The following is a 54,712-nucleotide window of genomic DNA, read 5'->3' on the forward strand; positions in this document are numbered from 1 at the left end:
AGGTGCGGGATGCCGCAGATGCCTGCAACGGCCGCACGAATGTAGGTCGGATTAGAAGCGCTTCGCGCTTCGTAATCCGACGTTCCGCCGAAGGTTTAAATTGGCGGCGGCCGTGTATAAAACACCTCTCGCAGCAACATCCCAAGGTGTTAAAAACCAGGCCGCAGCCAACGAACATCGCCGGCGGAACCGTCGGATTACGCTCCGCGAAGCGGAGCTAATCCAACCTACGCGAGAGCAAAACTCTGCCGATTCGAACGGCAGCTTATGGCCCAAAGATGGCGGTGGTTGTTCTCTAAAGCTGGGAAAGAAATTCCGGCACGATTTCCGTCGCGGGGCCATAGTAACCCTCATCAAACTGATTGGCATTGGCCGAGGGTTCCAGGTTGAGTTCTACCGTGCGGGCACCGACGGCGCTGGCGAGTTGGAAGAAACCGGCGGCGGGGTAGACATTGCCGGAGGTGCCGATGGAGACAAACAGGTCGCACTGGCTCAGGTCTCGTTCGATTTCGTCCATATACAGGGGCATTTCACCAAACCAGACAACATGGGGGCGCAGTTGACCGGGAACCTGGCAGCAGGGGCAGGGGCGGTCGACTTCGATGGGTTCACGGCAGGGGAAGAGTTTATGGGTGGCGCTGCAGCGAATTTTGAGCAGTTCTCCATGCATGGGCAGTAGGTTGCTTGAGCCAGCCCGTTTGTGCAGGTCGTCAATGTTTTGGGTGACGAGGGTGAAACGGCCGCCGTTGTTGGTGTGTTGAGTCTCAAATTCGGCCAGGGCGACATGGGCGTCGTTGGGTTCGATACCGTTCAGCAGGTGGGCTCGGCGTTCGTTGTAGAAGCGCTGCACCAGCACCGGGTCGCGTTCGAAGGCTTCCGGGGTGGCGACGTCTTCGACGCGGTGGTCTTCCCAGAGACCGTCGGCGGCGCGAAAAGTGCGGATACCGGATTCGGCGGAGATACCGGCACCGGTGAGTATCACGATGTTGTCAATGGGCATGCAGCGGTGTCCTTGTGCGGGGTTAGGCGGTGTAACGCATCAGCAGAGCGTAGCCGCCGTCTTCGGCCAGGGGGATGGCGGCGGGCATGGGGATGCGAACCTGGTGGCCGGATCCCGGGGCGACGTCGATGGCTTCGCCTTTTTTGTTTTCGAGGCTGGCAAGGTCAAAGCGCAGATTGCCCTGGGGAGTGACCAGTTCCATGGTCTGGCCGGTTTCAAATCGGTTTTTGACGTCGATGGTAAGCCAGCCATTGTCGGCATCGTAACCGATGGCTTCGCCAACAAACTGTTGGTTGTTGTCGGGGGTGCCGCTGTCGTAGTTCTGGTATTCGCTCGGCACGTGGCGTCGGTAGAAGCCTTCGGTGTAGCCGCGATTGGCCAGGTGTTCAAGTTCGCCCATGAGGTTCATGTCGAAGGGTTTGCCGGCGATGGCGTTGTCGATGGCGCGTCGGTAGACCTGGGCGGTGCGTCCGGCGTAGTAGTGGGATTTGGTGCGGCCTTCGATCTTGAGGCTGTGGATGCCCATGTTCACCAAACGCTCGACGTGCTGGACGGCACGCAGGTCTTTGGAGTTCATGATGTAGGTGCCGTGTTCGTCTTCGTAGGCGGGCATATATTCGCCGGGGCGACTGCGTTCCTGCAGCAATACGGCAATCTCGTCGCGATCGCCGCCTGTTTCCCCGCTGTAGGCATTTTGACCGGCTTGTTTAGGGTCATAAACGCTGGCCACCTCCGGCTGTTCAACCGCAATCAGGTCTCCGGTTTCGTTCTCGGTAGCGGCATGGGCGTTGTATTGCCAGCGGCAGGAGTTGGTGCAGGCACCCTGGTTGGAGTCGCGGTGGGTCATGTAGCCTGACAACAGGCAGCGGCCGGAGTAGGCGATGCAGAGGGCGCCGTGGACAAAGACCTCCAGTTCCATTTCGGGGCAGCGCTGGCGGATTTCTTCGATTTCGTCCAGTGAAAGTTCCCGCGACAGAATCACACGGCTGATGCCCTGGCGGTGCCAGAACTGGACGGTGGCGTAGTTGACGGCGTTGGCCTGGACAGACAGGTGGATGGGCATGTCAGGCCAGGTTTCGCGTACCATCATTATCAGGCCGGGGTCGGACATGATCAGTGCATCGGGTTTCATCTCGATCACGGGCTCAAGGTGGCGCAGGTAGCTGCGGACCTTGTCGTTGTGGGGTGAGAGGTTGCTGGCCAGATAGAACTGTTTTCCCATGCCGTGGGCTTCGTCGATGGCCGCCGCGAGGTTTTCCAGGCGGTTGAACTCGTTGTTGCGCACCCGCAGGCTATAGCGGGGTTGCCCCGCGTAAACGGCATCGGCACCATAGGCAAAGGCGTAGCGCATGTTTTTGAGGGTGCCGGCGGGTGAAAGTAATTCTGTGGTCATGGTTCAATCTCAAAGTGTGAGAAACAGTCGTGGGAATCTGTTGCAGTGTTATTCAATACTGAGCCTTGGGCAGACCGCTAAAGGGCCCGTATGACGGGGGCTGCGGGTCTTAGCACCAAAAGGCCTAAGGAAACGCCAAATTTTAACCCAAAGCGGCCGATAATTCAGGTGGGCTGCACTGTGATCTACTCCCAGTGCGCTGGACACGGAACCCCGTCAGCACTTCGGGGGTCGGAGATTGGAATGGGAATAGGGATCGAAAGGGATACCTCAACAGGCAATTCAGTGGCAGATTCGACGAATAAATTGCAGCATGAAAACTCCCGTCTGCAGCAGGTGGTGAAAACCCTGCTTAAGCGGATTGAGGAGAATCAGCGCATTGAGAAGCACTTTCAGGAGTTTGAGTTCAAGCTCTTGGGCAGCAATAGCCTGTCCGGGGTACTGCATCTGCTGCTCAACGGGGCCATGGAGCACTTCCAGCTCGATGATGTCGGCCTGATTCTGGTGGACCGGGATTACACCGTCAATGATCTGCTGGAGGCCCTGGATATCGACCGCTTTGATAATCGCCTGCAGCTGCGCAACAGTGATGATTTTGCCATGTCGCTCTATCCCGGCGATTATCAGATCAGCCTGGGCGAGCTGGACCCACTGACCAGTGGTCGTCTGTTTCCCAATTCGTCCCGAACGGGCAGCGCGGCGTTGTTGCCACTGTTACGCCAGGGGCAGATGATCGGCAGCCTGCATTTTGCCAGTCAAAGTGCCCAGCGGTTTTCCGCTGACAAAGCCGTGGACTTTATGCATCACCTGGCGAGTATTTGCGCGGTGTGTCTGGAAAACAGCCTGGCTCATGAACATCTCAATCACCAAAGTCAGGTGGATATGCTGACCCAGGTGAGCAATCGCCTGCATTTTGAAGCGGAGTTTGCCAAGGAGCTGGAGCGGGCCGAACGCAGCGATGATGGGTTGGCCTGTCTGTTTGTGGATGTGGATCACTTCAAGCGCATCAATGATCAGTTTGGGCATCAGGCCGGTGACGCCTGCCTGAAGCGGGTGGCGATGGCCATCAAGCAGCAGTTGCGCAAGACCGATTTGCTGGCCCGCTATGGCGGCGAGGAATTTGTGGTGTTGTTGCCCCGCTGTACCCAGGAGCCAGCCAGTGAGATCGCCGAACGCATTCGCGCCTCGGTGGCTGCTCTGAGGGTGGATGTGGCGGCTGAAGAACCTTTGAAACCAACGGTTTCCTTAGGGTTGGCGTGCTGGCAGCCCGTGGGAGAGCGCAGTTCGGATCTTTCGCGACTGGGGCAACGGCTTATCAGCTGCGCGGACGATGCCATGTACGAAGCAAAATCCAAAGGGCGCAATTGCGTGGTGATCAAGCCCTTTTGTCAGTTGGTCTGACGCCTCTGGCTTACGGGCAGGGGATCGAGCTGCAATAGATAGCGCCGGTTCCAGCCCTTGCCGGTTACCCATAGCGCGTTCTGTTCGGGGTCCCAGGCGAGGCCGTTGAGCACGTGTTCCGGGTTGTTGCTGAGTTGGCGCTGAGCCAGCTCGTCGAGTTCAAGTCTTGCGATTACTCTGCCACTCTCCGGGGCAATGGCGAGGATATAGGTCTGGTGCCAGACGTTGGCCCAGATCACATCGAGGCCGACTGTCAGATCATTGAGTTGATGAACTTCGCGACCGTCTTCGAACACGGTGATTTTTTCTTGCAGCTGAAAGTTCTGGCTACTTCGCAGTTGCAATTGAGAAGAGCCGTCACTCATAACCAGCAGATGCTTCCATTTTGCCAGCCCCCAGCCCTCACCGCGAAATCGATAGCTGCCTTGGGGTCGCAGATCATGGGCGCTGAGTCGGTAGGCCAGTCCCGCCTTCCAGGTCAACAAAAATACCGAATCCCCCAGTCTGACCAGACCTTCGGCAAATTGTCGCCTGGGCAGGCTGAAGCGGTGTAATACATCACCACTGAGTTTGTGGTAGCGGTGCACAAAGGATTTACCGTATAAACCGCTGCTTTCAATCAGGTGTTCGCCGTCACTGTCCAGCCCTTGGGTAAATTTGTAAGGGCGATGGGGAAGATCCAGCAAGACCTTGTAGTTCAGCGTCGGTGTTTGTGCCTCGGCCTTGGGTATTGTGTTGGCTATGAGTAGAATGCTGGCGCACAGCAACATTGCCGAAAACCGGCAAATACGCAAGACAGGCTTCAGGGAGGCCAGGATGGGAAAGCTCAGGTCATTTATCGCCCTTACGTTCTTAGGGGGGATCACGGTGGTATTGCCCATTGCCATCCTGATGATTCTGTTCCAGTGGTTGTTCGCTCTGGTCACCGATTTTATTCAACCCCTGACGGATTTGCTAACCAGCCGTTCCGAGATGCGCGAACTGCTGGCGGATGGGCTGGTGTTGATCCTTTTGCTGGGGTTATGTTTCAGCGTGGGGCTATTGATCAAAACCGGTGTTGGGCGCTGGTTGCACTATTGGCTGGACAAGGGGTTGGCGAGGTTTGCGCCGGGGTACAGCACCATTCGCGATATTGTGGTGCAGTTTATTGGTGGCAGCGAGGCCACCTCACTGCTGGCCGGAGAGGTGGCTTTGGTGAAGCTCTATGGCGAGGATTCTGAGCTGCAGGTTACCGGCATTGTCACTGCTCGCCACGGGGATCGCGTGACGGTGTTTGTCCCCACCGCTCCAGTGCCCACTTCGGGAATGGTTTACCATGTTCCGGAAAACTGCGTCACCTTATTGCCGGATATCAGCGTCGAGCAGGCGATGAAGACGGTGATCGCCTGCGGTGCCGGTTCCCAGACGCTGCTGGGTGGAGCCTAGCAGGCTCCCGCCTGCCCCCGGCACAAGGTTCTGCCGGCAACATCGATAAGCTATCAGAGCTCCTCCGGGTTTTCCTCGCGAGCAGCTTCGCTGTCGAGCACATAGCTGATTGCGTCACTGACTGCCTGCTTTACCTTGTCGGCCATTTCCTGCATCTCCTGGCCCGACATAAAAAAGGTCATGTCCACATCGTGTCGAATATAGCGCGGCGGCAGACGATTGAGGGCGACACAGGCGGTGTCGGCCAGAAAATCCATATCGGTACGGGCGCGTTCGCTGGTCTGGTAAATCTCTTCCAGCACCATATTTTCATAGTAGTTGTGAATGCTGTCGACTCCGGTGGGCATCTCGCCCCGGCGGCGTCCTGCTCCTAAAAGCATAGCGGTCTCCTGTCACTTATTTCGTTCCGTATCAAGCCAAGTGTAGCCTATACCTTTCCGCGTATCAGGTCACGGATCACAAAGCGGCCGGGATGCAGTGCTGTTGCTGTCGCCTGACTGACGGGTAAAGGTTCTCCACTGATTTGTGCGGCCAGCAGTTCCGCGCAGAGTGGTGCATAGGCCAGTCCACGGGAGCCAAAGCCCACATTCACGTAGAGATTCGTTTGGTTGTTAGCCGCCTCGGCAATGGAAGAGCGGGCGTTTTTGCGCAGCAGTGCATATTGGCTGAGGTAATCTTCCTGAATGGGTACCGGGCCGGTCAGGGGGAGGTAATCCGGTGTGGTGCAGCGCAACGCAGCGCGGCCACCCGTGACTGGGGACTGACAGAGTTCGCCCGCCAATGATGGAATCTGCCCGGCCAGGCTGTCGAGATTGTGCTGATGATCTTCCTCTCTCAAGGCGAGTTCAAGCCGGCGGGGATCAAAGGTTGCTCCCAGACAATGCTCGCCTTTAAAGGCCGGTGGCAGGTAACCCTCTCCGCAAATCACCGTATTGAGCAAATTGCTGGTGTCGGTGGCTTGCAAATAGGTGACCTGGCCGCGAATGGGTTTGAGTGGCAGAAATCGAGTCTGCTGCAGCTGGCGGAGTTCGCTCGCGCCGCAGCCAATCACGACATCTGCACTGGCGATTATTTGTCTCTCTCTACCCATTGCCTGCCATTGTTCTGAATCCCGAGTCTCGTCTCTGGTGATCTCTTCAATAGCGGTTTCTGTCAGCAATGTGATGTTGGGATGTTCAAGCAGGTGCTCGCAGAGGCTGGCGGGAGAGAGCCAGCCGGCGGCGGGGAAAAACAGACCGCCAAAATGTTGTTCGACACCACTAACGGCACTTGCCTGGGCAGGGTCGAGATGTTGAAACAGCGTCTGCGCACTGTTCTGCTGTTGATAGTGTTGCCACAACCTGTGTTGGTTGTCAGCGACTTTGTCGCCGTGCGCCAGTTGCAGCACACCGCATTGTTGCCCGGTTATCAGTGCCTGTTGCCACAGCGGCTGGTAGCAGCGCTGCGCAAACAACAGTGCCTGCAGATTAAAGTCTGACAGGGTTTCGCTGCGATGGGACAGTTTTGCGTAGACCACACCCTGGGGGTTGCCGGAGCCTTCCATCGCGGCGCCGGTGTTTCGCTCCACGATAGTGACTCGCCAGTTTCGACGAGCCAGCGCGGCGGCGGTCAGGCAGCCCGCTATGCCGGCGCCGATAACCAGTGCATGCCCGGCAGAATGGATCGAGCTGTCGACAGAACCATTTAACCCTTTGTTTACCGGCCAGGGCACCGGGTGAGGGCTGTTATGTGCATGTTGATCAAAATCGTCAGCTCTGGGGAGTTCTTGAGGCTGGGCCAGTCTTGCCCGCAACATCTCACGCTTGTGGCCAAAGCCCTTTACTTTTTCTAGCGCAAAACCATGATGTTTGAGTCCACGCTTGACCACACCCGCGGCGGTAAAAGTGGCGGCAGTGGTTCCCGGTGAGCTCAGGGCCTGCATGATCTCAAACAACTCATCGCGCCACATGGCCGGGTTCTTTGCCGGGGCGAAGCCGTCCAGAAACCAGGCGTCCACGGATCTTATGGGTGCGCGCCAGGCCGGGTGTTGAGATTGCAGCAACTGCTGAAAGCCAGAGACAGCTTCGTCGATGATCAATGTCAGGCGGACGTTGCCATCGGCAAAGCTGAGATGATGGAAGCCTGGGTGGAGCAGATCGGGGTACTGTTGCAACAATGGCTCTGCCAACGGTGCCAACTCGGGCCAGAGCGCCAGCGCCCGCTGCAAATCCGGTTTTGTCAGCGGATACATTTCCACACTGATAAAGTGAAGACGGGCATCACTGGGCGCGGACTGTGACCAAAGCTGCCAGGCCGCAAGAAAATTCAGACCGGTACCGAAGCCGGTTTCGGCGATAACAAAATCCGCGTTGTTCTGCAGCGGCCGCCAGCGGGAATCCAGATCATTGTGTTGCAGGAAGACGTAGCGGGTTTCTTCCAGACCGTTATGGCGGGAGAAGTAAACATCGTCAAATTCGGTGGCCAGGGGTTGGCCCTGTTCGTCCCACTGCAGTTGTGCGGTCGAAACCGTAGTACCGCTCAAGGCTGGTTTATTACTACCGCTCAAGGCTGTTCCTCAGTGAGCCCGAATTCTCTGAGGATCTGGGCGCACCAGGCGGCGATGCGCGCGTCGGTTTCGTCAAACTGGTTTTCGTCGTCCAGGGCCAGTCCGACAAACTGGCTTTCGTCTTCGGTCAGTGCTTTGCTGCCGTCGTATTCGTAACCCTGGTTGGGCCAGTAGCCCACCAGGGTGGCACCACGATTTTTCAGCTTGTGATGAAGGAAACCCATGGCATCGAGAAACCATTCGGGGTAACCCACCTGGTCGCCGAGACCAAACAGGGCAATGCGCTTGCCGCTCAGATCCAGCTCGTCCAGCTCGTCCCAGATCTCTTCCCAGTCTTCCTGCAATTCGCCGTAATCCCAGGTGGGAATTCCCATGATCAGAAAGTCGTAATACAGGCAATTGGCAATGGGATCGTCAGCCACATTGTGCATATCCACCAGGGCTTCACCCAGCAGCTGGCGAATCTTCTCCGACGCCATTTCGGTGTAGCAGGTGGAGCTGCCGTAGAACAGTCCTATGGGGGCTCGGCTCATGGTGGCGGTGTTACCTCAGTGGAAAATCCGGGGGCGATATCTTAGTCATTTACCCCCGTAATTGCATCTCAAAGCGCGTTGGGAAATCCCATCTGGCGCCAGGCTTCATACACGATAACCGCGGCGGCGTTGGACAGGTTCATGCTGCGGCTGCCTTCCTGCATGGGGATACGCAGCACGTTCTCTGCGGGCTGCTGTGCCAGCAGTTCAGCGGGCAAGCCCCTCGTTTCCGGTCCGAACACCACATAATCACCGGGCTTAAAGCTGGCATCACTGAACCAGCGGCTGCCACGGGTACTGATGGCGTAAAGGTTTTGAGGCTGGCAGGTCTCCAGAAAGGCCTCCCAACTGGCGTGCACTTGCATGTCCTTCCATTCACCATAGTCGAGACCGGCGCGACGCAGGCGCTTGTCGTCCAATTCGAAGGCGATGGGTTCGATTAAATGCATGCGGGCGCCAGTATTGGCCGCCAGGCGGATAATATTGCCGGTGTTAGGGGGGATTTCCGGTTGGTACAACACCAGATTGAGGGTGGCAGGAGTATCATTCATAGGTAATTGGCGCTACGCAGTAGGGTGCTTATCTGATAAGGTCGCCATTATAAATTAGAGTTATGTGAAATTGTGGTCTAGCCTGATAAAGAAATATGCGGGCCGCACAAAAAAATAACAGTTTGACCGAAAGTTGATCGTGGGGTGTTAAGATCAGGCGATGAGTGAGACATTTGCCCGGGGTGATCGGAGTTCAAGGCAGAGCCCGACGACCTCGACAACAAATGTAACGACTAGGGATGGCGCACAATGAGCTGGTTTCCCTGGCGAAAAGCGCCGGCGGGACAGGTTGGCTTGGAGATTGGCGCCGAATTCATTGCTTTTGCCCACATTGATACAAACACTCCTCCACGCGCTCAGCTGACGGCCTGTGAGATGCTGTTGGCCACTGATGGTTCCCTGCCCATGGATTCGTTGCGCCAACGGGTAGAACAGTTAGGCCTCACCGGGTCCCCCTGTAATCTTGTACTTCCTTCCAGCTACTATCAGTTGATGCTCGTTGAAGCGCCCAAAGTCCCTGCAGAGGAACTCAACGACGCGCTGAGGTTTCGGATTAAGGACATGATCGCCTTTCCCATTGACGAGGCTCTGCTGGACACCTTTGATCTGCCTACGGACAGCTCCCGATCTGGCCGCCATATGGTTTATGCGGTGGTGACCGAGGAGGCCAAGATCAAGCCATTGATTGAGGCTGTCGCTGAGGCGGGTCTCAACCTGCAGAGCATCGATATTGCCGAAATGGCATTGCGCAACCTCACGGAAAAGCTGCCAGTGGATGCCCGCGGTGTTGCAGTCATGCGAGTTCTGCCGGGGCAGGGCATGCTGACGTTGATGCGCGAAGGGCAGCTGTACCTCTCACGGCAGTTCGATCTGCGCTATAACGGCGGCCTGTTTGATGATCTGCCCGAGGAGCAACTGGTGCTGGAGCTGCAACGCAGCCTCGATTACTACGAGCGCCAAATGGGGCAGGTTCCGCCCGGCAATGTGTATCTGTGTGGTGAAAACGTGACCGATGACAAAATTGGTGATGATCTCAGCGGTGGCATCGCTGCAGCGGTAACAACCCTCAATATTTCCGGTCTTTTGCAGATAAAAGAAGGTATCGACGAGAGTGTGATGCAATTGTGTGTCACGGCCATTGGTGGCGCTTTGCGTGGCAATGCGGAGGCGTGACAAGATAAGCCTATGAGTGCAGCTACCACCCCAAGCAGGCAGGAAATCAATCTGTATCTGCCCCATCTGCGTCCAAGGCTGGACTATCTGTCGGCGCCGGTGGTGGCGGCAGGATTGATGGCGATGGTGGCGGTGCTGGTATTGCTCTCCGCCTTGAGTGGCTGGCAAGCCGGTAACCTGGCCGAGCAACTGCACCAACAAAAGCAACGGCTGGCGACGCTGGAGCAGCAGACCGAGGATTTCAAAAGCCGGCTTCCGGCCAGTGACGCCGATCGACTGGAAGCCCAGATAACCAGCATCAGCGATGAAATTGAGCGACGCCGAAGCATCAGTGAACTGATCGACGGGCAGAGTATCGGTAATGCAAAAGGTTTCTCGATGGCCATGGACAGCCTCGCCAGCCAGGTGAATGACCAGGTGGCGCTAACCGGATTCGATTTTATTGCCGGGGGCAGACGTATTGCTCTTGCGGGCCAGGCGTTGTCGCCGGAGGCGGTGCCATTGTACGTTGAGCGACTGCAGGTCAGTGAGGGCTTCAAAGACAGCCTCTTCGGACAGCTGCAAATTCAGCGAGTACCGGGCAAATCGCACCTCAGTTTCAGCCTCAATCAGGCCGCTGCCGATCAATTGCGGGAAAACCTGGCACGTGCCAGTGGGCAGGCACTGCAATGAGTCGCTGGCTGCAACAACAACCCTGGGTGCAAAAGTACGATCAACTCAGTCAGCGTGAAAAAATTCTGGTCGTCACCGCTTGCGCAGTGGTGTTGTTTCTGCTGATCAAAAATCTCGGTTTCGGGCGTTTTGAGCAGCAGCGTCAGACGATGCAGGCGCAACTTGAGCAGGCCCGACAGAAGGAAAGTCAACTGCAGGCTCAGCTGCAAGTGTTTCAGCAGGCGGTGGGCAGGGACCCGGACCGCAGCCGCCGCCAGCGCCTGGAGTTGCTGCGCCAGCAGCTGCAACAACAAGACCAGGCACTGTCAAAGCTGGCCGTGGGATTGATTCCCGCACAGCAGCTACCCAGTCTGCTGCAAGAGGTGTTGCGTTCAAGCGACCAACTGAAGCTTGAGCACATCGGCACGCAGCCGGTGGCGGAACTGACACTGGCCGGCAAAGTCGCTGAAGAAGACAATATTTTCGCCGAGGAAAAACAGAGTACGGGAGTCTACAAACATTCTGTGGTGTTGACGTTGCAGGGGGATTTCTTCGCGATCCGTGACTATCTGGCGGCGTTGGAGCAATTGCCCTGGCGATTGTACTGGGAAGCGCTCGATTATGACGTGCTCGACTACCCCAGAGCCCGGGTATCCCTTGAAGTATACACGCTATCAACCAATCAGGGGGTGTTTAATGGTTAGGTGGTGTCTGCCATTGCTTATTCTGTGGTCAGGCTGCTCCCAGTTGTGGGCGCAGACAGAGATGCGCGATCCCACACGGCCACTGAAATATTCGGCGCCCATCAGCAGTCAGCAGCAACAGGCGCTAAAGCTGCATTCGGTGCTGATTTCTTCACAGCGTAAGTTAGCGGTCATCAATGGCAAGACCGTACGGGAAAACCAGTGGGTGGACGGCGCCAGGGTTGTGTCCATATTACCCGGCAAGGTTTTGCTCAGTGTGCGGGGCCGGCAACAAGAACTCAGACTCAAGGCAAAGGTTAGAAACTGAATGGTTATGGGGGATCGCAGCGCGCGAATTTGGACGGGATGGCTGCTGTTGGTGTTATTGGCGGGGTGCCAGAGCCAGCCCGAGCAGCCATTGGCGTCGGAAAGGCAGATGAAGGCAGTTACCGAGAGCGCCGAGAGTTACGGTCGCGATCGTCAGCAGCAGGTCAGCCAACGCAATGCCCAGGCCCTTGACCAGGCGTTGCTGGGCGGTGTAGCTGGCGGGTCCAACGAGCACGGCTCGGAAGAACGTTTCGATCTGGCGGTCAATAATATGCCGGCACGGGATTTTTTCCTGAGTCTGGTGTCTGGAACCGGGGCCAATATCGTTGTGCACCCGGAGCTCGAGGGTTCCATTTCGCTGGAGTTGAACGACGTCAGTATCGACGAAGTACTGGGAGTAACCCGCGATATCTACGGCTACGAGTTTAAACGCTCGGGCTCCATTTACACTATTTATGCTCGCAAACTGCGTACGCAGATCTTTTCCATCAATTATCTGGATGTTCGACGGGTTGGTGTTTCGGATACCTCGGTGCAGATCGGCAGTGTCGGCTCCAGCGATGACAACAACAATAACAATGGCGGCGGTGGCAGTAATACCAATAACGCTGCCCAGGCTAACTTGCTGGGGCTGGGTGACGATGGCGGGGGCAACAACCAGCAGAGCGGAAATTCCGCAGAGGGTATAGTGCCGGGGGCAAGGATTCAGACCCTCAACGCCACCGATTTCTGGAAGACCCTGAAACTCACCGTTGAGGCTATTGTAGGCGCCGAAGGCAATCGCATGGTTATGGTCAATCCCCAGGCGGGACTGGTAGTGGTTAAAGCCATGCCCCATGAACTGAATGCCGTCAGGGATTTTCTCGAACGTTCGGAGCTCAGCGTCAAGCGTCAGGTTATTCTGGAAACGAAAATTCTGGAAGTAAGACTCGACGAACAGTTTGAGGCAGGTATCAACTGGAACGCTATCAGCGGCCAGTTATTGCTCGGCAATAATGTCACCGAGTTCGAACAACCTGCGGAGATCGTCAATGCCACGGACGGCGTCGGGGAGATTTTCGCCTCGTTGTTGCTGGTCAACGACATCACCAAGCTCTTGTCTCTGCTGGAGACCCAGGGCTCAGTGCAGGTGTTATCCAGTCCCCGAGTTTCCACCGTGAACAATCAAAAAGCAGTGATACGAGTAGGGTCCGACGAGTATTTTGTGACGGGGATCTCCAGCAATACCACGTCTAACGCCTCTTCTACCACCAATACCCCACAAATCGAATTGTCCTCGTTCTTTAGCGGCATTGCCCTGGACGTTACACCGCAAATCGCCGATGACGGCAGTGTGATTCTGCATGTCCATCCGGTGGTCAGTAACGTTGAAGATCAACTTAAGGACCTTACGGTGGGAGATCGGCAATTCTCGATTCCATTGGCGCTGCGGGAAGTCAGAGAATCCGACAGTATTGTGAGCGCCCGCAGTGGGCAGGTGGTGGTTTTGGGTGGTCTGATGCAGGAAAACACGCTCAAAGGCAAAGGTAAACGCCCCTGGATCGGCGATGTACCTGTGATCAACAGCCTCTTCAAAACCGCCAGTGAGGGCACAGTAAAAACCGAGTTGGTGATTCTGATGCGGCCCATTATTGTCGACAACAATGATGTCTGGAGCAACGACATTCGCCGTAGTAACGAGCGGGTCAAGTCACTGGGCAGTGATTACCGGCAACTGTTCGAACGCTAGCGGGACGGTAATATGAGTATGTATCTGGAGCATTTCGGTCTGCGGGAAAAACCGTTTTCGCTGACCCCCGACACTCAGTTCTATCTCAACGAACAGAGTCATCGCGATGCGCTCAACACCATGCTCGTATCCCTCAAACACTCTGAGGGGTTTATCAAAATTGTCGGGGAAGTGGGTACCGGCAAAACACTGCTGTGCCGCAAGCTTCTGTCCATGTTGGATGACGTTTATCTGACTTCTTATATTCCCAATCCGTATCTCACGCCGGCAGAACTAAAGGCGCATGTCGCCAGGGAAATTGGCGCCCAGGTGACGGCGGGTATGGATACCCAGGAAATCATGCTGGCAATCTATGACCGCCTGCTGCAGCTGGCTTCCGAGGGAAGGCAGGTGGTGTTGGTCATCGATGAAGCCCAGGCCATGCCTCGTGAGACGATTGAGTCCCTGCGCCTGTTAACCAACCTGGAAACCGAAAAACGCAAGCTGTTCCAAGTGGTGTTGCTCGGGCAGCCGGAACTGGATGAATTGCTCAACCGCGATGACTTGCGCCAACTGAAGCAACGCATTGTGTTTTCCGAAAATCTGCATCCGCTGACCACTGAGGGCACACGACAATATATTCGCCACCGACTTGGCCTCGCGGGTGCCCGGCGCGACTTGTTTACCGGTGCCGCCGCTTGGCTACTGGCCAAAGCCAGTAGAGGCGTGCCGAGGCTGGTAAATGTCATGGCACACAAAGCACTGCTGTCTGCCTATGGTCGCGGCAGCCTCAATGTGGATAGCTGGCATGTGGCCAGGGCCATCAGTGACACAGAGGAGAGTTCGGCGCTGGGCAAGTTGCTGTCATTACGCTGGCATTTGCTCTGGCCACTGGCGGGAGCTATGTCTGCAGGTGTATTGCTGCTGCTCGATGGGGGCATCTAGGTGAGCCTGATTAACGATACTCTGAAGGATCTGGAGGAGCGCTGGCCTCAGGCCGATGCCGCGGCCGGACTCACCGATAACAGCCGCGACGTGTCACTGGAAGGGGCCAGTGCGCTCACCGACAGGGGCAAGCCCCACGCCGGCCGCTGGTATCTTATTGGTAGTGGCGTTGTCGTCTTCGTATTGTTGGTTTGGTTTGGCAAGTTTTATGGTCCCCAGTCTGCCTCCACTGATCCGGCAGTGATTGCTTCACCTGTGGAAGCCCATCTGGTTAAGGCTTTACCACCGTTATCAGAAGCCCAGAGCACACCGCTTCCCAACGAACTCGCACCGCAGACTGCGGATGCTTTGGACACTGAGGACGCTGCACAGGTTAAAGACCCTCCACAATCTCAGCCCTCACATCGCCAGCGCCTGCTGCAATTGGTACTGCTGGGTGACCAGGCACTGGCCCAGGATCGCCTGACCACGCCCAGGCATGACAATGCCTATGACCGCTATCTGGCAGCGTTGGCCCTTGAGCCCGATAATCCTGAGGCCAAAGACGGATTGCGCCGTGTCGGTGAACGCTATCTTGAACTTATGCGCCTCGCTGGAGCAGAAGGCCGACATCAGGACGTTGAGCGCCTGGCAGAGCGCGCTCAAGAAGTGGGCGTTGATAATGAGCGCCTGCAGCGACTACTGGCTGATCTGAAACCCAACCTCCCCGTGGAGGAGATGGTCAGGGAGAGCGAAGCCTCGCGGGACGCACGTATAACCGCACAGGCACGCAGCCTGCTGTCCCAGGGCAAGACGCGACAGGCGCGGGCGCTGCTGACGACTCAGCTGTCCAGCGCACCGCAATCGGAGCAGGCATTGGAGGCACTGTTTGAGCTTTATCTGAACAGCGGTGAACTGCCCCAGGCTGAAACGTTGTTACGTAATGCGGGGCATCTTCCTGTGGCAATGCGCGCGTTGATGCAGGCCAAGTTGCATACCCACTCGGGAGACTATCCAGCGGCCCTCTCCGTGCTCAATCAAATTGCGCCCGCACAGGTGATGCCTGAAAATTACCTGGCATTGCGAGCGGGGTTGCTGCACAAACTGCAGCGTCACCGGGAGGCCGCCAGGGAGTATCGCCGTCTGCTGACATCGCGACCCGCCAGTGCGACCTACTGGCTCGGTCTGGCGGTAGCACTGGATGCCGAGAATGACAGCGGCGCATTGGCGGCGTTCGAGAAGGTGATGCAACTCGCCAGTGGCTCCGAAAACTACCTCGAATATGTGCGTGGCCGGGTGGGTACGCTGGAGCAACGACAAGGGTCTTGAGATGGTTTTGACAGAGCGAGTGACGAGGAACGGGGCGTGAGTGCAGCACCACAACGTATTCGTATTGGCGACCTGCTGATCGCCCAGCAGCTGATAACGCCGGACCAGCTGGATGCAGCTCTTGCGCAGCAAAAAACCTCGGGACGCAAGCTGGGCCGAACCCTGATCGATATGGGGTTTATCGAAGAAAACCAACTGCTGGGGCTGCTGTCGCGCCAGTTAAATTATCCGTTCGTTGAACTCAAGCATTTCCGCTTTGATCAGCAGTTAGTTTCCCAACTGCCCGAGATGGTAGCGCGTCGTTTCCGCGTTATGCTGCTGAAGGATGAAGGCGATGGCTACCTACTGGGCATGGGTGACCCGACGGATATCTTCTGTCTCGATGAAATCGCCCGCCATGTCGACAAGCCGCTGAAACCGGCAGTGGTGCGTGAGTCAGAACTGCTGGATATTCTCGACATTGCCTACAACCGGGAGGACGAGATTGCCTCACTGGCGGAAGAGCTGGACGAGGAACTGGAAGACACTGGTGTTGATCTGGCGGACATAGTTACCGATGCCACCGACACCGACGCGCCGGTTGTCAAAATGCTGCAAAAGGTATTTGAAGAGGCGATCAAAGCCAAGGCGTCGGATATTCATATTGAACCCGACGAGGCCGTATTGCGCATTCGCAAACGGATTGATGGGGTACTCACCGAACAGGTGATGAACGAGAAACGAATTGCAGCGGCGCTGGTGGTGCGCCTGAAGCTGATGTCCGGTCTGGACATCTCGGAAAAGCGTCTGCCCCAGGACGGTCGCTTTAACCTCAAAGTGAAAGGTCGCAATATCGATGTCCGGATCTCCACCATGCCGGTGCAGTGGGGGGAATCGGTGGTGATGCGAATGCTCGATCATACCGATGGCATTCTGCCTCTTGCCAAGGTCGGTATGCCGGAAGAACTGGTTGAGCGGTTTCGCCGGGTAGTGCATCGTCCTCACGGGTTGGTGCTGGTAACCGGCCCTACTGGTTCTGGTAAGACCACCACTCTCTATGGGGCCTTGTCGGAACTGAATAGCCCGGAGAAGAAAATCATTACGGTGGAAGATCCGGTGGAATATCGTTTGCCACGGATAAGCCAGGTGCAGGTGCATGAGAGGATCGGCCTGGATTTTGGCAGCGTGCTGCGTGCGACTTTACGACAGGACCCGGACATTCTGCTGGTGGGGGAGATTCGTGATGCCGAATCTGCAGAGATTGCACTGCGGGCCGCCATGACAGGACATTTGGTGCTGTCGACTCTGCATACCAACGACGCCGTTACCTCGGCACTGCGTTTGATTGATATGGGAGTGGACGGACACCTGGTTGCTACAGCTCTAAAGGCGATTGTTGCTCAGCGCTTGGTGCGCCGCATCTGCACGAGCTGTGTAGAAGATCATGAGCCCGACGCAAACGAACGCCAACTGATTGCTTTGCTCAGCAAGGTTCAATCGGTGCCGGATGTCACCTACAAGCGCGGTGCCGGCTGCCCACACTGTTTTAATACGGGCTATCGGGGGCGAATCGGGGTGTTTGAAATGCTGGAAATCAACCAGTCCATGGCCGAGTCTCTGAGAGAAAGTGATATTAATGGCTTTTCCAGAGCCACTCACGCCAGCCCTCACTTTCGCCCATTAGGCCACAGCGCTTTCGATTATGCGCTGCAGGGAGTCACCTCATTGGAGGAGGTTATGCGTGTCTCGGCCCAAGTGGAAGACGAAGCCGTGGGTGAGGTGTAACTGCTGCTATGGCACTGTTCGACTACCGAGGTCGCAACTCTGAGGGGGAGCTGGTTCAAGGTAAACTGGATGCTCCTTCACGGGATGCCATTATCAACCGTCTGTCTGATCGCGGTGTGATTCCGCTGGAAGTGGTTGAAGCCGGTGACGATTACAGTCTTTTGGAGCGCTTGCAGGAATGGCGCAGCCAGGGACAGATCCGGGCGACCGACCTGATCATGTTTTGCCGCCAGATGTACACCATTACCAAAGCCGGCATTCCTTTGATTCGAGGGGTGCGGGGGTTGGCGGCATCGATTCGTCATATAACCTTCAAAAAAGTGCTGCACGATGTTGCCGATCAGCTGGAGACTGGGGTGGAATTATCCGTGGCCATGCGGCGGCACCCAAGGATTTTCAATAATCTGTTTATCAGCCTGATCAATGTCGGGGAGAACAGTGGTCAGCTGGACGAGGCTTTTAATCAGCTGAGTCAGTATCTGGAGCGGGATCTGGAAACCCGCAAAAGCGTTAAATCCGCGTTGCGTTATCCGGGGTTTGTGCTGATGGCGTTAGTCGCTGCCCTGGTGGTTATCAATATCTGGGTGGTGCCGGCGTTTGCCGACATGTTCAAGGAATTCGGTGCGGAGTTGCCATTGCCGACCCGGATTCTGATTGCCACCTCTGATTTTTTTGTGGCCTACGGGGGCTACCTGATCGTTATTGTTGCAGGGCTGGTGTTCGGTTTAAAGCATTACATCAAAACTGAAGAGGGCTCACGGCGCTGGGGGGAGATGTCGCTGAAGTTGCCGATTGTCGGGGATATTGTTGAGCGGGCGTCTATGGCGCGATATACCCGCTCCTTTGCACTGATGCTACGTTCTGGAGTGCCGTTGGTGCATTCGCTTACTCTGTGTTCCCGGGTTATCGATAACCCGTTTCTGGGGGACAAAATTATCGCCATCCGTGAAGGTATTGAACGGGGTGAGAGCCTGAGCCAGACCCATACCAACAGCAAAATGTTTACGCCACTGGTATTGCAGATGATTGCCGTGGGTGAAGACAGTGGTCAGGTGGACGTATTGCTAAAAGAAGTGGCCGAATTCTACGAAAGGGAAGTGGATTATGATCTGGCCAGCCTCAGTGCGCGTATCGAACCTCTGATGATCGTGATTATGGCGGGCATGGTGTTGGTGTTGGCGCTGGGCATCTTCCTGCCCATGTGGAATATGTACAGTTTGCATTCGGTGTAGTGGATGAGACGCCAGCATGGGTTCAGTTTGTTCGAGGTGGTGGTGGTGACGGTGGTCATCGGTGTGCTGGTGGCGATTGGCCTGGAATACTATACCGAGGCCATGAAGGATTCGCGCCGGGTAGCAGTGGAGACCCAGGCCCGTAATTTTACCGCAGCGCTGTCCAGTGCCCACGCGCAGTGGTATATCCAAAGCACAAAGGGAGAAAAAATTTCCAGTGTGGAGGTGGAAAACCGCCAGGTATTTATCAATAAGTTTGGTTGGCCCTCGGGCGGGACACTGACATCGCGAACGGAAGGTGCCAGTGCTGGCAATTGCGAAAGCCTCTGGCAATTGCTTCTGCAGAACCCCCCGCCGGTCACCACCAGTGAAAAAGGCCAGTTGGGGCAGCGCCGCTACCATATATCGGCTGCCGATGGAAAAACCTGTCGTTATGAGTTATTTACGGATCCAAGGGCGACGCATTTTTTTGATTATTCGCTGGTGAGTGGGCAGGTTCGAGTCGAGGTGCCTCCGCTGAATTAGCAGATAATTGGCGTGAAATACCGCTTGTAACCATTGGATTTTAAAAGAAAAGCTGGTTTGGGGCGAATATCGCGGGTTGGTTTGTTGGAATAAAAAACGATAAAGGCTATAGTGGCCGGTAATAATGCTTTCCATATTGGCAGCCCAAGGAAAGCGGCTGTTATCATTGATAAGGAACCAATTGTCGCAATAGACGCAGTTTGCGAATAATAGAGAAATGCGACCCTAGGAGCTTTGATAAAATGAAGAGACAACAGTCGGGCTTTACCCTGATCGAACTGATCGCGGTTATCGTAATTCTGGGTATTCTGGCGGCCACCGCCGTGCCTCAGTTGGCGAATCTGCAGAGCAGTGCTCGTTCCGGTACCGCCAAAGGGATTGGTGGGGCATTGGCCAGCGCCAGTGCGATGAATCATGCGGTGAATGTGGCTAATGATGCGGGTGTGGGGCCTGCTCCAACCGCAATAGATTCCTGTGATGACCTTATTGCTCTGATCGACTCCAGTGAAGATGTTCAGGCCGTAGGGACTGACGGCGATTATCTGGTAAGCACAGCGGCTCTCGCCGATCTTACCCTGAGCGCGGTCGATGTTTGCTATGTTTGCTTTGGAAATGGCACTGATGCCTGTGTTGGTGAACAGGAAAGCTTCCAGGCATACGGCGCCAGCTAATGATCTGAGACTATGAAATCCCAGTGGCAAAACAGCGGATTTACACTTATCGAGCTGATTGCCACATTGGTGATTCTGGGAATCCTGACACTGGCCGTATTCCAAAGCCAGGGTGGTATTAGCGCCGCCCAAGTCCAAGCAGCCCGTGACGATGTCGTTACGGGTTTGTTTTATGCGCAGCAGGTGGCCATGGCTCGTGGTACTGCAGCCAATACTGTTCGTTTTGTTTCCAGTGCCGCCGCGGACACCATTGATGTGCAGCTCAATGGCGTGTCCCTGGCCAACGATATTTATCCTCTCTCCCTCCCCGATAATGTAAACATCACCAGTGTCACCTTGACTTACGATAAGCTGGGTCGTATTACCAGCGCGCTTTCCAATCCGGTCGTATCCGGCGGGGGCGCCACCGGAACCATCGTAGTTTCGGCATCCGGCTACGTCTACGGTTGCGGAGGAGCGATTGCATGTCCTCCCTGAGTAACATTCGCGGCGTCACGCTTATTGAGTTATTGGTCTTTGTGGTGGTGATCGGCACCGCCACCACGGCGCTGTTTTCGGTCTTTAATGTCACCATGGCCAATAACGTCGATCCCATGATTCGGGTTCGGTTGCAGGAACTTGCCCAATCCCAGCTGGATGAAATTCTGGCTCGAAAATACAACGAAAATACGCCCACGGGCGGCATTCCCGCGTGTGGCAGTGGTGAGGTCGGCGCCCTGGCCTGCACGGGAATCGGTACCGATGGCGGTGAGGCTGGTGTGGGCGACTACGATGACGTTGATGACTTCCACCTGTTTGCCGATACGCCTTTCCCCGGTTATAACCGCTCCGTGTCCGTGACGGAGGGAGGTACTGACATCGGATTGGCAGTGGGGCAGGCGAAGCGCATCACTGTTACGGTGACGGCACCGGCCGGTGAATCGGTCCAATTGTCGGCGTATCGGGCGAACTTCTAATGTACCCTGTATGCAGCAAGAAATACCAATCGGGGTTCACCCTGATTGAACTGATTGCGGTGATTACCGTGCTGGCCATTGTGGCGACTATCGGCAGTCAATTGGTGGCAAGGGCGGTACAAAGCTATAGCGACAGCCAGGAGCGCGTTAAACTGACTCAGCGCAGTCGTCAGGCGGTGGAACGTATGGCCCGGCAAATCCGCGCTGCACTGCCTTATAGTATTCGCGTCACTAATGGAGGCGCGTGTCTCCAATTTCTGCCGGTGGCGGGAGGAGGAAATTATCTCGATCCGGTGCCGGATGTCGCCAACGGTGCGACGGCCACTGCCACAATTGATACGGCGCCCTACAATGTGGATTTTGGCAGCGCCGAATATATGACCATTGGTGCTTTGGCAACCGGTGAGGTTTACGGTGCAAATCCGGTATCCAGGGCGACGGTTTCCGCCACTGGAGCCGGCACAGTCACCTTAACGGCGGCGAAGCAATGGCAGCGCAACTCCGTTAATCAGCGTTTCTTCTTGGTGGATGATCCTCAGGCCTTCTGCCTTAGCGGCGGCGAATTGCGATTTTACGAGGATCAGGATATTACCGCCGCCAGTGTCGATCTGGGCGATGACTTTGACCTGATGAGCCAGGGCGCCGTTGCCAACGGCGTATTGTTTGCGTTGTCCGCTGCTACGGCGGATCGCAATGCCAAGGTGCTGATCAATATCGGTTTTGGTTTCGGCAACGATCAAATCAATTTCAGCCAGGATGTGGGGGTGCGCAATGTCCCGTGAGCGTGGCTTTCTGATGCCTCTGGCCGCTTTTTTGGTGGTGATGATGGCGTTGTTTGCCCTGACCATGTCCCGCAATACCGGCCAAAGTGCGATTTCCAGCACCCAGGAACACATCTCGCTGCAGAGCTTTTACGCGGCAGAGAGCGGGGCGCAAATGGGTATGAGCCAGTTGTTTTTCAGAGCGGGAGCGCTGGATCGGGCCAGTGCGGACGATGTCTGCCTCAATACCCTCGCCGATCCCCCCGCAAATATCCCCGGTTTCGCCAGTTGCACGGTTACCCTGGCCTGTACTCGCAACACCAATGCGGCCGACACCGTCAGCTTTTACCAGATCACCAGTACGGCCAACTGCGGCGCCGGCAATATCACCGCACAACGGCTGGTGCAGGTATCGTCGTTGATTCGGGAGAGTTGAGGTCCGCATGAGCAGGCAGTCCAGGTTCTCAGCACTAGGATTAATGTTTCTCGCAGCAGTGATGTCTGGTTCGGCATTGGCTGTGGATTGCGACGATATTTTCAGTGGAGGTCTTCAAAATCACACGGGTGCGGGAACCATTGATGTTGACAATAACGCTGAAATCAACGGCGGGGGCACGCAGTTAGATACCGGTAATCTGCAAGGCGGCACGGGCGCCTGCGACGGCAGCAACTGCAGCGCCAGCGGCAGTCCGGCCAGCGGCTCCAGTCCCCCGTTTCAGACCGGCGACGGCAGCGATGGGGATATCAGTGTCGGCAACAATCAGTCGGAGACCGTTGGCGACAGCGGCGATTTTCAGTTTCAGGCAGTTTCAACCGGCAACAATAACTCTACGCTCACTTTTTCTTCGGATCAAAGCGTTTACTATTTCCAGAACGGCTGGGATGTTAAGGGTACTATCACTTTGGCACCCGGCGACTATTGGATCGAGGAAGGTGTTGTTTTCAATAATGGCACCAGCGTGGTGGTTAGCCCCGCCGGCACTGTTCGCTTTTATGCCAGACAATCCATATTGTTCAGTCAGGGTGTCAGTATCAATAACCCGGGGGCATCGAGCCAGTTGTTAATATTTTCCGAGCAAAATATCACATTGGATCAGACCGCTACCGTCAATGCTTACCTCTACGCCGAGGGCAATGTCACTGCAAATCAAAATGCCACGGTGAATGGATCCATCTCTGCGGGTGGAGACATTGCGATCGAAGAAAACGCAACGATCAACTATGAGGATCCGGATAGCGGCGATTACGGCGATTTCTGTGAGGTTACCCCGGATTCCTCCCTCGTAGATTACGGCGTTTACCCCGTAACACCCACGGTGACCTGCGAACCGGGGACTGTGGTGATTCAGCCTCACGATTCCAACCATAATGCGATTGCCAATGACGGAGTCACCATTACACTGACTACATCCCCGGCCAATAATGGCTGGACCAAAATCAGTGGTAATGGCATTTTGTCGGGTAATCAATACACTTTTTCCGGCGGTGAAACCAGTGTCACCTTGGGTCTGGTTCGCACTACTCCCGGAACTCTGGATATTGATGTGACAGATGGCAGCGCCAGCGATCCCGACGGCGATGCCATCGAGGATCAGGATATCGTTTTTGCCGATACTGCGTTTCGCTTTTATGGTAATGGCACCGTAGATAATATCGGCACCCAGATCGCGGGCAAGGACTCGGACGTAATGCCCGGCAATCAGACGCTGACCGTTCGCGCCATCGGCACCGATACCAACACGGGTGAATGCACGGCACTCACCTCGGGGGGCAACGTCAATATCGGTTTCGCTTATACCTGCGTTAATCCGGGCAGCTGTGCGACAACCACTGATGGAATGGCCATCAATGGGACTCGCACTATCGATCAGATGGCGTCGGGATATAACGATATCAGTATCAATTTCGATGGCACGGGTACCGGCACATTTGATTTGAATTACTATGACGCGGGTCGAATTCGCTTAAACGCCAGTGCCGTGCTTCAGGTGGACGGTAATAACGTAACGGTGCAGGGCAGCAGCAATGATTTTGTCGTGCGTCCCTCTGGTTTCTGTGTTGTCAGTGGTGACACCAATGCCGATTGCGCCGTGCAAAACCACACCTGTTCTGAGTTCAAGCGGGCCGGCGACAGTTTTAACTTAACGCTTTCAGCTCGCATCTGGGGAGATAGCAGCGACGCCAATACGGACTTCTGCAATAACGCGATTACGCCCAACTTTGTTCAGTCCGGTTTGACACTCGGCCATTCGCTGATTGCTCCTGGCGGCGGTAGTTCAGGTGCCATCAGTAACACCGATGCCGACATAAACACCGGCGGCACCGTTACCGTGGTTCAGAGCGTCGATGAAGTGGGGGTGTTCAATTTCAGCGTCGGGCCGCTCAATAATTATCTTTCCACCAGCGATGCCGATATCAGTGTGTCCTCCAGTGATGCGATCGGTCGTTTTGTACCCGGTCAATTCATTATTGAGAACGGCTCGGTATCCGCTGCCAATATGGTGTTTAGCTACTTTGATCAACCCTTTACCGTCAACTACGATATCCAGGCGCAGAGCACCACGGGTGAAGACACGGAAAACTATCGTGATCAGTTTGTGATGTTAGAAGCCGACGAATTAAGTTACGACGCATTGATCGGTTCAGTGGGACCACAAGTATTTGATGAAACTCGAATTCGCATTGATACCACTGATCTCGATTGGTCGGGAAATGCCGGGCTGGGTCAGATTGAAGTGCAGATGGTTATCGAGCGAGACTCGGTCCTCAATAATCTACCCGAAGCCCCCTTATCGGAAGTTCGCATTGGCGCATTTGCCGAAGATACGGAAGGCAGCCTTACCATCACTACCGCCAATCTGGATATGGACACAGATCTGGACAGCACCGATGACCATGTGGAATTGGGCGACCTGGATCTGCGTTTTGCGCGACTGTTTATCCAGGACGTCTGGGGGCCGGAAGATGCAGCCCTGGCCATCCCCCTGCAAGTGGAATACTGGAGTGGCAGCAGTTGGGTGCTATCCGCCGGAGACGAAACCCAGCTGCAGCGAACCGATATTGTGTTGACGCCTTCAGTGGGCGCCGGCGCCGACATCAGCGCTGATCCCATTACAGCACCGGTGGGCACCAATCCAGCGGTGGGTTTTACCTATGATCCCACCGGCAATGCGACGATAGACTTTGGCGACGGCATGGGCAACGGTACCGGCAGTGCCGGTATGACAGTGGGGGCCCCCACCAGCACCGGTTTCTTTACCATCGATATTGATCTGTCTGACGAACCCTGGCTGCAGTTTGACTGGGACCAGGATGGTGACTATAACGATGCTGACGACCGCAATACGCCCACGGCCACCATCCGATTCGAGACCTATCGAGGGCATGATCGCGTCATCTATTGGCGCGAGGTTATCGACTGACCAAGAGGGTTTGTTGTGCGCTTAAGCCGCCTGCGCTTGAAATCCAGCCATACACCCGAAGCCATTTCCCAGCGCCTGGCATCCGGGCCGACGCAGGTGTACCTCAAAGATATGGTCTATGGCGCCATTGATGGGGCCATCACTACCTTTGCGATTGTATCGGGTGTTGCCGGCGCGGGCCTTAGCAGTGGCGTATTGATTGTGTTGGGCCTCGCCAATCTATTGGCCGATGGGTTCAGCATGGCCGTCAGCAACTACTTGGGTACCCGCTCGGAAAACCAGTATCGCGCCAGTATGCGTGAACGGGAACAGGCAGAGATCGAGGCCTACCCGGAAGGCGAGCGGGAGGAGGTGCGACAGATCTTTGAGATGAAAGGGGTCAGTGGCGAGGCGCTGGATCATCTCGTTGACACCATTACCTCAGATCGACGGCTTTGGGTGGATACCATGCTGCAGGAGGAGCACGGCCTGGCCCTGGAAGACGCCAATCCGGTCTGGGCGGGTGTTGCCACCTTTGTGGCTTTTCTATTGGCCGGCGCCTTGCCGCTGATCAGCTTTGTGGCCAACTGGATTCAGCCGGGGATGTTTGATTCGCCGTTCTGGATCAGCGCCGTGATTACATTATTTACATTTGCGCTGGTGGGTGTGATCAAGGGGCGCTACGTCAATCAGAGTTATTGGTGGTCGGCTCTGGAAACGCTCGTCGTAGGCGCGATCGCGGCGCTGCTGGCCTACGGGGTGGGTTGGCTGTTAAGAGGGTTGGTCGCCTAAAAGCGGGACGGAGGTTAACCTGCTGGTGTTTGAGTAACAGCTCCGCCCCATTGGGCCTATTCGGCCACAGAATCCTCAACTGCTCCCAGCTCAATATCCACGCCGAGATTGTCGGAAATTTCATCAAGCTGATCCTGCAGCTGATCGAGGTCCACGTCGGCGGGGATGTGCAGCAGACCATGGGCGGTAAACATGGGATCCCCGGACCAGGGCATACTGGAGCAGCTGGTTTGCAATTCATCGAGATTGATGTGCTGACTGGCAAAGGCCTGGGACAGTTCCTTGATAATGCCAGGTCTGTCGTTGCCCATAAGGCTGAACTGCAGGGTGATGTCTTGGCCCTCCTGTTGGGCTTCGGCCGCTTCCGATGTCACCACCTCAATGCCTTGGGATGCCCTTAACTGCGACAATGCGTTGCGCAGCCCTTCGAGTTGATCTTCGGCCACATTGACCTGAAGAATGCCGGCGAATTTACCGGCCAAGTGGCTCATACGGCTCTCCAGCCAGTTGCCCTGATGCTCGGCGATGGTATTGGCGAGAGCCTCTACCACGCCGGGTTTGTCGTCACTCAGAATGCTGAGTACCAGTGTGCGGTTCATAATTAGCCACCTTGCCTGCCAATTCGTTAATCGTCATCAGTATAGTGACAGTTGAGACAATCCGGTAGTCTCGGCCATAATGGGCGCCATTATTACTATTCGAACCGTCACAAATACAATTAAAAGAACAAGAATTCGAGCCGATGGCTCAATAGACCAAGGATATTACCTATGTTTGGAAACCGCCTTACTGCCGTTCCTTCTAAAATTCACAGCGCAGCGAGTCTGTTTGCCGGGGTCATGCTGGCGACATCACTGGCGGCTTCCGTCCAGGCCGCGGAGCCGGTTACCGAGGCATTGCAGCAAGCGGTGTCCAGCGATTCGCGCAGTTCCGGTAACGTTGCCAGGGATAAATTCCGGAATCCGGGTGAGACGCTGCAGTTCTTCGGCGTCAAGCCAGATAGCCAGGTGATTGAAATCTGGCCAGGTCGCGGCTGGTACAGTGAGATTCTGGCGCCTTATCTGGCCGTTGAGGGCGAGTTTTATGCGGCACACTTTCCAGTCAATACGGAGGTGGCGTACTTTAAGCGCGCCCGTGACGGCTATGCCCAAATGTTGAAGGACAAGGCGGAGGTTTACGGTAAAACCCATCTCACGGAATTCTATCCGCCGACCAAGGTGCAAGCCGGCCCCGACGAAGGGGGGGTGGACCATGTGTTGACCTTCCGCAATGTTCACAACTGGATGAAGGCGGGATATGCGCCGCAGGCATTTGAGAACTTTTTTCAGATGCTGAAGCCGGGCGGTATTCTCGGTGTGGTTGAGCATCGGGCCAAGCCGGGAACTTCTGAGGAAGATATGATTCGCTCCGGCTATGTTACAGAAGCCAAGGTGGAGTTGCTGGCAGCCCAGGCGGGTTTTGAGTTGGTGGGTAAGTCTGAAGTGAATGCCAACCCGAAGGATTCAGCCGATCACCCCAAAGGGGTTTGGACTTTGCCGCCTTCGTTGCGTCTGGGGGAAGAAGACCGCAAAAAGTATCTGGCTATCGGCGAGAGTGATCGTATGACGTTGAAGTTTCGCAAGCCCAACCGCTGAATTCTGAATACCGAGCAAATTCATTTTGATAGAGAGTGTGTTGTGATTATTCCGGCCGACAAGCTTTCTCCCGAGGCTCTGCAGGGGCTGATTGAGGAGTTTATTACCCGCGAGGGAACCGACTACGGCGTGAACGAAGTGGATCTGGTGTCCAAGGTGTCTCAGGTAAAGGCGCAGTTGCAGCGGGGTGAAGTTGTGATTGTGTTTGATGAGGCGCAGGAGAGCGTGAGTATGATGACGGCTCGACAGGCGCAATTTGTGGAGAGGGAGTTGCAAAACGCTCGCAGTGTTGAGGATGAGTGGCAGGAATATGGTGGCTGTTGAGTCGGAGTTTCTGTTAGATGGCCCGCAGTCGCCGCGCTTGGTGTTGGCCCATGGAGCGGGTGCGCCTATGGATTCAGAGTTTATGGCGCGTATGGCGGAACTGCTGGCCGAGCGTGGTGTTGGGGTGGTGCGTTTTGAGTTCCCTTATATGCGTGAGCGTCGGGAGTCCGGTAAGAAGCGTCCGCCCAATCGGCAGCCGGAGTTGTTGGATTGCTGGCGGTCTGTCGTCGAGTCTTTGGGTGATTGTGATCGGTTGTTTATCGGTGGTAAGTCGATGGGTGGTCGGATGGCGTCGTTGCTGATTGATGAATTGGCCGATGAGTTGGGTGTTAAGGGGCTGGTGTGTTTGGGTTATCCGTTTCATCCGCCCGGCAAGCCTGAGAAGCTTCGTACGGAGCATTTGTTGGATTTGAAAACCCGTGCTTTGATTGTGCAGGGGACTCGGGATTCGATGGGTAAACGTGATGAAGTGGGAGGTTATGGTTTATCCAGTGCGATTGATGTGCAATGGTTGGAAGATGGAGATCATGATCTGAAACCCCGGGTTCGGTCCGGGTTTACTCATGATCAGCATTTGGAATCTGCGGCGGATATTGTTTCTCGGTTTGTTTTGTCGACTTAGGGAGTAGCTGTTTCTTTTTGCGCTAGTTGGATTGTAGCGTCCCGAATCGGAGGGAGCCATCTGGGACACGCACAAGTACATCCATGTAGCTCTGCTTCGCCCTCCATGGCGAAGACGGTCCCATATGGCTCCCTCCGATCCGGGCCTTGGCATCAAGTTCTGCTTCTTAACTTTTTGGTCGTTCGTTGAGTGTCTATTGCTTGGATTGTAATGCCTTCTTCCCTATTAGACTTCGTTTATCGATTAAGCGTTATCAGTTTTCCAACAGCGAAATCTTTTCCTGGTCATTGAGCAGAAGGTTGAGTTCACTCATCATGCCTTTGCGGGCATCTGAGTGAAACCAGGCATACCAGTCGCGGGCGGTGCGCCATTTGGAGAGGACAAATCTCCTGCGGGGGTTTTGGATGTCGGAGAAGGTTTCGCCGTTGACGAATCCTTGAGCTTCGTAGGCCAGGTGCAGTGTGCGCTTGGCGGTGGCTTCGTAGGTGGATTCCATATCTTCGGCAATATTGCGTTCAATCAAGACTGTGATCATCGACATTCCCTGCTTTTGGGTGAAACGTGTGGGTCAGGGCGCATCTTACAAAATCTCAAACTCCTCTGAAAGTTGAGTTGAGAAGATAAGGTGCTCAATTGTCAGTGTAGCGCAGGTGAGGGTGAGTCAACTCTCATGATCAGCCATTCGGCCAATTCCATCCATTCTTTCATTAGTGATCGTATCACCAGCAGGCGACCGGAGTCGGATTCACGGTTAACGAGGGCTTCTTCACCCAGTTGAGTCAGTGCTGCGACGACTTTTCCGATGGATTGAGCACTCAGGGTGACGAAAAAATGATCGGCTTTGGTGGAGCTGCAGAGGTTGGGAAGGACTTTTTCTCCCTGAAGCTGGTTTCTTACGTCTAAAGCCAGTTGGGCATTGTAGTGTCTCAGGAGTTTGAATGTGAGTTCCAGCGCGCCTCGGCTGAGCACGTCCGGGCGGGCATTGATGTCGAGTTGCTGTTTCATTGAATATTTTCGCCCCCAACCAGCAAATACCTAGGGTGAGTGTTCGTTGGCCCGTTGTTCTAGCGCGGTGTCCGTATTGGCTTTGTCTCCGGGTTTACCATAAGTGTAGCAACGGATTTTTGATCTGCCCGGTCAATTCAGAGAGAATAGTGTTATGGATATTGAATTTAATAGAACGCTCGACACCAGCGGCTTGCTGTGCCCCGAGCCGGTTATGATGTTGCACAATGAAGTTCGGGATGCCGGTAGCGGCGAAGTGATTCAGGTGATTGCAACAGATCCCTCCACCCAAAGGGATATCCCCAAATTTTGCCAGTTTCTAGGCCATGATCTGGTTCATCACCAGTCTGAGGACGATGTTTTTTTCTATTACATCCGCAAGAGTTAGTACGCAGTCCGCAAAACCGCGACAAACCGGATCAATGAGCCACACCCTTTGACCGAGAAAGAGAGAGGGCCGCTTTAAGCGGCCCTCTGTTCAGACTTTTTAGACCTCTTCGACCAGGGTCGATATGGCAGCCAGGGCTTCGGGGTCCTCGGCTTTGAGTTTGTTGGCTATCTGGTGCTGGAAGAAGTAGCGAAACTCCTCGCGGCTCTGGGCCGGGTAGAGGCAGTTGTCGCCAGGCAGCACCGGGGTATTTTCTATTTTTTGTGGATCAGCGAGCATGCCGCAGAGGCTGCCGTCGTGGTGAAGGCGCCAGCTGATAACTTCGGTCAAGGTGATGCTGTGGAAGCCGTTGTCCGACAATACGGCGTGGGTGCCGATGGTGTCGGGGATTTCCTGCAGCACATCCCTGGGATTGTCGCACTGGAATTCGTAGTATTCCGCTGCGGTTTCCAGTTCAACCACCTTGTGAATAGGGGCTTCGAAGAAGATTTCGTCGATACCTGGGTCGTAATAACCCTCCCATTTGCCGTTCAGGGGATCCTGTATTTCGGGCGCGGCGACAATGTCGTCCAGCCATGGTACCAGTCCGACGACTTCTCCATTGCCACGCAAGCCCCAGCAGAGAATTTTCAAGCTGAAAAGTTTGTCAGGACTGGCCTCGTTGGAATAGAGCATTTCTAAACCATCGAGTTCTGGAGAAAGGCGAATAAAGCGCTGGTTGTGCAAAGCCGACATCGGCTGCCCAGTGAAGAAATCGACCACATTATCCATATTGTGGCCTGAAGTTGAGGTCTTCATAATACCACCTCCTTGAAAGGCCTCGGTCGGTGGCAGTCACCCCCCACGGAAACTGCGGTGGTGTTGCCCCTAGCGAAGCGGGATGTATTTTTATACACCATCACTACATAAGGTATATGCTGTTTTTCAAAAGCACAATACTTTGAAGTAAATTTATTTTTGGCTTTTATAACTTCCACGTATAAAAGCTGTATCGACTGCCAGGGGGATTGGTTGAGCGAGTATTATTTTGCCTATGGCTCCAATATGAATGCGGCCCGCATGACGGCTCGTGGTTTGCAGTTTAAACGGGCGCTGGCGGGCTCTATCGGGGGATTGCGGCTGGCCTTTAACAAGCGCTCCGCCAGTCGGCCGGATCGGACCTGTGCCAATGTGATACATTGCCCGGATTCGGTGGTGGAAGGGGTGTTGTATCAGCTCTCTTCTGTGGATGAAATATTCAAGATGGACCCCTTTGAGGACGCCCCTCTTTACTACAGTCGGGAGATTTACCTGGTGGAGTCAGACCAGGGACAAATTCCCGCCTGGGTTTATGTGGGTAATCGGGCTGTTTTGGTGGATGGTTTGCTGCCGGAGCATGAGTATGTGGCGCATTTGCTGGAGGGGCGCGGTTACTTGTCGGAGGCCTATTTCCAACAGTTGCTGCAAATTGAACGCCATCCTCCTGCAAAAGCAGAGGGGTCGGTCTGATGGGGGCGTTTGTAGAGTCGGCGCTGCTTGACGGTCGAGTATTGGGCAAAGGGGTGGAATTGGACCATATTGCCCTGACGGAGGTGTTCAATGCTCTGTTTGAAACCAGCCATAACACGATTCTGGTTGGTGGGGCGTCTGAACCGCTGTATCGTCCCTCGCAAGCGGTGGGTGAGCAGCATTGTATTGAGTTTACGCAGGATTACGCGGCCAGTGCACTGCACGAGATTGCACACTGGTGCGTGGCCGGCGAGAAGCGGCGCCAGCAGGTGGATTATGGCTACTGGTACGCGCCGGACGGCCGCAGTTCCCGGCAGCAGGCAGAATTTGAGAGGGTGGAGGTCAAGCCTCAAGCGCTGGAATGGATGTTTTCTGTTGCCGCAGGGCGGTCATTTCGGGTCAGTGCCGACAATCTGGAGGCGGGTCTGGGGGCGTCTGACGGTTTTAAAGACGCTATCCACGCACAGGTGCAGCGCTATTGCCTTGAAGGGCTGCCCAGGCGCCCCAGGGACTATCTGCAGGCGTTGTCCCGGCGCAGCGGTCAGTCAGACCCCTGTAACCCCGAACTTTACCGCCGGGAGTGGTTGTAGCAGTGTCTCGCACCCAACCCGTACATTTGATCGACGCCTCAATTTTTATTTTTCGCTACTACTTTTCACTTCCGGATCAATGGTTTAGCGAGGAGGAGCTGCCCACGGCGGCGGTCTATGGTTATACCCGTTTTCTGCTGCGTCTGCTACAGGAGCAGCGCCCTGCATACGTGGCCGCCTGTTTTGATGAAAGCCTGGGCAGTTGTTTTCGCAACGAACTCTATGAGGACTATAAGAGCAGCCGAGTATTGCCGGATGAGGCTCTGGCCTTTCAACTGGAGGCCTGCAGTGAAGTTACCTCTTTGCTGGGGGTATCTGCCTTCGCCAGTGAGGTCTATGAGGCAGATGATTTGCTCGGCAGTCTTGCTGCCTTATTTAGGGCCGAATTGCCTGAAAGTGAGATTGCTGTCCTGACCCGCGACAAGGATCTCGGCCAGTTGCTGGAGCGAAAGCAGGACTATTTGTGGGAGTTTGGTGCCCGGGAAGCCCGCCCTTTTTATCGTCAGGATTTGCATGCCAAATTCGGAGTCTGGCCGGAGCAATTGGTGGACTACCTGGCCCTGGTGGGGGACAGCAGCGATGATATCCCCGGCGTACCCGGTATTGGCGCCAAGACCGCTGCGGCTTTGCTGGCGTTTGGGGGTGATCTGGAAGGGGTATTCGCCCGTCTTGATGAGTTGCCGGATTTGGCGATCCGCGGCAGTGGCAAACTTCCGGAAAAACTCACCAGCTATAGTGACCAGATTGTGATGGCCCGAAGCCTGGCGCAAATCGTCACAGATATTGAGCTGTTTAATGAGGCAGATCAGCCGCTGTCCATAGAGGATCTCAGGCCCCAGCAGCGCGATCGCGACGCCTTTGCCGAATTTTGCCGGTATATGGGCTTTGGTACGTCGATGATGGGCGCCTTTGATCGCCTTGAACAGGCTTCGGCCTAGAGTCTTGTGACGTCTTTTGGAGAGAAATTTTTGAGTCAACATTCAATAAAGTCACTGCGTATAGTCGCCGATGAGAATATTCCCTTTGTGGAGGAGTTCTTTGGCGATTTAGGGGCGGTGCAGCGCTTTCCGGGCCGCACCCTTAGCACTGAACAGCTGCGTGAGGCGGATGTACTGCTGGTGCGCTCGGTGACGAGTGTCAATCGGGAGTTGCTGGAGCAAACACCGGTGCGCTTTGTCGGTACTTGTACCATTGGTACCGATCACCTGGATCTGGATTACCTGGGCCGCGCCGAAATCGAGGTTGCCAGCGCACCTGGCTGTAACGCCAATGCCGTGGTGGAGTATGTCTTTGGTGTGTTGGCACGGATGCGTCCGGACTGGCAGCAGGCCAGATTCGGCATTATCGGCTGTGGCAATGTAGGCGGCGCCCTGCACCGCCGTTTGAAGGATCTGGGGCTTACCTGCGCTTGTTACGACCCCTTCCTCGATAACGCGAGCTACCCCGACCTTACTGAGCTGGAAGTGGTTCTGGATTGTGATGTCGTGTGCCTGCATACGCCCTTGACCCAGTCGGGTTCTCATCCCACTTTTCACCTCTTGGGTGAACCGGAGCTGGAGGGGCTCAATTCGGGCACTCTGCTGATTAATGCAGGTCGCGGAGCAGCCATTGATAATCAGGCCTTGAAGCGAGTCCTGATGCGGCGGCATGACCTCAAGGTGGTGCTGGACGTATGGGAGCCGGAACCCTTGCTGGACCCGGATCTGTTGGCGCTGGTCAATGGCGGCAGCCCGCATATCGCCGGTTATAGCTATGATGGCAAGGTCCAGGGGACGGCCATGATCTACCAGGCGCTGTGTCGCTTCCTGGACATTGAAGCGGAGCACAGCAGCGCTGAACTGCTGGCGGCGGATCCCAGCAGTTGCCAGCCATTGGTGCTGCGTGGGGATTCAGCAAAGGACATCATCAATAACGCGCTTCTGGATGCCTTTGATGTGCAGGAGGACGACGAGAATCTCAGGGCCACCATGACGTTGAGTGAGGAACAGCGGGCCCAGGCCTTCGATCAGCTGCGCAAGACCTACCGCAAGCGCCGCGAATGCCACTCCCTGGAGATAGAGTACTGGCCGAATGGCTTATCTGCCGATGAGAAAAAATCGCTCTACCAACAACTGACGACTTTGGGATTTACCCTATCCATGGAGAACCCGGCCGGATGACCACCCATACTGCAAACGCCCTCTGCCTGGGTCTGATCATCAATCCCCTGGCGGGAGTTGGCGGTCCGTCCGGATTGAAGGGCAGTGACGATACCGCCCTGGTCAGACAGGCATTGGAACAGGGAGCTGACTTTCGTGCGGACCAGCGCGCCAGTCGCTGTCTGCAGATATTGCAGCAACGTTTTGGTCCGCTGTTGGAAGTGACAACCTGCCAGGGAGTTATGGGGGAGCGTGCCTGCCAGGCGGCCGGCATTACATCAGTTGCATTGCTCGATATCGGGGCGGAAAAAGCCCTGGACTGTCGCCCCGAAGATACCCGAGCTGCCGCCGCCCAACTGCGCGATCAGGTGGATCTGCTGCTGTTTGTCGGCGGCGACGGTACCGCACGGGATATCTGCGCAGAGGTACACGAACAGCTGCCAGTATTGGGTATTCCCTCAGGCGTAAAGATGCACTCCGGTGTGTTTGCCATATCACCGGAAGGTGCCGCTGAAGTGGTGGCTGCCATGATGTCCGGTGAGTTGGTGGATCTGCGTGAACAGGAGGTGCGGGATATTGATGAGGCGGCATTTCGCGAGGGCCAGGTACGCAGTGTTTACTACGGCGATATGTTAGTGCCTCAGTGCGGCCATTTTGTGCAGGCGACCAAACAGGGTGGCCGTGAAGTTGAGGAGCTGGTGCTGGACGACATGGCTGCTTTTTTACGCGAGCAGATGGATCCCGACACTCTCTATCTGGTTGGGGCAGGCACTACCCCCCGTGCTCTAATGAACGAGTTGGGTCTGGACAATTCACTATTGGGCATTGATGCGGTGCTGGACGAACAGCTGCTTGCTTCGGATCTCACCGGGCCTGAGCTGGAAGCGTTGGTGGCGCAGCACCGCGGCGATGTGGTGGCGGTACTGTCGATAACCGGCGGTCAGGGGTCGTTGATAGGCCGGGGTAACCAACAATTAACGCCGACGGTTCTGCGCCGGATAGGCAGGGATCATCTGTGGATTCTTGCCACCAAAAGCAAGATTCGCGAGCTCGACGGCAGACCGCTGTTACTGGATAGCAACGACCTGGAGATTGATCGGGGTTGGAGCGGGTACTTGCCTGTGATTACCGGTTATCAGGACCAGATTCTATACCCGGTGGGTACGCACTTTGAGCATCAGGACGAGCCGGAGCACAAAGTTTGAATAGCGTTATTGATCAGATTGGCAAACGCCTGAAAGATCTTCAAGATCCGCAGTGTGCGGACAGTCAGCGATTGTTTCACGGACGCGGACGCCTGGTACCCGGATTCGAACAGGTCACGGTGGATTTGTTTGCGCCGGTGTTATGGGTGACGTTTTTTAAGGCCCCGGAAGCGGCAGACTTTGAAGCTAATCTGCTGCAGGCACTGGCGCAGCTGGCGGACCGGTTTGGTCTGGCCGCAGTTGCTGTTCAGCGACGATATTTAAAGGTAGCGGCGGACTGTGTCTGGGGAGCGTTGCCGAAGTCCATGGTGGCCCGCCGGGGTGAGGCGCGGTTTCATATTCAATTGGGTGAGAATCAAAACACCGGCTATTTTCTGGATATGGAACCGGGACGTCGGTGGTTGGAGCAGCGCGCCGCGGATAAAAAAATACTCAACCTGTTCGCCTTTACCTGCGCCTTTTCGGTGGTCGGGCAGATGGCTGCAGCACGGGAAGTTGTCAACGTGGATATGAGTCGGGGGGCTTTGAATCGCGGCCGTGACAATCATCGCCTCAATGGGCTGGATACGTCGGGCATCGCCTTTATGCAGGAAAATATTCTGAAGTCCTGGGGACGCATTCGCCGTCGCGGCCCCTTTGATATTGCCGTGCTGGATCCGCCCTCTTTCCAACGAGGAAGTTTCGAAGCGCAAAAGGATTATCGAAAACTGGTGCGGCGACTGCCGGAGTTGTTGGTTGACGGTGGGGATGCGCTGCTGTGTCTGAATTCCCCACAGCTGAGCGTCTCATTTTTGCAGGAGCTGGTCGAGCAGGAATGCCCGGCGTGTCGGTTTATTGAGCGCTTGGCGCCGTCACCGGATTTTCCGGACAGAGATCCTGATCAGCAGCTGAAGTTGCTGCACTTTCAATACCACTCCTAAATCAATACCCTGCAGCTGGGGTCAAAGCGAGGGGATTAGGCGTAGCGGTAATCCAGAGATTGCCGCAGCAGTTGCTGCACCATGCGGTTGATAGTGACGGACTCGCCTGAGCGCAACACCGCTCGCAGCAGGTGGATATTGGTTCTGCGACTGGCCGCGACAGAGGCGGGCAGTTGCGGGTTTTCCGTCGCTTCCTCTCCATCAGGCAATGGGTCGGCGGAGCCACTGAGCAGGGTGAATCCCATATGGGTCAGAATGACCTGATCCAATCCTTCCTGCCGTATAGTTTCGCCGTAGCGGATGTAGCCGGATTCGGCCAGCCAGATGGCGGCGCCGAAACAGCTTTGGTGGCGTTCGCTGTGCAATCCGTATTCATCGGGTGTATCCGGTCCGCTGATTTCCTCAACCAGGAGCAAGGACTTACGTGGGAATTGGCGGTAGAGCTGCACCAGCATGCGCGCCACGTCTTTATAGAAATCATCGATATGAATGTCGCTCACAGCATCCATTCCTGAAAAATCGGGACTTTATTTTGGCGCAAAGTACAGCGAAGTGCGCCCCGTTGCCGACAACGGGGCCTTTTCTCGCGACGTGCGGAACAAACCGCGTTGCCGGGTTACTGTTGGTAGCGCTCCAGGAACTCGCCGAATCGTGTTATGGCGTCGTCGATTTCGTCGGCCCGGGGCAGGAACACGATACGGAAGTGATCGGGTTCATTCCAGTTAAAGGCGGTGCCCTCAACGAGCAGAATGCGCTCCTGAATCAGGAAGTCCAACACCATCTGCTGGTCGTTATGGATCTTGTGGCGGTCAAGGTCGATCTTCGGGAACAGATACAGTGCCCCCTTGGGTTTAACACAACTGACACCGGGAATTTCAGTGATTCTTTGCCAGGCCATATCGCGTTGTTCACGCAGCCGCCCGCCGGGCAGAATCAATTCGTTAATACTCTGGTAGCCGCCCAGGGCCGTCTGAATGGCAAACATGGAGGGCACGTTGGCGCACAGGCGCATGGAGGAGAGCATGTTGATGCCCTCGACAAAGCCCTTGGCTCGTTGTTTGGCGCCACTGATGATCATCCAGCCAGAGCGGAAACCTGCCAGCCGATAGGACTTGGACAGGCCGTTGAAGCTGACACAGACCACGTCCTGGGCGAGGCGGCCCATGGGGACAAACTCGGTGTCGTCGTAAAGAATCTTGCTGTAGATTTCATCGGCAAAAATAATCAGATTGTGCTGGCGCGCCAGCTCAACAATCTGTTCCAGCAGTTCCTGGCTGTAGACGGCACCGGTGGGGTTGTTGGGATTGATGACCACAATACCGCGGGTGCGGTCGGTGATCTTCGATTTGATGTCGTCGATATCCGGAAACCATTCGGCCTGTTCGTCGCAGCGATAGTGGACGGGGTTGCCGCCGCCGAGATTAACGGCCGCGGTCCACAGCGGGTAGTCGGGTGACGGCACCAGTATCTCATCGCCATTGTTCAGCAGTGCCTGCATGGACATGGTGATCAGTTCGCTGACACCGTTACCCAGGTAGATATCGTCGATCTCGACACCGGGAACCTGCAGTTGCTGGCATTCCTGCATGATCGATTTGCGTGCCGCAAACAGGCCGTGGGATTCGCAGTAGCCCTGGGCGTTGCGCAGGTTGTAGATAACATCCAGGATGATTTCGTCCGGGGCATCGAAGCCAAAGGGCGCAGGGTTGCCGATGTTGAGCTTGAGGACGCGGTGGCCTTCTTCTTCGAGCCGGTTGGCGTGTTCGAGCACGGGGCCTCGAATGTCGTAACAGACTCCATGCAGTTTCTCGGATTTATCAATGCTGAGCATTTGTTTTACCATCTGACATCAATTCCTTCGGGTTTGGGACCTTTATACCCTCTGCGGTGGTCAAATTCCGAAGCAAGAAATTTTATTAGTAGTGATTAGGTTTTTTAATCACGTGAGAAGGAAGGGATTATGGCAGATCAAGACTCAAAAAACGACGCCGAAACACCGGAAGGGGCTCCCAGTGGTTGGGGGGATGACTACTGGCGGCAGAAGCTGACGCCGGAGCAGTTTCATGTTTGTCGGGAGAAGGGCACCGAGCGGGCGTTTACGGGTGAATATTGGCAGACGACAACGGCGGGGAGTTATTTGTGTCGTTGCTGTGGCGAGCCGCTGTTTCAGTCTGACACCAAGTTTGATGCCGGCTGTGGTTGGCCCAGTTTTAACAGTCCGCTCAATGGTGAGGTGATTCAGGAGAATCGGGACACCAGCCATGGCATGATTCGCACGGAGGTGGTTTGCCGTAAGTGTGACAGTCACTTGGGGCATGTTTTCCCTGATGGCCCGGCGCCTACAGGGCTGCGATATTGCATCAATTCCGCCTCTATCCTGCTGCAGCCGGAAGATGGGGAGTAGGCTGTACAAGCCGCATAACTTTCTAAATTGATTTAATACTGACAACAAGGAATTCCTTAGCGTGAAGAATTGGTTGACGCGGATGCAGTGGTCCGCCCTGGTTTTGTTGATTTTGGTGATTGCCGGCCACAAGCTCGATTTGCTGTCGTTCAGTATGTTGCGCCAGGGGCTGATGGTATCTATGGCGGCGATGTTGTTGGGGGCTGTGATTGCCCTGGGTGTGATGGCTTGGGCGATACTGAAAAAGCGCCGGGACTGGATGTTACCGGCGTTGATTGGGGTATTGGTTCCGGCCTTGCCGTTGGGGGTTATGATGTTGACGGTGGGTAAGGGGTTTGAGGTACCGCCGATTCATGACATCAGTACGGATTTGAATGTGCCGCCGGAGTTTGTGGCGGCGCGCAAGGCCCGGCAGACCGGCGAGAACAGTCTGGATCACGGGGGCGAGAAGGTGGCCCGGCAGCAGCGGCAGGCGTACCCGGATCTGGAGTCTTTGAGTCTGGATGCCGATGCTGCAAAGGTGTTTGTGTTGGTGCGGCAGTTGGTTGAGCAGCGTGGCTGGGAGCTGCTGCGGGTGGATGAGGAGTCTCTGGTGCTTGAGGCGATGGAGGAGACGGCGATTATGGGTTTTAAGGATGATGTGGTGGTGCGTGTGACTGAGGTGGCTTCCGGGGCTGTGGTGGATATGCGGTCGGTGTCACGCGTCGGGGTCAGCGATCTTGGTGCCAATGCTCAGCGGATTCGGCTGTTTTTGCGGGATTTGGAGGGGGCTTGTGAGGGGTGTGGGCCTTGATTGGCCTGCCATATCAAACAAGGGGTCGGATCTGACAGCCTGCTTGGTGCCAGGAGCGGAAGTTCATATTCCGGTTCAGGGCACCATGGGCATTCGATAATGTCCGCAATGGCCGCACGAGGTAGGGTGGATTAGAAGCGCTTTGCGCTTCGTCGCCTAAAGCGCCTACTGTTGGAATCCACCGATCCGCCGAAGGTTTAAATTGGCGGCGGCCGCCTATAAACCGCCTGTTACAGCAACATCCCAGGGTGTTAAAAACCGGGCCGCAGCCAACGAACAACACCTGCGGAACTGTCGGATTACGCTCCGCGAAGCGGAGCTAATCCGACCTACGCGGGAAGAAAATCCTGCCGTTTCGAACTACCGCTTATGGCACGTAACTGCCAAGTTTAAGCCAATCCTGATGGGGTCGTCTGGCAGGGGAGATACGACTGATACAATTCAGTCGTAGATCTTTTTCTTTTTCCAGGGGTCGTCTGACTCTTGCTCTTCGAATTCGTCCCACTGGGCTTCGGCTTCCTGTTTGGCGGCTTCGGCGCGTTGGTCGATTTCGTATTCGGGCTCTTGTTCTTTGAGTTCGGACTCCAGCTTGTCGATGACGGCGTTGAGTTGCTGGATTTGTTTGATGTAGCTGGTTTCGCCGCTTTCTTTGGCGAGCAGTTTTTTGGCCAGGGTGTAGTAGTGGATGGCCAGTCGACCTTTGTCGCTGCCCTGGGCCTGTTTGGCGTTGACGATGTAGGCGTCGACGCTCATTTGGATGACCAGGTGTTTGATCTGGCTTTCGTATTGTTTGAACTGGGCGGGGCTGAGATTGCCTTTTTTCTGCTGTTGAGCGATGAAGGTGTTGAGACCCTGGAGCAGGGATTTGACTTCTTTAACTTGCTGGGGGTTGTCGAGGGTGGTTCGTTTGGTGTTGGCGGGTTTGCGCTGGGCGTTTTCGAGTTGTTGGCGGTGGAGGGCCAGTTCGTCGATGTAGACTTTTTCTTTGGGTTCCAGCTTGGCCAGTTGTTCGGTGACGTCAGTGAGGCAGCGGTGGACGAGTATGTTGAGTTCTTTGGGCAGGAAGTCGTCAGGGAAGCCGTTGATCATGTATTTGAAGTCTTTGGCCCGCAGTTTGAGTGCGGAGAGCAGGCGTATCTTCTGCTGGCGTTTGCGCTCGATGTTCTGCGATATCAACGCATAGGTCACCAGCGCCACCATCAATAGGGCAATAATTGTAATTATCATTGTGGTCGACATGGGACAATGCTACTCATTTGGGTCGGTTGGCGCAAATATCAACGGATCATTGCGGTTACTCAGGAGTGTTTCTTATATCGTAATTCAGCGACGCCTGCCACCTCAGAGGGTATTTATGGTCAGCTTTGGGTCCGGTGGGCCGGTGTTGTCGGGGGCCGCCTTGGCAGATGCCGATGGTGCCGCTAAGTCATTGTTAGAAAAATGAAAAAAATATTATTGGAGAGTTGACAGGGGCGCCGTTGGTACATAGAATGCGCCCCACTTCTGACGGCGACAGCCGATCACGGAGGTCCAGGGTCCCCTTCGTCTAGAGGCCTAGGACACCGCCCTTTCACGGCGGTAACAGGGGTTCGACTCCCCTAGGGGACGCCACTGCGGGAATAGCTCAGTTGGTAGAGCACAACCTTGCCAAGGTTGGGGTCGCGAGTTCGAGTCTCGTTTCCCGCTCCAATTTTATGAAGCTTGATGTTATCAGGTTTCCAGGCGGCAGCCGGTCATCTTTGATGCGGGATGTCGTTTTTCCTAGGAAGGAAAGTGAACCACTTTTCGTCCCCTTCGTCTAGAGGCCTAGGACACCGCCCTTTCACGGCGGTAACAGGGGTTCGACTCCCCTAGGGGACGCCATTTTCCACAGTTGAGCATTTGTGACGCTGTGTTTGCGGGAATAGCTCAGTTGGTAGAGCACAACCTTGCCAAGGTTGGGGTCGCGAGTTCGAGTCTCGTTTCCCGCTCCAAATACGAAAAACCGGCTTTTTAGCCGGTTTTTTTATGCCTGAATTTTACTCTTAACTAAAGGGTCAAACTCCTTGATGCCGCGGGTTTCGTGCCTCAAGCGGCGGCTGGGAGCTGCGTTTTCCGAGCTGTCGGGCGGCCCTCCGGCCTTCCCTCAGTCCCAAAAAAGCCCGGCAAAAAGACGCCGGTCTTTTTTACTCCTTCGGCGCCCTCTTTTACGCTCGGAAAACGCAGCCCCCAGCCACCGCTAACACCGTGGTGTATCTGGATTTGTGCCTCAATGACTGGTGCCGGTGCCCGGGCTGATGCGTGGCTGTTGCAAGAGGGGGAGATTAATGAAGGCCGAGGATTCTCGCCCGCTCCTTTTCGTAGTCGAATTCGGTGTTATTATCCTCGGCTTCGAATCTCAGCTCGTCGAGCTGCTGGAAAAGGGAGATTTCCTCATCCGGCATATAGTGCAGGCAATCACCACCAAACAACCACAGTAGGTCTCTGGGTACCGCCGGGGTCAGATGCGGGAAGGCGGCGATGATTCGACAGATCATTCTCTGGCCGGTCTCGATAAAGGCTTCATCGGGGTGTTGGCTGCTGCAGGTGACCTCCAGCATGTCCAGTAGTTGTTGCTCGTCTTCGCTGACATCAGCGTCGGGGCTGTTCAGGCCGGCCATGGTGCTGTGGATGTGTTGGCGCAGGCCGGTGAGCAGTTGTTGGTGAAATTGGAAGTGGGGGTTTTCTGGGTGACTCATTGGGGGCCTCATCTTTAATTTGGCGATTATACCCCCATATTGGTTTGCAGTATCGACGGCGATTTTCTATACAGGACAGCTATGACGACGGCACTCAGTATACGTGGGCTGCAGAAGACCTACGATAATGGTTTTGAGGCTCTTAAAGGTATTGATTTGACGGTGGAGCAGGGGGATTTCTTTGCTCTGCTTGGGCCCAATGGGGCGGGCAAGTCCACCACGATTGGGGTGATTTGTTCTTTGGTGACCAAAAGTGCCGGTGAGGTGTCGATTTTTGGTCACGATATCGACAGGGATTTTGCTGCAGCCAAGAAAGAGCTGGGTATTGTGCCCCAGGAGTTTAATTTTTCTCAGTTTGAGACGGTCGAGCATATCGTTGTTAATCAGTCGGGTTATTACGGTCTGAAGAAGTCTGTGGCCCTTGAGCGTACCGAAAAGTATCTCAAGCAGCTGGGGTTGTGGGATAAGCGTCATACTCAGGCGCGGATGTTGTCCGGGGGGATGAAACGGCGTTTGATGATCGCGCGGGCGTTGATTCATGAGCCTCGTCTGTTGATTCTTGATGAGCCTACCGCGGGAGTGGATATTGAGTTGCGCCGTTCGATGTGGGAGTTCCTGCAGGAGATCAACGCCAAGGGTACGACGATTATTCTGACAACTCATTATCTGGAGGAGGCCGAAAGTCTCTGTCGCAATGTGGCGATTATTGATCAGGGGCAAATTGTGGAGAATACCAGCGTCAAGGCTCTGCTGAAGACGCTGAATCGGGAGACGTTTGTGTTGGATACCCGGGAAGCTCTGGCCGCCGTGCCCAAGGTCGCCGACTATGAGCTGAAGTTGGTGGAGGAGCATTGTCTGGAGGTGGATGTGGAGAAGGGGCAGTCGCTCAATGAGTTGTTTGCCGGTCTGTCGGAGCAGGATATTCATGTGGTGAGTATGCGTAACAAGGCGAACCGCCTGGAGGAGTTGTTTGTGTCGCTGGTCAATGCCAATGCCGCAATGCAACCCGATCAGGAGGTAAGCGCATGAATGCCCAGGAACAGTGGATCGCCCTGAGCACGATTGTGCGAAAGGAGGTGCACCGGTTTATGCGTATCTGGGTGCAGACCCTGGTGCCACCGGTAATCACCATGACGCTCTATTTTGTGATTTTCGGCAGTCTGATCGGTTCTCGTATTGGCTCTATGGACGGCTTTTCCTATATGGAGTTTGTGGTGCCCGGCCTGATCATGATGTCGGTGTTGACCAACTCCTATTCCAATGTGGTGTCCTCTTTTTATAGCGCCAAATTTCAGCGCAGTGTGGAGGAGTTACTGGTTTCACCCACGCCGAATTACATTATTTTGTTGGGTTATACCATCGGGGGTGTGGCCAGGGGCCTGGCAGTAGGATTTATTGTCACCCTGGTGTCTCTGTTGTTTACTGAGCTCCAGGTGCACAGTTTGCCGGTGATGGTGGCTATTGTGGTAATGACCTCGGTGCTGTTTTCGCTGATGGGGTTTGTCAATGCGGTGTATGCCAATTCATTCGATGATATTTCCATTGTTCCCACCTTTGTGCTGACGCCGCTCACCTATCTGGGAGGTGTGTTTTATTCGATTAGCCTGCTGCCGGAGTTTTGGCAGGGGGTTTCTCAGTTAAATCCGGTGTTGTATATGGTGAATGCCTTCCGCTATGGCATTTTGGGTATTTCCGATATCAATGTGGGTTTTGCGTTTATGGGGGTTGGGGCTTTTATCCTCGGGCTCTATCTATACTGTTTAAGTCTGCTCAACAGCGGCAAACGTTTACGGGCCTGATACGGCACAATCTGATTACGGTTAATTGAAGGGTAAAGAGGCGTATGGCCACACAGTCCGATCATCATGGTACAGCTCTGGGCAAGCAGACTGAGTATATAACGGCGTATAGCCCGTCACTGCTTTGTCCTATACCGCGCCAGCAATCGCGCCGGGAGCTGGGGATCAATCCTGAAGCATTGCCGTTTCGCGGGGTGGATATCTGGACGGCCTTTGAACTCAGTTGGCTGGATAATGACGGCAAGCCCGAGGTGGCTGTTGCGGAGTTTGAGGTGCCGGCAACCAGCCCAAGCATCATCGAATCCAAGTCGTTTAAATTGTATTTGAATTCGTTTAATCAAACCGCGTTTAACTCCTGGCAGGATGTGCAGCAAACTCTGGAGGGGGATTTGTCGAACGCTGCGGGGGCGACGGTTCAGGTGCGTTTGTTAACGTTGGTTGAGGCAACCAACGGAGCCTTGGGGCTGTTTGATGGTGAGTGCATCGATGGTGAAAAGGTGAAAGTGGACTGCTATTCACCCAGCCCCGATCTGCTGGCAATAGAGCCGCAGGCCGAGGTGGTGGAGGAGACACTCTACAGCGATCTGCTTAAGAGTAACTGCCCGGTCACGGGGCAGCCGGATTGGGCCAGTGTGATGGTGCAATATCGGGGCGCCAGGATTGATCGCGCAAGTCTGCTCAAGTACATCATTTCTTTCCGTGAGCATCAGGATTTTCACGAGCACTGTGTCGAACGTATGTTTCTCGACATTCAGGAGCGGTGCCTGCCGGAGGCGTTAACGGTGTATGCCCGTTACACGCGTCGTGGCGGACTCGATATCAACCCCTATAGAACCAACGGGGTGGCAGGGCCGGAAGCGGTAAGGTTGGTTCGACAGTAGTGTCCCCAGTGTCCTCTCTGGTTAATTCATCGAATTAGCCAGGCGGGACACCGAATCACTCGCCTTTCTGAATGCCTTTTTCTTTGAGGGTTTCCGCCGCGTTCTGCAGTGCCTTGATCACCTTGGTGCGATCGTAGTTGCGCAGTTTTTCGGTGTCCAGATGCATGGAAAAACCTTCGAGGTTTTGTTCAAAGTAGCTCTGGTTGCGCCCCAATTCCTTGCGCAGTCCCACCACCTGGTAGACTTTTACCGGGTGGCTGAACCCTTTAACGGTGATCTCGCCTTTATCGCGGCAAATGACGGCATCGCGGCAGAGTGACCAGGTTTCGTGGCTGAGCAGTATGTGCCCGGGTTGCGCCGCCGATTCCAGGCGGCTGGCCAGGTTAACATGGGTGCCCAGCACCGTGTAATCCATCTGGTAAGAGGTTCCAAAGGTGCCGACGGTCACGTAGCCGGTATTAATGCCCATGCGGATCTGCAGGGGGCGTTTGATACCCTGGTCACGCCAGCGGCTTTGCAGTTCCTTCATGCGGCGGCGCATGGCAATAGCCATGGTCACGCAGCGGAGGCTGTCCTGCTTGATGCCCTTGCTATTGCTGTCTCCGAAAATGACCATAATTCCATCGCCCATAAATTTGTCGATGGTGCCGCCATGTTTTTTGATGATTGCCGACATTTCACTCAAATAGGTATTGAGTAATTCGGTCAGGTTCTCAGCTTCCAGTTCTTCCGACAGTTGGCTGAAGTCTTTAATGTCGGAGAAAAAGATGGTCAGGCGTTTGCGCTCTGTCTGCAAGTCCTGATCGCGGCCGCTGCGGATCGCATCCCAGATTTGTGGGCTCAGGTAGCGGGACAATTTATAGGCGCGCATTTTCAGGGTTCGATTGTCCCGGGAGAAATGGTCGTGTTGTTCTTGAAGCGTTTGTGTGCGGTGGTGGTTGTGGTACGCCGATATAAACAGGTAGGTAACCGCACCAATAAGACTGGGCAGATGCAGTTCCAGCTGCACAGTGGTTGGCAATGTTGGTGCATACAACAGAGCGCAAACCACAGCGCCGGTTGCCAGCGCCAGGTTGTCCCTGAGCCAACCTAAGGCGCCGCCGTTGAGAAGGCTGCCCATTTGCACCATGAGTACCAACAGCAGGCTGGGAATGAATTTAAATTCGATCAAGCTCAATGACACGCCAATCAGAGCCGCGTCTATGGCGTAAAAGCAGGGCAGCAGACTTGGACGATTCGAGCGCCCAAGCCAGAAGGTCAGTCCCAGACTGATCACCAGATAGAACAGAATGCCAATGGCGGCACCCAGAGAAATAGATTGGGGTTGAATTTGCCAGCTTGTCAAAAGGTCGTTGCTGGCACTGGTGCCCAGTGTTGCGATGGTGGTGATACACAACAGTGTACGCAGGACGCTTTGTGCCCTTAGGTGATTGTCGCCGATAGGGTCGTCATTCATAGCGCCGGATTAGGATTTCATTCGCAGGGCCAGGTATTTGCTTTCCAGTTCGGTGTATTGGCGCTGCAGCTGCTTAAGTTCCTGGCTGACCGATTCGCCACCGATGTCCGGTTTGGTGGTCATGGCGGCTTGCAGCTGATTGACCAATTGTTCGTTTTCTTGTTTTAGCGTGCTGATGCTCCGTTCCATTTTGGCGCGCTGCTGTTGCAGAGTTTTGGCTTCGCGAACACTTTTGGCGTTCAGCTCGGAGCGTTTCTCCATTGTGCTGAGCTGGCTTTCCAGCTGTTCGACCCGGTTATTTGCCTGCTGCAGCTCGGATTCCATCAACTCTATGCAGGTTTCAAATTCCTGAATGTTGCGCTGCTGACGCTGTAGCTGCTCCTGGAGATCATTGATGACGGCGACTTTTTCTTCGTTGCTATGCGCTTTTGAAAGTCGGCTCTCCAACTCGTTGATCAGCTGATGCTGATTGGCCGTGATGGAGCGAAGCCGCTGTATCTCCTCGGCGCCTTGGGTCTGTTGGGTGTGCTCGATAGTGGTGACTTTTTCGATAATACGAGGCTCTCCCGCCTCGATAATGGGCTGCTGTTGTAAATGCCCGCCGAATTCGTTGTAAACGTTCCGGTATTGGGACAGAAGCCCTTCAAACCCGGCCTGTTTTTCGTCGCCGACCTGATAGGTGCTCAGCTGCTGGTGATAGTCGTCTGCTTGGGCCTGAGCGGCATCCCATTTGTCTTCCAGCTCAAAAAACAGCTGCTTGAATTTCTCCAGATTGGCAATGCGCTGGTCCCGTTCTTCCAGCTCTTCTCTCAGTGCTTCCAGCTCTGCACTGTTATCTTCTATGGGTTGGGGGGCTTCTGCCGGCGCTTCTGCCTTGAAAAAGTTCATCAGGTTGCTGAACTTGGCCTGGATTACGTTCCAGTTGGGTGACCCCTTGGGGTCGTCGCTGCTGAGGGAGGCTTCCTTTTCTGTCATCAGGAAGGCGTGGCGCAGGGAGGCGATCTGGCGCGGCATGGGGGCCTGGCTGGTCAGGTCCAGCACAATATCCTGGTCCGGGTCGAGGCTGGCGTGGTGGTCTCGGGTGTGCTGCAGCTGTTCGTCCACCAGTTCTGAGTAGGAGCGTGGTGGCTTGATAGAGGCCTTGAGCTCTTTATAGGCCTTTCTGGACTTCTTCAGGTCCTTGATGACCTCCGCCAGCTTTTCCTGCAGTCGGCTGATCAGGGTCTTGAGCCCGCGGGCGTGGAACAGCAGAAAAGCACAGACCAATATCAGCACGCCAAAGACTTCCGCTGCGCCAAATATGATCCAATTTGATACTTGCATAAATGCCGGTCTCCTGCGGACTGCGGTAGGGGCTGGCCAAAAGCTCGCTGTACGGGTTATATCGGCCGTTTCCGGGCAATCAACAGAGTTGTTATGTTGTTGTAAGAGTAGGACGATTATGACCCAAAAAAGTGGTTGGTGGGAACAATCTTACCCTGAATTGGGCAGGATTCAGGCGAAAGCGCCGCCGACTGGCAAAGATTCCGGTCAAATGGGTAGAATGGCAGCCCCGTGCAGATCATTGGGAGTTATTGAGAGGAGCTGATGGAAGCGATTGAATTATTACTGAACCGAGTGTCCTGCGGGAAGCTCGTAGAGCCGGCACCCTCCAAAGAGCAGCGCCAGATCATGTACCGTGCGGCGCTGAGGGCGGCTGACCACGGCAATCTGCAGCCTTGGCGATTCCTGGAGATAGAGGGCGAGGGCAGGGAGCAGCTCGGGCAGCTCTATGAGCATGCTGCATTGCTCGAGAATCCTGATCTGAATGATGCCCAGCGGGACAAGTATCGGCGCATGCCGCTGCGGGCGCCATTGGTGCTGGCCGCGATTGCCCGCAATATCGATCACCCCAAGGTGCCTCCTGTGGAGCAGGTGATCGCCACCGGGGCAGCGGTGCAAAACCTGATCAACGCCGCCTTCGCCCAGGGGATCGGCGCCTATTGGCGTACCGGACCCATGGCTTTCAACAAAGACGTGCATGAAGGTCTGGGCATGGAAGAGGGAGAAACCCTGGTGGGATTTGTTTATCTGGGCACGCCTGCGATACCGCTGAAGCCGGCCCCGAAAGCAGATACCGATGCCTTTTTTATGGCCTGGCCTTAAAAAAGCAAAATTGCCGATTTCGGGCGTTGCCTTTCAAAAATCATTTGTGTAAAGTACCGCCCTCGCTGACGGGGTGGTTGTCACGCCAGCCAGCGCGCAGGCGTGCGTAAACCGCAAACAATGTGGAGAGGTGTCCGAGTGGTCGAAGGAGCACGCCTGGAAAGTGTGTATACGGCAACGTATCGAGGGTTCGAATCCCTCCCTCTCCGCCACATATAAAAAAAGGGCTTGCCGATAAGGCAAGCCCTTTTTTTATGGGCTCTGAAAGAACAGGATTTTCAGGCGTTGATTTCAGATCCCCCTGTTGTACCGTAGATTGCAACTTGCAAATCCCAGTTAAAACAGGAATAATCGCCGCGCTTTTGCAATGGTGGCTCTTTCCGGTCCCCTCGCAATGATTAGCTGTAAACCCCGCCAGGCCCGGAAGGGAGCAACGGTAGCAGTGAGTTCATGTGCCGGGGTGTGGCTGGCTTGAGCCGCCACCCTAACTTTCCCCTCCTTCTCGCCAGAAGCACCTTCAACAGATATAATCCCGACCTCGTTGTGCCCGGAAACGGCGCGTAATCCCACACTAACAACATCGATAGGGACCCCCAACCTCAATGAGCTACCAAGTTCTCGCCCGCAAATGGCGCCCGCGGACGTTCCGCGAGCTGGTTGGGCAGCAGCACGTGCTGCAGGCTCTGGTCAATGCACTTGACCATAACCGTCTTCACCACGCCTATTTGTTTACGGGTACCCGCGGGGTGGGTAAGACCACTATTGCCCGTATTTTGGCCAAGTGCCTGAATTGCGAAACCGGCGTCAGCTCTGAACCCTGTGGCCAATGCCCGGCCTGTGTGGAAATTAATGAAGGTCGTTTTGTGGACCTGATCGAGGTGGATGCCGCCTCTCGCACCAAAGTGGAAGATACCCGGGAACTGCTGGAAAATGTGCAGTACGCACCGACTCGGGGTCGCTACAAGGTTTACCTGATCGACGAAGTGCACATGCTCTCGTCCCACAGTTTCAATGCGTTGCTGAAGACGCTGGAAGAGCCGCCGCCACACGTCAAATTTCTGTTGGCCACCACGGATCCACAGAAGTTACCGGTGACGATTCTGTCCCGTTGCCTCCAGTTCCATCTGAAGAACATGGATCCCGAGCGCATTGTGGGCCATCTGCAGAATGTGCTTGAGCAGGAAATGGTGCCTTTTGAAGAGGCCGCCCTGTGGCAATTGGGCCGAGCTGCCGACGGCAGTATGCGCGACGCTATGAGCCTGACTGATCAGGCGATTGCCTTCGGTGGTGGCAAGGTGGCTGACGCCGAGGTCAGTGCCATGCTTGGCACCATCGACCAGAATCTGGTGTTCCAGGTACTGGAAGCACTGGCAAGTGGTCAAGGTCCACAGGTGTTACAGGCGGTAGAGCAGTTGTCTGAACACGCCCCCGATTACGGCAGCGCCCTGGCTGATCTGCTCTCCGTATTACACCGCATAGCCATCGCTCAGGCATTGCCGGAGGCGGTGGACAATAGCCGCGGTGACAGAGACCATATTCTGCAACTTGCGCAGCAGTTGCCGGCAGAAGACGTGCAGCTGTTTTATCAAACAGCCCTGTTGGGGCGTCGGGATCTGCCGATGTCTCCGGACCCCAGGGCGGGCTTTGAAATGGTCTTGCTGCGCATGTTGGCATTCCGTCCGCAAGGCGTGCATTCAGTACCGACACAGCCATTGCCTGCGTCTGCACCTGTTGCTTCAGCCCCTATTGTTTCACCCCCTGCGGCGGCACCTTCACAGGCTCCTGCTGCACCTGCTCCAACGGCGCCAGTGGAGGCGCCGGCACCCGCAAAAAAGTCTGAAGCCGGGGATATGGCGGCGGTGGCCGCTGGCGAACCCGTGGCTCCGCCACCTCAAGCGGCGCCAGCTGCCCCTCAGGCACCAGCGGTTGGTGAGGAGCCTCAGCGGGTTGTGGATCAAGAGCCTCAGCGGGTTGTAGATCAAGACACTCAACCTGCCGGTCAGCAGACTCAACCGGTTGCCGCACCCACGCCAGAGCCGGAAATCAAACCGGATCTGGCACCGCTGGCAGCCGATCCGGTGGACCCGACTCTGCGTAACGGTGGCGCCGGAACCGGTTTGTCTGCCGAGCAGATGGCGTCCATGGGCCTGCAGTCCGCCCGCGCCATACCCACTCCGCCACCCGAGGCCGCAGAGCCCGAGAAACCAGCCCTGGCCAAGCTGCCGCTGGCGAATCTGCAGCCCGAGCAGTGGATACAGCTCTACACCGGTCTGGGTGTCGGCGGGGTATTGCAGAGCACAGTGTCCAATTGCCAGCTGCTAAAGGTGCAGGGCAATCAACTGCAGTTTGTGCTCGATCAAGCCAACAGCATGCTCTACGATCCTTCACACCAGCAGCGCCTGTCGGATATGCTCAGCCAGTATTTTGGTGAGCCGGTCACAGCCGTTATAGAACAGGGTGCTATCATCGGTGAAACACCGGCGGCGTTTGCCATTCGTTTAAAGCAGGAGCAGTATGATAGTGCGCTCCAGGCTCTTCGAAGTGACCCGCTGGTACAACAGTTGCTGCAGCAGTTCGAAGGCCAGCTGGACGAGGAATCCGTTCAGCCGCTTGGTCATTGAAATAAATTAGGTTTTACGAGGTAGTTATGAAAGGTCTTGGCGATCTGATGAAGCAGGCCCAGGAAATGCAGGCCAATATGCAAAAAATGCAGGAAGAGCTGGCCAATGCCGAGGTACAGGGCGAGTCAGGGGCCGGCTTGATCAAGGTGGTCATGACCGGGCGTCACGATGTGCGTCGTGTGCATATTGACGACAGCCTGATGACGGAAGATAAGGAAATTCTGGAGGACCTGCTGGCGGCAGCGGTCAATGACGCCGTGCGCAAAGTGGAAGCCAACACCAAGGCCAAAATGGGCGATCTGACCTCTGGAATGCAGATGCCTCCCGGCTTTAAAATGCCATTTTGAGACAGCTGTTTTGAGTCTTCACAGCAACCTGTGTCATAACAATATCGATTCGCACAGGTGATCAGTATTCATGTTTAGTCCCTTAATTGATGAATTGATGAGCGCCCTGCGCTGTCTCCCGGGCGTAGGCCCCAAGTCGGCCCAGCGCATGGCACTGCACTTGCTGGAGCGCGATCGGCCCGGCGCCGAGCGGCTGGCGGGCAGCCTGGCCAAGGCTGTGGAGGGCGTCGGTCACTGCAGCCGATGTCGTTCTCTGAGCGAGCAGCCGGTTTGTGGAATATGTGCCAATCCGCGTCGAGACGACTCCCTGCTAAGTGTGGTGGAAACGCCCGCCGATGTGTTGGCCATTGAGTCCGCCGGTACCTATCAAGGCAAGTATTTTGTTCTGATGGGGCACCTGTCTCCCATCGATGGCATTGGCCCTGAGGACATTGGTCTCGATGTACTGATGGAACGGTTACGCGAGGGCAATGTCAGAGAGTTGATTCTCGCCACCAACCCTACCATCGAAGGTGAGGCCACGGCCCACTACATTGCCGACCAGGCCAAGGCATTAGGTGTCGCTGTCAGCCGTATTGCCCATGGTGTACCCCTGGGAGGAGAACTCGAATATATTGATGGCGGAACACTCGCCCACGCCTTTAGTTCAAGGAGAGCTGTTTAATGGCCGTCATTCCTTCCGACCCGATCTGGGTCAACAACGACGAAGAGTTGCAGGAATTGTGTCAGCGCTGGAGTGAGCAAGGTGCACTCGCCATTGATACGGAGTTTATGCGCAGCAGCACCTTTTATCCTCAGACGGCGTTGTTTCAGGTGGGAGACGGGCAGGGGTGTTATCTGATCGATCCATTGATCATTGAAGATTTCGAGCCCTTCAAGAACCTGATGGTGAATCCGGACGTCACCAAGGTGTTGCACTCCTGTTCGGAAGATCTGGAAGTATTTCAGACATTTCTGGAGGTCGTACCGACACCTTTGTTCGATACCCAGATCGCTGCGGCCTATGTGGGCCTGGGCTTTTCGCTGGGCTATGCCAAGCTGATCGAATGCCTGTTGAATGTTTCCGTTCCCAAAGATGAAACCCGATCCGACTGGCTGCAGCGTCCACTGAGTCAGTCCCAAATGCAATATGCCGCGCTCGATGTCGCCTATCTGATGGTCGCCTATGGTGTGTTGCTGAAGAAATTAAAAGCCAATCGCCGCCTCAGCTGGATCCAGGAAGACTGCGCTGAGATTGTGACGGCCGCAGAGGAGCCTGTGCACCCGGAGCTGTTCTACACCAAAATCAAATCCGCATGGAAGCTCAATCGGCGGGAGTTGGCGGTGTTGCAGGCGTTGACCCGCTGGCGCGAGATCGAAGCCCGGGCCCGCAATGTACCGCGCAACCGCCTGGTCAAAGAGCGGGCACTTTGGGATATGGCCCGTATCATGCCAACCGAGCTCAAACACCTGACCGGTCTGGAGGGCATGACACCGAGAATGATCAAAGCCGATGGTGAACAGCTGCTGGAATTGATTGAAGAGGCCCGTCATACACAAGACGACCAGTGCCCGCCGCGGATACCGAAGCCCTTATCGGCGGATCAAGGGGATCTCATGAAGGCGCTCAAACAGACGGCCCGGGACATTGCCGAATCGCTGGATATCGCCCCCGAAGTGCTGGTCCGTAAGCGCGATTTTGAAGAATTGGTGCGCTCGGGAATGGCGGATCGAAATGCCTACGTTCTGAATCAACGGCTTTCGGGTTGGCGACGGGATGTGGTCGGCGATGTTCTGCTTTCTCAGGCGCAGGAATGGGGTTTGGCAGCCTCAGAAAACCCCTAGACCCGTAAGCATTGATAAGAGATAAAGACTCCATGAAGCTGGTCTGTGATATTTACAAAAGTCCTCGTGAAGACGAGATGTACCTTTACGTCAAAAAGGCCGATGGCCTGTCGCAGGTACCCGAAGCGTTACTTGAGAAATTTGGCAAGCCCGGCCATGTGATGACGCTGATTTTACAGCCGGGCAAAAAGCTGGCCAGGGTAGAGGCCGAACGGGTTATCGAACAGCTGGAGGAGAAGGGCTACTATCTGCAGATGCCGCCGCTGAAAGACGCAGAAATGAGTGAAATACAGCTCAAGAACACCAAAATGCAGTTGTAGTCACGCCACGATGATTGCGCAAAAATCCTGGTTTTGGGAACGAAAAACCCTGCAAGAGTTATCGCAGCAAGAGTGGGAATCTCTCTGCGATGGCTGCGGTAAATGCTGCCTGCACAAACTGGAAGACGAGGATGCCGACGAGGTTTATTACACCTGCGTCGCCTGCCGCTACCTGGATACCGAAAACGGCGGTTGTCGCCAGTACAAACAGCGCTTGGAACTGGTCCCGGAGTGCATCAATCTAAAGCCCGAGGATGTTGAGAATTTTCACTGGTTACCCTCCACCTGCGCCTATCGACTGGTGGCTGAGGGGCAACCACTGCCCGATTGGCATCCATTGATCAGCGGCCGCGCCGACAGCGTTCACCGGGCCGGCATTTCCGTTAAGGGACGGGTCTATCGCGAGCAGGATGTCGATGTCGAAGACCTGGAAGACTATATCGTGCACTGGGTGGAATGATGAATACTGAGAGTCTGACGCTGGCCTGGGGTGCTTATCTCGCTGGAGCCCTGGGGCTGATGATCGTCTGGTGGCACATGACCGCCGCGGTGAAAAGGGATTGGCTGCGTCCCTTGCTGCGGGTGTTTATGGCAGCATTGCTTTTGTGCCCCTATAGCATTGGCGAGGATTACACACAGATGGCGCCCGCCATACTTATGGTACTGATGGAGACCATTTTTGAAGGTGGTGAAGCATTTAACCGTGTGGGGCCGACATTATTGGGGGTGGTTGGCGCCGCACTGGTGGTGACTGTGGTCTGCCAATTGATATGGCGCCAGCGCCGGCGCAAGGCCGAACAGGATCGGCAATTGCAGCAGGCCCACGACAGTCTGGTAAAAGAAGCGCATACCCAGCCATAAAGGGTTAGAATACCCAAAAGATAATAACTAAAAGCTATAATCTTCAAAAGTACGGAATCCTTAAGTAAAAACCCGTAAACAAGAACCAAAGGATGAGGCATCTATGAACAGGATTTTGCGCCCGGCGGTTACCTTGCTACTGGCATTGGTAGCGGGGCTGGTGCTGGCCCAGGACGACACGCGTTCCAAACCCGCGGATGTGCGTCTGGTGATCGATGTTTCCGGCAGTATGAAACAGAACGATCCCGCCAACCTGCGCCAGCCGGCGGTGGAACTGCTGATGCAGCTGATGCCCGAAGACAGCAAGGCCGGTATCTGGACCTTTGGCCGTTACATCAACATGCTGGTGCCGCACAAACCGGTCAACGATCGCTGGCGCACCGATGCCACCGAAAAGTCCGAACAGATCAACTCCCTTGGGCTCTTTACCAATATTGGCGAAGCGCTGGAAAAAGCCGCCTACGATTTTGATCGCGCCAGCCCCG

At 55.3% G+C, this 54,712-nt stretch carries 60 protein-coding genes, 5 tRNA genes and 1 other RNA gene (1 of these 66 cut by a window edge); 49 read left to right on the forward strand and 17 right to left on the reverse strand.

The genetic code is table 11. The features are described from left to right. Positions 1-295 precede the first annotated feature (295 nt). Both cobB and trhP read right to left on the reverse strand, forming a co-directional pair. Complete coding sequence (gene cobB, locus HBA55_RS32560; RefSeq protein WP_166999928.1) at positions 296-1,000, reverse strand: Sir2 family NAD+-dependent deacetylase; 705 nt, start codon at positions 998-1,000, stop codon at positions 296-298. 22 nt (positions 1,001-1,022) lie between these two features. After that, positions 1,023-2,393: a prephenate-dependent tRNA uridine(34) hydroxylase TrhP gene (gene trhP / locus HBA55_RS32565; protein WP_166999929.1), complete on the reverse strand. Its 1,371-nt coding sequence runs from the start codon at positions 2,391-2,393 to the stop codon at positions 1,023-1,025. Between the two features lie 243 nt (positions 2,394-2,636). On the opposite strand from trhP, the gene HBA55_RS32570 reads away from it, so the two are divergent. After that, a complete protein-coding gene (locus HBA55_RS32570) occupies positions 2,637-3,794 on the forward strand; it encodes a GGDEF domain-containing protein (RefSeq protein ID WP_166999930.1) in 1,158 nt (385 codons plus the stop codon). Here HBA55_RS32570 and HBA55_RS32575 read toward each other — a convergent pair. Beyond that, positions 3,782-4,564: a glutaminyl-peptide cyclotransferase gene (locus HBA55_RS32575; RefSeq protein WP_166999931.1), complete on the reverse strand. Its 783-nt coding sequence runs from the start codon at positions 4,562-4,564 to the stop codon at positions 3,782-3,784. The two genes, HBA55_RS32570 and HBA55_RS32575, sit on opposite strands and share 13 nt — an antisense overlap. Positions 4,565-4,610: 46 nt before the next feature. Between HBA55_RS32575 and HBA55_RS32580 the strand changes: the two genes are divergently transcribed. Next, entirely contained in the window at positions 4,611-5,219 is a 609-nt protein-coding gene (locus HBA55_RS32580; RefSeq protein WP_166999932.1) for a DUF502 domain-containing protein, read from the forward strand. Between the two features lie 53 nt (positions 5,220-5,272). On the opposite strand, the gene HBA55_RS32585 is transcribed toward HBA55_RS32580, so the two are convergent. The 4 genes from HBA55_RS32585 to trmL form a co-directional block, all read right to left on the reverse strand. Continuing rightward, a complete protein-coding gene (locus HBA55_RS32585; RefSeq protein WP_166999933.1) occupies positions 5,273-5,599 on the reverse strand; it encodes a late competence development ComFB family protein in 327 nt (108 codons plus the stop codon). A gap of 47 nt (positions 5,600-5,646) precedes the next feature. Continuing rightward, on the reverse strand, positions 5,647-7,764 hold the full coding sequence (gene mnmC / locus HBA55_RS32590; protein WP_240946417.1) for a bifunctional tRNA (5-methylaminomethyl-2-thiouridine)(34)-methyltransferase MnmC2/FAD-dependent 5-carboxymethylaminomethyl-2-thiouridine(34) oxidoreductase MnmC1: 2,118 nt from the start codon (positions 7,762-7,764) through the stop codon (positions 5,647-5,649). Continuing rightward, positions 7,761-8,297, reverse strand: a complete 537-nt coding sequence (gene fldB, locus HBA55_RS32595; protein ID WP_166999934.1) for a flavodoxin FldB — start codon at positions 8,295-8,297, stop codon at positions 7,761-7,763. Before fldB ends, mnmC begins: the two co-directional genes overlap by 4 nt. Positions 8,298-8,365: 68 nt before the next feature. Next, positions 8,366-8,848 carry a tRNA (uridine(34)/cytosine(34)/5-carboxymethylaminomethyluridine(34)-2'-O)-methyltransferase TrmL gene (trmL, locus tag HBA55_RS32600; RefSeq protein ID WP_166999935.1) on the reverse strand — a complete coding sequence of 161 codons (483 nt, stop codon included), beginning with the start codon at positions 8,846-8,848 and terminating at the stop codon, positions 8,366-8,368. Positions 8,849-9,097: 249 nt separating this feature from the next. Here trmL and HBA55_RS32605 point away from each other — a divergent pair, with 249 nt between their 5' ends. The 17 genes from HBA55_RS32605 to HBA55_RS32685 all read left to right on the forward strand — a co-directional run bounded on the left by HBA55_RS32605 (position 9,098) and on the right by HBA55_RS32685 (position 25,745). Beyond that, complete coding sequence (locus HBA55_RS32605) at positions 9,098-10,021, forward strand: type IV pilus biogenesis protein PilM (protein WP_166999936.1); 924 nt, start codon at positions 9,098-9,100, stop codon at positions 10,019-10,021. Between the two features lie 12 nt (positions 10,022-10,033). Beyond that, complete coding sequence (locus HBA55_RS32610; RefSeq protein ID WP_166999937.1) at positions 10,034-10,693, forward strand: PilN domain-containing protein; 660 nt, start codon at positions 10,034-10,036, stop codon at positions 10,691-10,693. Beyond that, a complete protein-coding gene (locus HBA55_RS32615; protein ID WP_166999938.1) occupies positions 10,690-11,376 on the forward strand; it encodes a hypothetical protein in 687 nt (228 codons plus the stop codon). Before HBA55_RS32610 ends, HBA55_RS32615 begins: the two co-directional genes overlap by 4 nt. Before the next feature lie 61 nt (positions 11,377-11,437). Beyond that, complete coding sequence (locus HBA55_RS32620) at positions 11,438-11,683, forward strand: general secretion pathway protein GspB (RefSeq protein WP_166999939.1); 246 nt, start codon at positions 11,438-11,440, stop codon at positions 11,681-11,683. A 6-nt stretch (positions 11,684-11,689) separates the two neighbouring features. After that, the gene (gene mshL, locus HBA55_RS32625) at positions 11,690-13,411 is read left to right on the forward strand and encodes a pilus (MSHA type) biogenesis protein MshL (RefSeq protein ID WP_338109497.1); all 1,722 of its coding nucleotides are present in this window, start codon (positions 11,690-11,692) and stop codon (positions 13,409-13,411) included. An 18-nt stretch (positions 13,412-13,429) separates the two neighbouring features. Further along, positions 13,430-14,335: an ExeA family protein gene (locus HBA55_RS32630; RefSeq protein WP_167000004.1), complete on the forward strand. Its 906-nt coding sequence runs from the start codon at positions 13,430-13,432 to the stop codon at positions 14,333-14,335. Then, positions 14,336-15,643: a tetratricopeptide repeat protein gene (locus HBA55_RS32635; protein WP_166999941.1), complete on the forward strand. Its 1,308-nt coding sequence runs from the start codon at positions 14,336-14,338 to the stop codon at positions 15,641-15,643. It abuts the gene before it with no gap. A gap of 36 nt (positions 15,644-15,679) precedes the next feature. Next, positions 15,680-17,407, forward strand: coding sequence for an ATPase, T2SS/T4P/T4SS family (locus HBA55_RS32640; protein WP_166999942.1), 1,728 nt, complete (start codon positions 15,680-15,682; stop codon positions 17,405-17,407). Positions 17,408-17,415: 8 nt separating this feature from the next. Beyond that, the gene (locus HBA55_RS32645; protein WP_166999943.1) at positions 17,416-18,639 is read left to right on the forward strand and encodes a type II secretion system F family protein; all 1,224 of its coding nucleotides are present in this window, start codon (positions 17,416-17,418) and stop codon (positions 18,637-18,639) included. A gap of 3 nt (positions 18,640-18,642) precedes the next feature. Then, positions 18,643-19,164, forward strand: a complete 522-nt coding sequence (locus tag HBA55_RS32650; RefSeq protein ID WP_166999944.1) for a prepilin-type N-terminal cleavage/methylation domain-containing protein — start codon at positions 18,643-18,645, stop codon at positions 19,162-19,164. Between the two features lie 242 nt (positions 19,165-19,406). Continuing rightward, a complete protein-coding gene (locus HBA55_RS37940; RefSeq protein WP_166999945.1) occupies positions 19,407-19,835 on the forward strand; it encodes a type II secretion system protein in 429 nt (142 codons plus the stop codon). A gap of 12 nt (positions 19,836-19,847) precedes the next feature. Continuing rightward, a complete protein-coding gene (locus tag HBA55_RS32660; protein ID WP_166999946.1) occupies positions 19,848-20,312 on the forward strand; it encodes a prepilin-type N-terminal cleavage/methylation domain-containing protein in 465 nt (154 codons plus the stop codon). Beyond that, positions 20,300-20,791 carry a type IV pilus modification PilV family protein gene (locus HBA55_RS32665; protein WP_166999947.1) on the forward strand — a complete coding sequence of 164 codons (492 nt, stop codon included), beginning with the start codon at positions 20,300-20,302 and terminating at the stop codon, positions 20,789-20,791. The genes HBA55_RS32660 and HBA55_RS32665 overlap by 13 nt, the downstream gene beginning before the upstream one ends. Continuing rightward, the gene (locus HBA55_RS32670) at positions 20,791-21,573 is read left to right on the forward strand and encodes a PulJ/GspJ family protein (protein ID WP_166999948.1); all 783 of its coding nucleotides are present in this window, start codon (positions 20,791-20,793) and stop codon (positions 21,571-21,573) included. The genes HBA55_RS32665 and HBA55_RS32670 overlap by 1 nt, the downstream gene beginning before the upstream one ends. Then, entirely contained in the window at positions 21,563-21,988 is a 426-nt protein-coding gene (locus tag HBA55_RS32675) for an MSHA biogenesis protein MshP (protein WP_166999949.1), read from the forward strand. The genes HBA55_RS32670 and HBA55_RS32675 overlap by 11 nt, the downstream gene beginning before the upstream one ends. A 43-nt stretch (positions 21,989-22,031) precedes the next feature. Next, positions 22,032-24,974: a DUF6701 domain-containing protein gene (locus HBA55_RS32680; RefSeq protein WP_166999950.1), complete on the forward strand. Its 2,943-nt coding sequence runs from the start codon at positions 22,032-22,034 to the stop codon at positions 24,972-24,974. Positions 24,975-24,989: 15 nt separating this feature from the next. Next, positions 24,990-25,745 (forward strand): VIT1/CCC1 transporter family protein, encoded by a 756-nt coding sequence (locus tag HBA55_RS32685; RefSeq protein WP_206020091.1) that lies wholly within the window; start codon positions 24,990-24,992, stop codon positions 25,743-25,745. A gap of 56 nt (positions 25,746-25,801) precedes the next feature. Here HBA55_RS32685 and HBA55_RS32690 read toward each other — a convergent pair whose 3' ends face one another. Next, positions 25,802-26,344, reverse strand: coding sequence for a glycine cleavage system transcriptional repressor (locus HBA55_RS32690; protein ID WP_166999951.1), 543 nt, complete (start codon positions 26,342-26,344; stop codon positions 25,802-25,804). A gap of 171 nt (positions 26,345-26,515) precedes the next feature. On the opposite strand from HBA55_RS32690, the gene HBA55_RS32695 reads away from it, so the two are divergent. The 3 genes from HBA55_RS32695 to HBA55_RS32705 are packed head-to-tail and all read left to right on the forward strand — an operon-like array spanning position 26,516 to position 28,325. Then, positions 26,516-27,379, forward strand: a complete 864-nt coding sequence (locus tag HBA55_RS32695) for a class I SAM-dependent methyltransferase (RefSeq protein WP_166999952.1) — start codon at positions 26,516-26,518, stop codon at positions 27,377-27,379. Positions 27,380-27,421: 42 nt separating this feature from the next. After that, positions 27,422-27,703: a YheU family protein gene (locus HBA55_RS32700; RefSeq protein WP_166999953.1), complete on the forward strand. Its 282-nt coding sequence runs from the start codon at positions 27,422-27,424 to the stop codon at positions 27,701-27,703. Then, entirely contained in the window at positions 27,675-28,325 is a 651-nt protein-coding gene (locus HBA55_RS32705; RefSeq protein ID WP_240946418.1) for an alpha/beta family hydrolase, read from the forward strand. Before HBA55_RS32700 ends, HBA55_RS32705 begins: the two co-directional genes overlap by 29 nt. A gap of 253 nt (positions 28,326-28,578) precedes the next feature. Here HBA55_RS32705 and HBA55_RS32710 read toward each other — a convergent pair whose 3' ends face one another. Further along, positions 28,579-28,860, reverse strand: coding sequence for an antibiotic biosynthesis monooxygenase family protein (locus HBA55_RS32710; protein ID WP_166999954.1), 282 nt, complete (start codon positions 28,858-28,860; stop codon positions 28,579-28,581). A 101-nt stretch (positions 28,861-28,961) separates the two neighbouring features. Beyond that, on the reverse strand, positions 28,962-29,330 hold the full coding sequence (locus tag HBA55_RS32715; protein WP_166999955.1) for a hypothetical protein: 369 nt from the start codon (positions 29,328-29,330) through the stop codon (positions 28,962-28,964). Positions 29,331-29,484: 154 nt separating this feature from the next. On the opposite strand from HBA55_RS32715, the gene tusA reads away from it, so the two are divergent. After that, the gene (gene tusA / locus HBA55_RS32720) at positions 29,485-29,718 is read left to right on the forward strand and encodes a sulfurtransferase TusA (RefSeq protein ID WP_166999956.1); all 234 of its coding nucleotides are present in this window, start codon (positions 29,485-29,487) and stop codon (positions 29,716-29,718) included. Between the two features lie 99 nt (positions 29,719-29,817). Here the strand turns inward: tusA and HBA55_RS32725 are convergent, their stop codons facing one another. Continuing rightward, a complete protein-coding gene (locus HBA55_RS32725; protein WP_166999957.1) occupies positions 29,818-30,516 on the reverse strand; it encodes a hypothetical protein in 699 nt (232 codons plus the stop codon). A gap of 213 nt (positions 30,517-30,729) precedes the next feature. On the opposite strand from HBA55_RS32725, the gene HBA55_RS32730 reads away from it, so the two are divergent. Genes HBA55_RS32730 through HBA55_RS32755 form a run of 6 tightly spaced genes read left to right on the forward strand, consistent with a single transcriptional unit; the run spans position 30,730 to position 36,059 of the window. Continuing rightward, positions 30,730-31,206, forward strand: coding sequence for a gamma-glutamylcyclotransferase family protein (locus HBA55_RS32730; RefSeq protein ID WP_166999958.1), 477 nt, complete (start codon positions 30,730-30,732; stop codon positions 31,204-31,206). Next, on the forward strand, positions 31,206-31,796 hold the full coding sequence (locus HBA55_RS32735; RefSeq protein ID WP_166999959.1) for an elongation factor P hydroxylase: 591 nt from the start codon (positions 31,206-31,208) through the stop codon (positions 31,794-31,796). Before HBA55_RS32730 ends, HBA55_RS32735 begins: the two co-directional genes overlap by 1 nt. 2 nt (positions 31,797-31,798) lie before the next feature. Further along, the gene (locus HBA55_RS32740; RefSeq protein WP_166999960.1) at positions 31,799-32,734 is read left to right on the forward strand and encodes a 5'-3' exonuclease H3TH domain-containing protein; all 936 of its coding nucleotides are present in this window, start codon (positions 31,799-31,801) and stop codon (positions 32,732-32,734) included. A 30-nt stretch (positions 32,735-32,764) separates the two neighbouring features. Beyond that, complete coding sequence (locus HBA55_RS32745) at positions 32,765-33,955, forward strand: 4-phosphoerythronate dehydrogenase (RefSeq protein ID WP_240946419.1); 1,191 nt, start codon at positions 32,765-32,767, stop codon at positions 33,953-33,955. Then, on the forward strand, positions 33,952-35,139 hold the full coding sequence (locus HBA55_RS32750; protein WP_166999961.1) for an ATP-NAD kinase family protein: 1,188 nt from the start codon (positions 33,952-33,954) through the stop codon (positions 35,137-35,139). The genes HBA55_RS32745 and HBA55_RS32750 overlap by 4 nt, the downstream gene beginning before the upstream one ends. Continuing rightward, positions 35,136-36,059: a class I SAM-dependent methyltransferase gene (locus HBA55_RS32755; RefSeq protein WP_240946420.1), complete on the forward strand. Its 924-nt coding sequence runs from the start codon at positions 35,136-35,138 to the stop codon at positions 36,057-36,059. The genes HBA55_RS32750 and HBA55_RS32755 overlap by 4 nt, the downstream gene beginning before the upstream one ends. Before the next feature lie 35 nt (positions 36,060-36,094). Here HBA55_RS32755 and HBA55_RS32760 read toward each other — a convergent pair whose 3' ends face one another. Both HBA55_RS32760 and HBA55_RS32765 read right to left on the reverse strand, forming a co-directional pair. After that, entirely contained in the window at positions 36,095-36,559 is a 465-nt protein-coding gene (locus tag HBA55_RS32760; protein WP_166999962.1) for a hypothetical protein, read from the reverse strand. A gap of 116 nt (positions 36,560-36,675) precedes the next feature. Continuing rightward, the gene (locus tag HBA55_RS32765; RefSeq protein ID WP_167000009.1) at positions 36,676-37,890 is read right to left on the reverse strand and encodes a pyridoxal phosphate-dependent aminotransferase; all 1,215 of its coding nucleotides are present in this window, start codon (positions 37,888-37,890) and stop codon (positions 36,676-36,678) included. Between the two features lie 129 nt (positions 37,891-38,019). On the opposite strand from HBA55_RS32765, the gene msrB reads away from it, so the two are divergent. Next, positions 38,020-38,463, forward strand: coding sequence for a peptide-methionine (R)-S-oxide reductase MsrB (gene msrB, locus HBA55_RS32770; protein WP_166999963.1), 444 nt, complete (start codon positions 38,020-38,022; stop codon positions 38,461-38,463). 61 nt (positions 38,464-38,524) lie between these two features. After that, a complete protein-coding gene (locus HBA55_RS32775; protein ID WP_166999964.1) occupies positions 38,525-39,256 on the forward strand; it encodes a DUF1499 domain-containing protein in 732 nt (243 codons plus the stop codon). Positions 39,257-39,697: 441 nt separating this feature from the next. Here HBA55_RS32775 and HBA55_RS32780 read toward each other — a convergent pair whose 3' ends face one another. Continuing rightward, positions 39,698-40,483, reverse strand: coding sequence for a hypothetical protein (locus HBA55_RS32780; protein ID WP_166999965.1), 786 nt, complete (start codon positions 40,481-40,483; stop codon positions 39,698-39,700). Between the two features lie 308 nt (positions 40,484-40,791). On the opposite strand from HBA55_RS32780, the gene HBA55_RS32785 reads away from it, so the two are divergent. The 4 genes from HBA55_RS32785 to HBA55_RS32800 all read left to right on the forward strand — a co-directional run bounded on the left by HBA55_RS32785 (position 40,792) and on the right by HBA55_RS32800 (position 41,229). After that, positions 40,792-40,867: transfer RNA gene (locus HBA55_RS32785), tRNA-Glu, on the forward strand. Positions 40,868-40,869: 2 nt separating this feature from the next. Further along, positions 40,870-40,945 (forward strand) — tRNA-Gly (locus tag HBA55_RS32790). A gap of 98 nt (positions 40,946-41,043) precedes the next feature. Beyond that, a tRNA-Glu gene (locus HBA55_RS32795) sits at positions 41,044-41,119 on the forward strand. 34 nt (positions 41,120-41,153) lie between these two features. Beyond that, positions 41,154-41,229, forward strand: a tRNA-Gly gene (locus HBA55_RS32800). 330 nt (positions 41,230-41,559) lie between these two features. Here the strand turns inward: HBA55_RS32800 and HBA55_RS32805 are convergent. Next, a complete protein-coding gene (locus HBA55_RS32805) occupies positions 41,560-41,973 on the reverse strand; it encodes a PA2817 family protein (RefSeq protein WP_166999966.1) in 414 nt (137 codons plus the stop codon). Positions 41,974-42,054: 81 nt separating this feature from the next. Between HBA55_RS32805 and HBA55_RS32810 the strand changes: the two genes are divergently transcribed. Genes HBA55_RS32810 through queF form a run of 3 tightly spaced genes read left to right on the forward strand, consistent with a single transcriptional unit; the run spans position 42,055 to position 44,653 of the window. Then, on the forward strand, positions 42,055-43,002 hold the full coding sequence (locus HBA55_RS32810; RefSeq protein WP_166999967.1) for an ABC transporter ATP-binding protein: 948 nt from the start codon (positions 42,055-42,057) through the stop codon (positions 43,000-43,002). Further along, positions 42,999-43,772, forward strand: coding sequence for an ABC transporter permease (locus HBA55_RS32815; RefSeq protein ID WP_166999968.1), 774 nt, complete (start codon positions 42,999-43,001; stop codon positions 43,770-43,772). The genes HBA55_RS32810 and HBA55_RS32815 overlap by 4 nt, the downstream gene beginning before the upstream one ends. 44 nt (positions 43,773-43,816) lie before the next feature. Beyond that, positions 43,817-44,653, forward strand: a complete 837-nt coding sequence (gene queF, locus HBA55_RS32820; protein WP_166999969.1) for an NADPH-dependent 7-cyano-7-deazaguanine reductase QueF — start codon at positions 43,817-43,819, stop codon at positions 44,651-44,653. Positions 44,654-44,708: 55 nt separating this feature from the next. Here queF and HBA55_RS32825 read toward each other — a convergent pair whose 3' ends face one another. Beyond that, positions 44,709-46,109, reverse strand: coding sequence for an adenylate/guanylate cyclase domain-containing protein (locus tag HBA55_RS32825; protein ID WP_166999970.1), 1,401 nt, complete (start codon positions 46,107-46,109; stop codon positions 44,709-44,711). A 9-nt stretch (positions 46,110-46,118) separates the two neighbouring features. Then, positions 46,119-47,432: a hypothetical protein gene (locus tag HBA55_RS32830; RefSeq protein ID WP_166999971.1), complete on the reverse strand. Its 1,314-nt coding sequence runs from the start codon at positions 47,430-47,432 to the stop codon at positions 46,119-46,121. Positions 47,433-47,696: 264 nt separating this feature from the next. On the opposite strand from HBA55_RS32830, the gene HBA55_RS32835 reads away from it, so the two are divergent. From HBA55_RS32835 to HBA55_RS32885, 11 genes are all read left to right on the forward strand, one after another. Next, entirely contained in the window at positions 47,697-48,254 is a 558-nt protein-coding gene (locus HBA55_RS32835) for a nitroreductase family protein (protein ID WP_166999972.1), read from the forward strand. Positions 48,255-48,378: 124 nt separating this feature from the next. Further along, a tRNA-Ser gene (locus tag HBA55_RS32840) sits at positions 48,379-48,466 on the forward strand. Positions 48,467-48,632: 166 nt separating this feature from the next. After that, positions 48,633-48,729: signal recognition particle sRNA small type (gene ffs, locus HBA55_RS32845), an RNA gene on the forward strand. Between the two features lie 127 nt (positions 48,730-48,856). Beyond that, positions 48,857-50,875 carry a DNA polymerase III subunit gamma/tau gene (dnaX, locus tag HBA55_RS32850; protein ID WP_166999973.1) on the forward strand — a complete coding sequence of 673 codons (2,019 nt, stop codon included), beginning with the start codon at positions 48,857-48,859 and terminating at the stop codon, positions 50,873-50,875. A 26-nt stretch (positions 50,876-50,901) separates the two neighbouring features. After that, positions 50,902-51,222: a YbaB/EbfC family nucleoid-associated protein gene (locus tag HBA55_RS32855; RefSeq protein WP_166999974.1), complete on the forward strand. Its 321-nt coding sequence runs from the start codon at positions 50,902-50,904 to the stop codon at positions 51,220-51,222. A 70-nt stretch (positions 51,223-51,292) separates the two neighbouring features. Further along, entirely contained in the window at positions 51,293-51,886 is a 594-nt protein-coding gene (gene recR, locus HBA55_RS32860; RefSeq protein ID WP_166999975.1) for a recombination mediator RecR, read from the forward strand. Continuing rightward, on the forward strand, positions 51,886-53,046 hold the full coding sequence (rnd, locus tag HBA55_RS32865) for a ribonuclease D (RefSeq protein ID WP_166999976.1): 1,161 nt from the start codon (positions 51,886-51,888) through the stop codon (positions 53,044-53,046). Before recR ends, rnd begins: the two co-directional genes overlap by 1 nt. Positions 53,047-53,078: 32 nt before the next feature. Next, the gene (locus HBA55_RS32870) at positions 53,079-53,366 is read left to right on the forward strand and encodes a YcgL domain-containing protein (protein WP_166999977.1); all 288 of its coding nucleotides are present in this window, start codon (positions 53,079-53,081) and stop codon (positions 53,364-53,366) included. 10 nt (positions 53,367-53,376) lie between these two features. After that, entirely contained in the window at positions 53,377-53,826 is a 450-nt protein-coding gene (locus HBA55_RS32875) for a YcgN family cysteine cluster protein (protein WP_166999978.1), read from the forward strand. After that, complete coding sequence (locus HBA55_RS32880) at positions 53,826-54,227, forward strand: hypothetical protein (protein WP_166999979.1); 402 nt, start codon at positions 53,826-53,828, stop codon at positions 54,225-54,227. Before HBA55_RS32875 ends, HBA55_RS32880 begins: the two co-directional genes overlap by 1 nt. A gap of 103 nt (positions 54,228-54,330) precedes the next feature. After that, positions 54,331-54,712 carry the beginning of a VWA domain-containing protein gene (locus HBA55_RS32885; RefSeq protein WP_166999980.1) on the forward strand. It continues 1,913 nt past the right edge of the window, so only the first 382 of its 2,295 coding nucleotides appear in the window; it begins with the start codon at positions 54,331-54,333; its stop codon lies beyond the right edge, outside the window.

Origin of the sequence: Pseudomaricurvus alkylphenolicus (assembly GCF_011683955.1) — a bacterium.
GTDB classification, from domain to species: Bacteria; Pseudomonadota; Gammaproteobacteria; order Pseudomonadales; family Cellvibrionaceae; genus Pseudomaricurvus; species Pseudomaricurvus alkylphenolicus.

Bases quoted from the DNA above. Each gene is read 5' to 3' on its own strand.
- cobB (WP_166999928.1), bottom strand. From the start codon at position 1,000: ATGCCCATTGACAACATCGTGATACTCACCGGTGCCGGTATCTCCGCC.
- trhP (WP_166999929.1), bottom strand. From the start codon at position 2,393: ATGACCACAGAATTACTTTCACCCGCCGGCACCCTCAAAAACATGCGC.
- HBA55_RS32570 (WP_166999930.1), top strand. From the start codon at position 2,637: ATGGGAATAGGGATCGAAAGGGATACCTCAACAGGCAATTCAGTGGCA.
- HBA55_RS32575 (WP_166999931.1), bottom strand. From the start codon at position 4,564: ATGTTGCTGTGCGCCAGCATTCTACTCATAGCCAACACAATACCCAAG.
- HBA55_RS32580 (WP_166999932.1), top strand. From the start codon at position 4,611: ATGGGAAAGCTCAGGTCATTTATCGCCCTTACGTTCTTAGGGGGGATC.
- HBA55_RS32585 (WP_166999933.1), bottom strand. From the start codon at position 5,599: ATGCTTTTAGGAGCAGGACGCCGCCGGGGCGAGATGCCCACCGGAGTC.
- fldB (WP_166999934.1), bottom strand. From the start codon at position 8,297: ATGAGCCGAGCCCCCATAGGACTGTTCTACGGCAGCTCCACCTGCTAC.
- trmL (WP_166999935.1), bottom strand. From the start codon at position 8,848: ATGAATGATACTCCTGCCACCCTCAATCTGGTGTTGTACCAACCGGAA.
- HBA55_RS32605 (WP_166999936.1), top strand. From the start codon at position 9,098: ATGAGCTGGTTTCCCTGGCGAAAAGCGCCGGCGGGACAGGTTGGCTTG.
- HBA55_RS32610 (WP_166999937.1), top strand. From the start codon at position 10,034: ATGAGTGCAGCTACCACCCCAAGCAGGCAGGAAATCAATCTGTATCTG.
- HBA55_RS32615 (WP_166999938.1), top strand. From the start codon at position 10,690: ATGAGTCGCTGGCTGCAACAACAACCCTGGGTGCAAAAGTACGATCAA.
- HBA55_RS32620 (WP_166999939.1), top strand. From the start codon at position 11,438: ATGCGCGATCCCACACGGCCACTGAAATATTCGGCGCCCATCAGCAGT.
- mshL (WP_338109497.1), top strand. From the start codon at position 11,690: ATGGGGGATCGCAGCGCGCGAATTTGGACGGGATGGCTGCTGTTGGTG.
- HBA55_RS32630 (WP_167000004.1), top strand. From the start codon at position 13,430: ATGTATCTGGAGCATTTCGGTCTGCGGGAAAAACCGTTTTCGCTGACC.
- HBA55_RS32645 (WP_166999943.1), top strand. From the start codon at position 17,416: ATGGCACTGTTCGACTACCGAGGTCGCAACTCTGAGGGGGAGCTGGTT.
- HBA55_RS32650 (WP_166999944.1), top strand. From the start codon at position 18,643: ATGAGACGCCAGCATGGGTTCAGTTTGTTCGAGGTGGTGGTGGTGACG.
- HBA55_RS37940 (WP_166999945.1), top strand. From the start codon at position 19,407: ATGAAGAGACAACAGTCGGGCTTTACCCTGATCGAACTGATCGCGGTT.
- HBA55_RS32660 (WP_166999946.1), top strand. From the start codon at position 19,848: ATGAAATCCCAGTGGCAAAACAGCGGATTTACACTTATCGAGCTGATT.
- HBA55_RS32665 (WP_166999947.1), top strand. From the start codon at position 20,300: ATGTCCTCCCTGAGTAACATTCGCGGCGTCACGCTTATTGAGTTATTG.
- HBA55_RS32670 (WP_166999948.1), top strand. From the start codon at position 20,791: ATGTACCCTGTATGCAGCAAGAAATACCAATCGGGGTTCACCCTGATT.
- HBA55_RS32675 (WP_166999949.1), top strand. From the start codon at position 21,563: ATGTCCCGTGAGCGTGGCTTTCTGATGCCTCTGGCCGCTTTTTTGGTG.
- HBA55_RS32680 (WP_166999950.1), top strand. From the start codon at position 22,032: ATGTTTCTCGCAGCAGTGATGTCTGGTTCGGCATTGGCTGTGGATTGC.
- HBA55_RS32690 (WP_166999951.1), bottom strand. From the start codon at position 26,344: ATGAACCGCACACTGGTACTCAGCATTCTGAGTGACGACAAACCCGGC.
- HBA55_RS32695 (WP_166999952.1), top strand. From the start codon at position 26,516: ATGTTTGGAAACCGCCTTACTGCCGTTCCTTCTAAAATTCACAGCGCA.
- HBA55_RS32705 (WP_240946418.1), top strand. From the start codon at position 27,675: ATGAGTGGCAGGAATATGGTGGCTGTTGAGTCGGAGTTTCTGTTAGAT.
- HBA55_RS32710 (WP_166999954.1), bottom strand. From the start codon at position 28,860: ATGATCACAGTCTTGATTGAACGCAATATTGCCGAAGATATGGAATCC.
- HBA55_RS32715 (WP_166999955.1), bottom strand. From the start codon at position 29,330: ATGAAACAGCAACTCGACATCAATGCCCGCCCGGACGTGCTCAGCCGA.
- tusA (WP_166999956.1), top strand. From the start codon at position 29,485: ATGGATATTGAATTTAATAGAACGCTCGACACCAGCGGCTTGCTGTGC.
- HBA55_RS32725 (WP_166999957.1), bottom strand. From the start codon at position 30,516: ATGAAGACCTCAACTTCAGGCCACAATATGGATAATGTGGTCGATTTC.
- HBA55_RS32735 (WP_166999959.1), top strand. From the start codon at position 31,206: ATGGGGGCGTTTGTAGAGTCGGCGCTGCTTGACGGTCGAGTATTGGGC.
- HBA55_RS32750 (WP_166999961.1), top strand. From the start codon at position 33,952: ATGACCACCCATACTGCAAACGCCCTCTGCCTGGGTCTGATCATCAAT.
- HBA55_RS32765 (WP_167000009.1), bottom strand. From the start codon at position 37,890: ATGCTCAGCATTGATAAATCCGAGAAACTGCATGGAGTCTGTTACGAC.
- msrB (WP_166999963.1), top strand. From the start codon at position 38,020: ATGGCAGATCAAGACTCAAAAAACGACGCCGAAACACCGGAAGGGGCT.
- HBA55_RS32780 (WP_166999965.1), bottom strand. From the start codon at position 40,483: ATGATAATTACAATTATTGCCCTATTGATGGTGGCGCTGGTGACCTAT.
- HBA55_RS32805 (WP_166999966.1), bottom strand. From the start codon at position 41,973: ATGAGTCACCCAGAAAACCCCCACTTCCAATTTCACCAACAACTGCTC.
- HBA55_RS32810 (WP_166999967.1), top strand. From the start codon at position 42,055: ATGACGACGGCACTCAGTATACGTGGGCTGCAGAAGACCTACGATAAT.
- HBA55_RS32815 (WP_166999968.1), top strand. From the start codon at position 42,999: ATGAATGCCCAGGAACAGTGGATCGCCCTGAGCACGATTGTGCGAAAG.
- queF (WP_166999969.1), top strand. From the start codon at position 43,817: ATGGCCACACAGTCCGATCATCATGGTACAGCTCTGGGCAAGCAGACT.
- HBA55_RS32825 (WP_166999970.1), bottom strand. From the start codon at position 46,109: ATGAATGACGACCCTATCGGCGACAATCACCTAAGGGCACAAAGCGTC.
- HBA55_RS32830 (WP_166999971.1), bottom strand. From the start codon at position 47,432: ATGCAAGTATCAAATTGGATCATATTTGGCGCAGCGGAAGTCTTTGGC.
- HBA55_RS32835 (WP_166999972.1), top strand. From the start codon at position 47,697: ATGGAAGCGATTGAATTATTACTGAACCGAGTGTCCTGCGGGAAGCTC.
- dnaX (WP_166999973.1), top strand. From the start codon at position 48,857: ATGAGCTACCAAGTTCTCGCCCGCAAATGGCGCCCGCGGACGTTCCGC.
- HBA55_RS32855 (WP_166999974.1), top strand. From the start codon at position 50,902: ATGAAAGGTCTTGGCGATCTGATGAAGCAGGCCCAGGAAATGCAGGCC.
- recR (WP_166999975.1), top strand. From the start codon at position 51,293: ATGTTTAGTCCCTTAATTGATGAATTGATGAGCGCCCTGCGCTGTCTC.
- rnd (WP_166999976.1), top strand. From the start codon at position 51,886: ATGGCCGTCATTCCTTCCGACCCGATCTGGGTCAACAACGACGAAGAG.
- HBA55_RS32870 (WP_166999977.1), top strand. From the start codon at position 53,079: ATGAAGCTGGTCTGTGATATTTACAAAAGTCCTCGTGAAGACGAGATG.
- HBA55_RS32875 (WP_166999978.1), top strand. From the start codon at position 53,377: ATGATTGCGCAAAAATCCTGGTTTTGGGAACGAAAAACCCTGCAAGAG.
- HBA55_RS32880 (WP_166999979.1), top strand. From the start codon at position 53,826: ATGAATACTGAGAGTCTGACGCTGGCCTGGGGTGCTTATCTCGCTGGA.